Below are 56,569 nucleotides of genomic sequence, written 5' to 3' on the forward strand. Positions count from 1 at the left end.
CGAAACATTTTGCAGTACCGAGAACCAATGCTACCGAGAGGTGGCTGCCCTGCTTGCCGGCCCGCGCGAGGCGACCGCGCTGGTTGAAACCATCGACCGGCTGGCAAAAAACTTTCCCGAGCAAAGCGCCGGCGGCGGTCTCGATGCCGTTCGCGACACGCTGGTGGCGCGCCAGCACCAATTGCATGGTGGAGTTGGCCTCGGCGCCGCGATAGCTGCCGCGACTGCCGCTTGCGAGCATGGCATCAGCCGCATCGATACTCTGGTCTTGCCCGACCAGCCCGAACAGGCCGCCGATGTGCTTGCCGAAGGCGCCCGCATCACTCTGCGTCGCGCCAGAAAGGCGCTGGACAAGGCGGGCTCCCGCGGTGATGCCGACGATTTCCACGATCTGCGCAAGGTGGCAAAGACTCACGGCATGCATCTGTCGCTGCTTGGAAGGCTGTGGCCGACGCCGATCAAGGCACGGCGCAAGGCGGTCGACGAACTTGGCGAAAAGCTGGGCGAACTGCATGATGTGTTCGTCTTGCGCACGCTTCTCGAGGCCCACGACCGGCCGCTCGGCTCTCCCCAGGAAACGCGACTGCTGAGCAAGCTGTTGAAGCGCTCGGAGAAAAGCCTGAAAAAGACCTGTCTTGCGGCGGCAGCCGACCTGTTCGGCGACAGGCCCAGGCGCTCGACAAAAAAACTCGCGCGCAAGGCGCGCACCGATCTGGCCGCCGCGCCGCACGAAGACGCCAGCGCGCCCGGCGCCGCTGCCTGACGCGGTGCTTGCGTCCGTCCGACATCGCTGACGACGAGGAGAGGGTTAGACCTCTCCCGGCGCGGCATTCTTCAACTGCGCTCGCGCGTCCCTGATCGAGGCGGCGTATGTCACCAGCGGCCGTTTGACGCCGTGGTTGATCAGCATGCGGCGTGTCTGCGGCGAAGCGCCTGATATGATGAAGCGCACGCCGGCGCGCCTCGCCTTGTGGGCAGCGCTCTCGATGACGTTGGCCGCCGTTGAATCGAAGAATGGCACGGCCGAGCAGTCGAGGATGAAGTTCTTGCGCTGGTCGGCGATGCGGTCCAGCACCGTGGCGACGGTCGAGGCGGCGCCGAAGAAGAAGGCGCCGGAAATCCGGTAGACGACGGTGTCGGCATCGCTGGCTTCGCTGGAATCGTATGCGCTGGCGGCGCCGGTTCTGTCGGCGACATCGTCCTGCACCAGTCCCTGATCCGGCTCAACCGCAATGCTCTTGGCCATGCGGTCGATGAACAGGATCGAGCCCAGCGCGAAGCCGACGATGATGCCTTCGGTGAGATCACGGAAGATGACGATCAGGAAAGTCGCCATCAGCACCAGCGCGTCGCCGCGCGAGGCACGCAGCAGCGTGGCAAAGGCCTGCTTCTCAAACATGTTCCAGCACACCACCGCCAGCACGCCGGCAAGGGCTGCAAGCGGGATGTAACTGGCCAGCGGCGCCGCCACCAGCATCAGGGCAAGCAGGAGGGCCGAGTGGATCATGCCCGATACCGGTCCATGCGCGCCGGCCCGCACATTGGTCGCGGTGCGGGCTATGGTGCCGGTGGTGCAAATGCCGCCGAACAGGGCGGACGCGATGTTGGCGAAGCCTTGCGCCACGAGTTCGCAGTTGGAGCGGTGCCGCCTTCCTGTCATGCCGTCGGCGACCACCGCCGACAGCAGCGATTCGATCGCGCCGAGCAGCGCAAAGGCTAGGGCGTCCGGCAGGACGTCGATCATCCTGTCGAAGCTGATCGGCGGAAAGGCCGGCATTTGCAGGCTGCGCGGGATACCGCCGAAGCGCGTGCCGATCGTTTCGGCAGGCAGAGAAAACAGCGCCACGACAAGCGACGCCAGACCGATGGCGATCAGCATGGCGGGCCATTTCGGCCGCCACCGTTTCATCAGGGCAATGGCGACGATGGTCAGCAGAGCGACGAAGGTGGCGGCGAGATTGATCGTGCCGGCCGCCTCGCCGATCGCCATCAGCTTCGGCACCAGCGGTCCAGGTTCTTTGCCGGCGAGTTTTAGCCCGAACAGCTCGACGATCTGGCCGGAGAAGATGATGATGGCGATGCCGGCGGTGAAGCCGACGGTCACCGGATAAGGAATGAATTTGATGTAGGTGCCAAGCCTGAGGTAGCCGATGACGAGCAGCAAGACGCCGGCCATCATCGTCGCCAGCAGCAACCCGTCGACGCCGACCCGTGCCACGGTTGCCGCCATCAGCACGATAAAGGCGCCCGCCGGCCCGCCGATCTGGAAACGGCTGCCGCCCAGAGCCGAGACGAGAAAACCGCCAATGATGGAAGTGTAGAGCCCGCGCTCCGGAGACACGCCCGATGCGATCGCGATCGCCATCGACAGCGGCAGCGCCACGATGGCCACGGTCAGTCCGGCGATGGCATCGGCCTTGAAGTGCTCTGATGTGTAGCCTTCGCGCAGCACCGTCGCCAGCTTCGGCGTGAACAGTTCGGAAAATGTCGGCTGCGCCGGTTGATGAATTGCCCGCTGGGTTCGATGCATGGACTGCCTTCCGCTCCTGATGCATGCCGCCAAAAAGTGCACAGCGGCCACGCATAAAACCAAGCAGGCGGCGGGATCGTCGGCAGGACTGTCGGCGGTCGCCGTCGCGACTCTATTTCGGCTCAGCCTGGCGGGTTCTGCGGCACGACCGGCTTGAGGCGCACCCCCCTGCCGCCGCGCTCGCTGGCCTGGTTCTCGCCGATCAGCTCCACGCCGGCCCGGTCGAGGGCCTGGATGACCTTCATCAGCGTATCGACCACGCCCCTGACCACGCCGTCGCTCGCTTCCATGCGCTGAATGGTTGGAAGCGAAACCCCGGCGCGCTCGGCGAGCGTCTTCTGATCGATGCCGGCCAGAGCCCTTGCGGCGCGCATCTGCGCGGCAGTGATCATCGGCTAAAAACCCCCGCCTGAGTCTGCATTCCATGTATAATACCATCATTGTGATGGTTCAAGCATCATCATGCACATGTCAGACATGTGCACACCAGGCTGTTTGCATCCTGGCGAGCCTGCGCGCCCGCTGGGCCAGCACGCCCCAGCCGCCGCAACTTAGAGGAGAATTGGCGCAGCGTCGTTCGGAAGGGGCGGTTCAGGCGCCGGCGGTCTGCCCGCGCCATCGCTGGAACGCCCATGCGACCAGCCAACACAGCATCGCCCAGGCGAAGCCGGCGCACCAGCCGGCCAGCACGTCCGATGGCCAATGAACGCCGAGATAGACGCGGCTGATGCCGACGAGCAGTGCTGTCAGCACGGCAAGTGCCAGCACATAGATCTTGGTCGTTCGCCCAGGCAGGAAACGCGACGCCATGCTGCCCAGCGTCAAATATGTCACCGCCGACAGCATCGCATGGCCGCTTGGAAACGAAAGCGTCGCCACGTCGGCTAGATGCGAGACCAGGTCGGGGCGCGGCCGATCGATTCCGAGCTTCAGCGTGCTCGACAGGGCCTGCCCGCCCGCCACCGCGACGAAGACCAGAAACGCTGCTCCCGGCTTGTGGATCAGCAGCAGATAGACGATCACCGCCGCTGTGATCAGCCCGAGCACGATGGCGCTGCCGAGGCTGGTGATGTCGCGCATCGCCCCTTCCAGCCATGGCGGTCCGATCGGATTGTCGGGCTGTCCCGTTTCACGGAAGGCGAGCATGATTTCCGTGTCGAAGGCGTGCGGCGTGGTGTCCCGCGCCACCTCCATCAGCTCCTCGAACCCCCACAGCCCGCCGGCGATGACCAGTCCGGCCAAAAGCACCGGGAATTCGATCCAGTTGAGCAGCTTGTTTGCGGTATTCTTCATCGGGCCAATCGTCCTACAGCGCCGCGCGTCCTTTTGGACGCGCAAAGGACGCTGTAGCACTTTGATTTGGCGCATGATCCTTTCCGAAATCGATTCCGATTTTCGGGGTCATGCGCAACTACAGTTTTTGCAGATAGGGTCCGAGCGTGATCAGCGCCACCGCTGCGACGGCGAGCACGATGCCGGTCGCCTGCAACGAATTGACGCGCTCGCCGAAGAACACCAGTGCCACCACGTTCACCGAAACCAGTTGGATCACCGCCGACAGGCTGAACGACACCGACATGCCGAATTCACGGATCAGCCTCAGCATGATCAGATTGCCCGCTGAATAGAGCGCCAGAGTCAGAACGATCTTGCCGAGGCTCGGCGCCAGCCCCCATTGCTTGGCCGCCGTCGCCGCCAGCAGGAAGATCACCGTCGAAATGCCGAGCTGCCCCAGTCCCCAGAAACTCACTTTTTTGTTCCTCCCGACGCAGTGCTTCCGCGCCTGCCGCAGATCTTGTTTCGGAAGCGTCGGTCGCGGTCAAGCGGCCTGATCAAAGACATGAAATCGGGCTGGAAATTGGTCGGCAACGTCATCAAACTGTGATCTGCTGGCGATACGCGGTCAGTCAAGCAACACGCTCCAGCCATCCCAAAGAGCCAGAGGCACGCCCCCATGACTGAACATCGCCCCGACGCCCATTTCCGCACCAGCCTGCTCGAGGAAAACGATGGGCCAGGAACCAATCCCACTGACAACCAGACGATGGGCGAAATCATCGCCGCGCGATTCTCGCGCCGTGGTTTTCTGCAGGGATCGCTCGCGGCAACCGCCATCGCCGCCACCGTCAGCCCGCTCGCGCTGATCCTCGCCGACGATGCCCGCGCCGGCGGCGGCTCGGTCTTCAGTTTCGACGAGGTCGAGGCAGGCGTCGACGACAAGCACCATGTCGCTGCCGGCTACGACGCCGACGTGCTGTTGCGCTGGGGCGATCCGCTGTTTGCCGATTCGCCGGAATTTGATCCGACAAAACAGTCGGCGCAGGCCCAGGAAAGACAGTTTGGCTACAACAACGACTATGTCGGCTATCTCCCGATAGACGGCTCGGCCGAGCACGGCCTGCTGGTGGTCAACCACGAGTACACCAATCCGCATCTGATGTTCCCGGGCCTTGTCAGCATCGTCGATGGCGAGGCCAAGCAGGCCCCACTGAGCAAGGAACAGGTCGATATCGAGATAGCCGCGCACGGCGGCACCATCGTCGAAATTCGCAAGGTATCAGGCAAATGGCAGGTGGTGCGCGACGGCAAGCTCAATCGCCGCATCACCGCCAACACCGAGATGGCGCTGTCCGGCCCCGTCGCCGGCCACGACCGGGTCAAGACCAGTGCCGATCCGACCGGCACGAAGGTCTTCGGCAGCGTCAACAATTGTGCCGGCGGCGTCACGCCCTGGGGCACCTACATCATGGCCGAGGAAAACATACACGGCTATTTCTCGGGCGAGCTGCAGGAAGGTCACAAGGAAGCCGCCAACTACAAGCGCCTGGGGATTCCCGACGGCTCCTATGAATGGGCTGCGCATTACGACCGCTTCGATATCGGCAAGGAGCCGAACGAGCCGAATCGCTTCGGCTGGATCGTTGAGGTCGACGTCAACGATCCGACCTCGGTGCCGCGGAAGCGCACTGCCATGGGCCGTTTCAAGCATGAGGGCGCTGAATCGATCGTCGCCAAGGATGGCCGAGTGGTGTTCTACCAAGGTGACGACGAGCGTTTCGACTATGTCTACAAATTCGTCACGGCCGGCAAGTTCAACGCCGAGGACCGCGCCGCCAACATGGATCTTCTCGACGACGGCACGCTCTACGTCGCCAAATTCGCCGAGGACGGTACCCTGGAATGGCTGCCGCTGGTTCACGGCCAGGATCCGTTGACCGCCGAGAACGGCTTTGCCAGCCAGGCCGACGTGCTGATCGGGACAAGGCTTGCCGCCGATCTTCTCGGCGCCACCAAGATGGACCGCCCCGAGGATATTCAGCCCCACCCGACGACCGGCAAGGTCTACGTCATGCTGACCAACAATTCGAAGCGCAAGACGGAGCAGGTCGACGCTGCCAACCCGCGCGCCGAAAACGCCTTCGGCCACATCGTCGAGATTGTTGAGGACGGTGGCGATTTCACTGCCACCAAGGGCAAGTGGGAAATCATGTTGAAATGCGGCGATCCCTCGGTGGCCGAAGTCGGCGCTACTTTCTCGACTGCAACGACCGCCAATGGCTGGTTCGGCATGCCGGACAATTGCGCCATCGATGCGGCCGGCCGGCTCTGGGTCTCGACCGATGGCCAGGGCCCGAAGGCGACCGGCCGCACCGATGGCCTGTGGGCGGTCGACACCGAAGGCGAGGCGCGGGCGACCTCGAAGCTGTTCTTCCGCGTGCCGATCGGCGCCGAACTCTGCGGCCCGCTGTTCACGCCCGACGACCAGACCGCCTTCGTCGCGGTCCAGCATCCTGCCGATGGCGGCGAGGACTGGGAGGCTTTTGGCCGTCCCTCCTACTATGAGGACCTATCGACCCGCTGGCCTGACTTCAAGCCCGATATGCCGGTGCGGCCGTCGGTCGTCGCCGTCACCAAACAGGGCGGTGGCAAAATCGCGGTCTGAATCACTGCAAGGCGCTAGCAGCGCCAAGGAAGGATTTCGTCGATACGAAATCCTTCCTTTTCCTGATGCGCGGGAATGCGCCTGATGGGCTCATTCGGCGCGCTGAACCACGGCCACGTTCATCATGCTTCTCAACCTGAAGCCAATGGACTCGTATAATCCGATGGCCGTGGTGTTGCTGGCAAAGGCGTGGAGATAGGGAACTTCGCCGCGCGCCGCTATCCGGTTTGCCACGAACAGCGACAGCAGCCTGCCCAGGCCACCGCCTCGAAATTCCGGATGTGAGCACACCCCGCTAAGTTCGGTATAGCCGGGTTGCTTCATGCGTTCGCCGGCCATCGCCGCAAGTCGGCCCTCGATCTTCACACCCCAAAAATCGCCGAGGCTCAAGGCTTCGAGCGTGAATGGGCCGGGCTTGGTCACCAATGCCAAGGCGAGCATCTCAGCTGCATCGTCCCGCTTCAGACGTTGCACGCGCTCGTCGGAGACCATCTGCAATGGCCGCTCGGCAATCATCTGAACCCCGGGCGCGGTCGAAGTCGCCGAAAGTTCCGCGGGCAGAGCAATGGCGTCCACCTGAAGCAGGATCGCACTCTCGCCTGGGGAGACAAGTTTTCCGAGCGCCTGCAGGCTTTCCGCATCGTCCGCGGCACTGGCAGCGAAGGGAGCTATCGAGGGCCGATACCGCATGGCGAGGTCGTCACCTTGCGCGAAGGCGTGGTGTCGCGTCCGAAGCGCGCTCCACACGGGACGGTCAAGCAGGTGTTTCATTGCGCGGCACCTTCCGGCTTCTTTACACGACGGTCGAGAGGCGCCGCGGCGAGGCCGTCCTCGATGGCGGCCAGCTGATCAAGAAGCGGCCCAGAAAGATCCGCGCACAGATCCGCGACGGCATTCTCGATGCGCGGCCAGACGTCGTGCTTTGCAATATCGACCAGCCGCTGGCCGTGCAGGGTAAGGCAGACAATCCTGCGCCGCTGGTCATCATCCGATGGACTGACCTCGACCAGTCCCAATTCGGCCAGAAGCGACACGCTCCGCGTTACACCTGGCTGCGCGACCCCGAGGGATTGCGCCAGTTCCCCGACTGGCAGCGGGCCCAGCCTGTCGAGCGCAGCCAGCAGCGGGTATTGGCTCGACTGAACCGGCACATCGAGGCAGTCGAGCAGGCGCTGCGTATCCGCCTGCAATTGCTCGCCAATACGCTTCAGCCTGCTGCCCAGGCACAGGAAGCCAAGGGACCTTATGACGTCTTCCATAATCAACCTGCCAGGCAATTGATAACATGATATATAACGTTATATGGAAATCAAGCGCCGCCATCGCACGGCCGCTTTCAAGCGTCGTCACCAGATTTGGTCGTCTTGGGTCGGGAACATCGCTCGGATGCTGGCGCTGCGTCGCCTGGGCAGGCCGTTCAGTCAGTTCCGCAGCCGGTAGCCGGTCCTGAAAATCCACGCGACGATCGCTATGCAGATAAGCAGGAAAACCACGGTCATGCCGAGGCTGATGCCGATCGAGACGTCGGACTTGCCGTAGAAACTCCAGCGAAAGCCGCTGACCAGATAAAGGACAGGGTTGAACAGCGTCACCGTGCGCCAGGTGCCGGGCAGCATGTCGATCGAATAGAAGCTGCCGCCAAGGAAGGTAAGCGGCGTGATGATCAGCAGCGGCACCAGCTGCAGCTGCTCGAAGCTCTTCGCCCAGATGCCGATGATGAACCCGAACAGGCTGAAGGTCACCGACGTCAGCACCAGGAAGGAGAGCATCCAGAACGGATGCTCGATGGTCAGCGGCACGAACAGCGACGCGGTCCCCAGGATGATCAGGCCGAGTATGATCGACTTGGTCGCCGCACCCCCGACATAAGCGATGATGATCTCCAGATAGGACACCGGCGCCGACAGCAGCTCGTAGATCGAGCCGACGAATTTCGGGAAATAGATGGCGAAGGAGGCGTTGGAGATCGACTGCGTCAGCAGCGACAGCATGATCAGCCCCGGCACGATAAAGGCGCCGTAGCTGATGCCGTCGATCTCGGTGATGCGCGAGCCGATGGCCGAGCCGAAGACGACGAAATAGAGCGATGTCGAGATGACCGGCGAGACAATGCTCTGCAGCACGGTCCGAAAGGCGCGCGCCATTTCCATTTTGTAGATCGCCCAGACGGCTCGCAGGTTCATGCGCCCTTCCTCACCAGGTTGACGAAGATCTCCTCGAGCGAGCTGTTTTGCGTGTCGATATCGCGGAACTGGATGCCGGCCGTCTCAAGGTCGCGCAGCAGCGAAGCGACGCCCGGCCGCTCGCTCTGGTTGTCATAGGTGTAAGTCAGTCGATCACCGTCCGGCGAAAGCTCCAAAGCGTAGCGCGACAATTTCTCGGGTATGGTGGCGAGCGGGCTGCGCAATTCCAGCAACAGCCGTTTGCGGCCGAGTGTGCGCATCAGTTGCACCTTGTCCTCAACCAGCACGATCTCACCGCGATTGATGACGCCGACGCGGTCGGCCATCGCCTCGGCCTCCTCGATATAGTGCGTGGTCAGGATGATGGTGACGCCATCCTCGCGCAGCCGGCGCACCATCGCCCACATGTCCTGACGCAGCTCGACGTCGACGCCGGCTGTCGGCTCGTCGAGGAACAGCACCCTCGGTTCGTGCGACAGCGCCTTGGCGATCATCAGCCGCCGCTTCATGCCGCCGGACAGGGTGATCGCCTTGGCGTCCTTCTTGTCCCACAACGACAGGTCGCGCAGCACTTTCTCGACAAAGGCGTGATTGGCCGGCTTGCCGAACAGGCCGCGGCTGTAGTTGACCGTCGCCCACACGCTCTCGAACGCGTCGATGGTCAGTTCCTGCGGCACCAGCCCGATGAGGCTGCGTGCGGCGCGATAATCCCGGCTGATGTCGTGGCCGTCGACGCTGACCGTGCCCGACGAGCGGTTGACGATACCGCAGACGATCGAGATCAGCGTCGTCTTGCCGGCGCCGTTCGGCCCGAGCAGCGCAAAAATCTCGCCGCGCTCGATATCGAGGTTGATCTCCTTCAGCGCTTTGAAACCGGTGGCGTAGGTCTTGGTGACCCCGGAAATGGAAATGATCGATGGCATGGTTGAAAAACGGCTGCTTGAAAGGAGGTCTGTTGATTTTAGTCCGCTGAATGTCGGTGCGCGCGGCCGGAAGTCAATGGCACTCCTGACATTCTGGACATCGGCGCATCCACCGCTGCCGCAGTCCTGCGGCGTTCCGCCTCGCGTGACGCCACGCCGCTTTGACCGCCTGGCGCATCCGGCCTATCTTCCCTGACATAGCAGCAGCCGGAGCCCGCCATGGACCCGCTCATCCTTTCGCGCATCCAGTTCGGCGCCAACATCTCGTTCCATATCCTGTTTCCGGCTATCACCATCGCGCTTGGCTGGATGCTGCTGTTCTTCAAGCTTCGCTACAACGCCACCGGCGATACCGCCTGGATGCGCGCCTATTTCACCTGGGTGAAGGTGTTCGCGCTGTCCTTTGCCATGGGCGTGGTTTCGGGCGTCACCATGAGCTTCCAGTTCGGCACCAACTGGCCGGGCTACATGGAAATCGTCGGCAACATCGCCGGCCCGCTGCTCGCCTATGAGATACTCACCGCCTTCTTCCTCGAGGCGGCGTTCCTCGGCATCATGCTGTTCGGCTTCCGCCGCGTTTCCAACCGCATTCACACGCTGGCAACCGTGCTGGTGGCCGGCGGCACCACCCTGTCCGCCTTCTGGATCATCGCGCTCAATTCATGGATGCAGACGCCGGTCGGCTTCGAGATGCGCGACGGCGTAGCCCACGCTACCGACTGGTGGGCGATCGTCTTCAACCCGTCCATGCCCTACCGGCTCGTCCACATGCTGCTTGCCTCCGGCCTGACGGTTTCGTTCCTGATCGCCGGCCTGTCGGCGCTGCGCTATCTCTATGGCGACCGTTCGGAATCGATGTGGAAAGCCTTGCGCACCGGTGTCTTCACCGCGGCGGTCCTGATCCCCATCCAAATCTTCGCCGGCGACCAGCATGGCCTCAACACGCTCGAGCATCAGCCGCAGAAGGTCGCCGCCATGGAGGCAAACTGGAACACCGGCCCCAACGTGCCGCTGGTGCTTTTCGCGCTTCCCGACGAGGCGGCAAGGGAGAACAAATTCGAGCTCACCATCCCCGATGGCGCCAGCCTCATCCTCACGCACAGCGCCAGCGGTGTCGTGCCGGGGCTGAACGACTATGCCGGCAACCACCCGCCGGTGTTCCCGGTGTTCTGGGCTTTTCGCATCATGGTCGGCACCGGCGTCCTGATGCTCGTCGTCTCCTGGTCGGCCGCCTTTTTCCTCAAGCGCCGGCACAGCCTGCCGAGACCGCTGGCGCTGGTGATGGTGCCGATGGCGCTGTCCGGCTGGCTGGCGACACTGGCCGGCTGGTACACCACCGAGATCGGCCGCCAACCGTGGCTGGTCACCGGCGTGCTGAAAACTGTCGATGCCGTCGGCCCGGTCGCCGGCAGCCAGGTCGCGCTGTCGCTTGCGGTCTATCTCATCCTCTATGCGCTGCTTCTGATCGCCTATCTCGGCGTGCTGGTCTACCTGGCGCTGAAGGCGGCGAAGGACGGCGATGCCTCGCCGCTGCCGGGCGTTCTCGACGCGCCGCTGTCGCAGCCGGCGGCGAAATAGGAGAACGGCGATGACCCTCGACTGGCCGACATTGCTCCCCCTCATCTTCGCCGGCCTGATGGGCCTTGCCATCCTGATCTACGTCATCCTCGACGGCTTTGATCTCGGTATCGGCATCCTGTTCGCAGCCGCCGGGGACGCCGAGCAGGACACGATGATCGCCGCAATAGGCCCGTTCTGGGACGCCAACGAGACCTGGCTGGTACTGGCCGTCGGCCTGCTGCTGGTCGCCTTCCCGCTGGCGCACGGCACCATCCTCACCGCGCTCTACATTCCGGTCTTCCTGCTCCTTGTCGGCCTGATCCTGCGCGGCGTTGCCTTCGATTTCCGGGCCAAGGTGCCGGCCGGTCACAAGCATCGCTGGAACCGCATCTTCTTCCTGGGCTCGGTCATCGCTTCGCTGGCGCAGGGCTACATGCTGGGGATCTATGTGCTGGGCCTTGATGTCGGCCCCGGCGGCATGGCCTTCGGCGCGCTGGTGGCGCTCTGCCTTGCCGCCGCCTATGCGGCGATGGGCGCGGCCTGGGTCATCTACAAGACGGAAGGCGAATTGCAGAAGAAGGCGGTGCTATGGCTGCGCCGGGCGCTGGTGCTGACCGCGCTCGGCATGGTCGCCGTCTCGCTGGCCACGCCGCTCGCCAGTCCGCGCATCTTCGACAAATGGTTCGTCTGGCCGGCCATGCTCTATTTGTCGCCGCTGCCGGTCCTGTCGGCGGTGCTGTTCGCATGGCTGTGGCGGCAGACCTTCCATCTGCCTAAGGCCGGCGACCGCCATGCGCTGACGCCGTTCTTGACGCTGGCCGCCATCTTCACGCTGGGCTTTGCCGGCCTCGCCTGGTCGTTCTATCCCTTCGTCGTGCCCGACAGGCTGACCATCTGGCAGGCGGCGTCCGCGCCTGAAAGCCTTGCCATCATCCTGGCTGGCACGGTGGTGGTGCTGCCGATCATCATTTTCTATTCGTTTTATGCCTACCGCGTCTTCGGCGGCAAGGCGACGGATCTGTCCTACGACTGACTGGCAAACCGCCGAATTGCACAATATTTAGGCAGTCGATTGCTCGGGCGGCAGCGGCTCGTGAAGACTGCCTTGCCAATCCCACCTTGCCAATCCCGCCGGGAAAGTCCGATTCGCAGCGATTTCGATGGTTTGGCATGTCTGTTGCTTTGCCCTGGCGACCAATTGGTTTTGTCCAGTCAAAGGGAAAGATAATGAACCGTCGCAATGTCTGCATGCTGGCCTTCGCCGCCGCCGTTGGAATGGCCATGGCTTCGTCTCCGCAGGCGCGGGCCGACGCCTTGAGCGACATCGCGGCGCGCGGCACCGTCCGCATCGCCGTTCCACAGGATTTCCCGCCCTTCGGCAGTGTCGGCGCCGACATGACGCCGCAAGGCTACGACGTCGACATCGCCAATCTGATTGGCGAAAAGCTCGGCGCCAAGGTCGAGATCGTCCCGGTCACCAGCGCCAACCGCATTCCCTATCTCCAGACCAACAAAGTCGACCTGGTCATTTCCAGCCTCGGCAAGAATCCCGATCGCGAGAAGGTCATCGACTTTTCCGAAGCCTATGCTCCGTTCTACAACGGCGTGTTCGCTCCGGCAGACGTCGCCGTCGCAAAAGCGGAAGACCTCGCCGGCAAGACCGTTGGCGTCACCCGCGGCGCGATCGAAGATCTCGAACTGACCAAGGTTGTGCCGGCGAGCGTCGAGATCAAGCGCTACGAGGACAATAACGGCACTATTTCCGCTTTCCTTTCGGGCCAGGTCGAGGTGATCGCGACCGGGAATGTCGTCGCCGCCGCCATCCTCGAAAAGAACCCGCCCAAGCGGCCGGAGCTCAAGTTCCTGATCAAGAACTCGCCTTGCTACATCGGCATGAACAAGGAGCAGCCGGCGTTGATGGCCAAGATCAACGGCATCATCGCCGCCGCCAGGTCCGATGGCGCCCTCAACGCGATTTCGCAAAAATGGCTGAAGGTGGACCTGCCGACTGAGCTGTGATCGCCGCGTGTGGCTGAGGTCGGATAGCAAGTCATGACCTATCAGTTCGATTTCGGCTGGCTGATCGGTTCTCTGCCGGTGCTGCTCAAGGGCATCCGGATCACCGTGCAGCTCATTCTGATTGGCGCGGTGTTCGGCGTGGCATTGGGCATTGCCTGCGCCTGGGTGCGGGCGCTGGGGCCGAAATGGCTAAAACCCGTCGTCGCAACCTATGTCGAGCTGATCCGCAACACGCCCTTCCTTATCCAGCTGTTCTTCATCTTCTTCGGCCTGCCGTCGCTTGGCATCAGGATGTCGGAACTGACCGCCGCCAACCTCGCCATGATCGTCAACCTCGGCGCCTACAGCTGCGAGATCATCCGCGCCGGCATCCAGGCCACGCCACGCGGCCAGTTCGAGGCCGGCGCCAGCCTCGCCATGACCCCGTTCCAGACCTTCTGGCACGTGGTTCTGGTCCCGGCGCTGCAGCGCATCTGGCCTGCGCTGTCGTCGCAGATCGTCATCGTTATGCTGGGTTCGGCCGTCGTTTCGCAGATTGCCGCCGAGGACCTGACCTTCGCCGCCAACTTTATCCAGTCGCGCAATTTCAGGGCCTTCGAAACCTACTTCGTCTCCACCTTGATCTACCTGGCGCTCGCCATCCTGCTGCGCCAGCTGCTGGCCGGCCTGGGCGGGATGCTGTTCCCGAGGAAGGCGCCGCGATGAGACAGGCGCCATGATCGAGTTCAGCTTCTGGGACATCCTGCGCAACCTGCTTCTGGCCGCGCGCTGGACCGTTGTCCTCTCGCTGGTCTCCTTCATCGGTGGCGGCATCGTCGGCGCGGCCCTGCTTTTCCTGCGCATCGGCGGCCGGCGTGGGATGCAGTTTCTGTCACGCGGCTACATCCAGCTGTTTCAGGGCACGCCGCTGCTGATGCAGCTCTTTCTGGCTTTCTTCGGGCTTGGCCTGTTTGGCATCGACGTTCCCGCCTGGCTTGCCGCCTGTGTCGCGCTCATCCTGTGGACCGCAGCCTTCCTCGCCGAAATCTGGCGTGGCTGCGTCGAGAGCATTGCCAAGGGCCAATGGGAGGCGTCCGCCAGCCTCGGCATGGGTTATCTCCAGCAGATGCGTTACGTCATCCTGCCGCAGGCGCTGAAAGTGGCGGTGCCGCCGACCGTCGGCTTCTCGGTGCAGGTGGTGAAGGGTACCGCGCTCACCTCGATCATCGGCTTCGTCGAACTGTCGAAGGCCGGTTCGATCGTCACCAACGCGACATTCCAGCCGTTCACCGTTTATGGCCTGGTCGCGCTCATCTATTTTGCTTTGTGCTGGCCGCTGTCGAAATCCAGCCAGCTCCTGGAAAGGAAGCTTAATGTCGCTCATCGCAATCACTGAGGTGAAGAAGCGTTTCGGCGGCAACGAGGTGCTGAAGGGGATTTCCATCGACGTCGCGGCGGGCGAGGTCGTCGCCATCATCGGCAAGAGCGGTTCGGGCAAGTCGACGCTGCTGCGCTGCATCAACGGGCTGGAGACCATCGATGAAGGCTCGATCGTTGTCGCCGGCGCCCAGTTCCTGCCCGACGAGGTGCATCTCAAGGCGCTGCGCCTGAAGGTCGGCATGATTTTTCAGCAATTCAACCTGTTTCCGCATCTCACCGCCGGCGGCAATGTCATGCTGTCGCAGATGGTGGTGAAGAAGACGCCGAAGAAGGACGCCGAGGCGGTCGCGCGAAAAATGCTCGACCGCGTCGGTCTCGCCCACAAGTTCGACGCATTGCCGGACGAATTGTCCGGCGGCCAGCAGCAGCGTGTGGCGATCGCCCGGGCGCTCGCCATGCAGCCCATCGCGCTGCTATGCGACGAGATCACCTCGGCGCTCGATCCCGAGCTCGTCGCCGAGGTGCTGGCCGTCGTCAAGGAATTGGCGGCGGAAGGCATGACGCTGGTGATGGTCACCCACGAGATGCGCTTTGCACGCGACGTCTGCTCGCGCGTCGTCTTCATGCATCAGGGCCGCGTCCACGAGATCGGCGCCCCCGAGGACGTCTTCGCCAACCCCAGGACGCCGGAGCTCAGGCAGTTTCTGGGCGTGCAATAGCGGGCATTGTTGCCCGCGCGCTCGCTGGAGCATCGGACGCCTGAGACGCGGCCCGCCACGTCCGCCGCTCCGCTAAACACGGGGGCTGCGCGGCGGACACGCCAACGTCACCGCTGAATGTCACGCCATTTTGCAGAACTTGACGCACACAACTTTGGAGATTGGCGAAAGCCGTCATGACGGCCGATCTCCCCCCAAATGGGGGAGATGTCCGGCAGGACAGAGGGGGCGCGAAGGATCGCTACAGATCGTTTTATCCTGAGCCGCATCAGCTCTTGTTGGCGGCCAGCACCAGCACCGGCTTGTCGCTGTAAAGATCCGGGAATAGCGTCTTCAAACTCTCGACCTTGGGCAGGTCGTTGTAGACGATATAGGGGTAGGTCGGGTTCAGCGTCAAAAAGTCCTGGTGGTAGTCCTCGGCCGGATAGAATTTTTTCCCCGTCTCCAGCGTGGTCACGATCGGCTCCCGAAACACCTTGGCCTTGTCGAGTTGGGCGATATAGCTCTCGGCGATCTTCTTCTGCGCGTCGCTTTCGGCAAAGATCGTCGAACGGTATTGCGGGCCGCGGTCCGGACCCTGGTAGTTCAGCTGCGTCGGGTTGTGCGCGACTGAGAAATACACCTGCAGCAACTGTCCGTAACTGACTTTGGACGGCTCGTAGATGATCTCGACGGCTTCAGCATGCCCGGTCAGTCCGGTGCCGACCGTCTCGTAGACGGCGGTGTCCTTGTCGCCGCCGGCATAGCCGGAGACGGCGCTGGTCACGCCCTTGACGTGCTGGAACACGCCTTGCACGCCCCAGAAGCAGCCGCCGGCGAAGATCGCCCTGGCGGTGCCGGCGGCGGGTTTTTCGTCCATCGCCGGTGGCGGGATCACCACCGCCGCCTCGGCCGAGATCGCCGGCGTCTGCCACAAGGCGGCGCCAGCCGCCGCGAGCATCAGCGCCGCAAGCGCGCCCCAGGCGACGTTGGTCAATCGTTTCGCGGCGGTTCTTTCAATGCCGGCCATCTCTGATCTCTCCTGCATGAGGTTTTCGACTATACGACAGATAGGTTCGTCGCGGTTTCACATTGCCGTGCGGGCGTGTGCGTCGGCTGGCTCGACCCCGTTCCGGACGTGGCCTACTTGGCCGTGCCCATTGCGTCGCAGGTCTTGGTCGCCTCGTCCTTCTTCATCGCGTCGGTTTCCATGGCAGCCTTGTCCATGCAGCCCTTCAGCTTTTCGACCGCCATCGGATCCGCGGGCTTCATCGCGTCGGTCGCCGGCTTCATGGCGTCAGTCGCCATCGCATCGGCCGGCTTCATCGCATCTTCGGCGCGCGCAACGCCGCCGGCAAAAAGCGCCGTCGAGCAAAGCGCGAAGGCAAGTGCCGGCAAGGTCAGGCGGGTGAGATTGGTCATGATGGTCTCCCAGGGTTGGTGGCGCGCCGGAATGGCGATCACATCAGCTGTTCGCCGCTGCCTGGGCCTTCGTTACAGCCATCACCGCTTCGTGATCGGTCCTTCCCCTCCCACAAGGGGGAAGCCAAACGGCGTCACCCTAGGCCTTCGAATTTCGAACCGTTGCCCACACAAAAACGCCGCCCGGGGCGGCCGGACGGCGTTGAAATCTGATGCTGTGCGGACCCGCGCCCCTTCTCGGCGCGCCGCGGTCGCCGGCCTATTGCGTAAGCACTGTTTGCGAAGGCCGCTGGTTGAAATCGCATTTGCCGGTCACGGTGTAGAAGAAGTCGGCGTTGGACACCGGAGCCGGTACGGGATTGCCGCCATCTTCCCAGGCCTGCTGGCTGGGTTGGCCGCACGGCACGGCGGTGAAGATGTCCACCAGTTTGCCGTTCGCGACTTCAACGCCGTCGATGTACAACCGATTCGATGTGTTCGCGTCGTTCGACTTGAGCTTGGGTGTTTGGGCCGACGGCACATCCATCTGCAGGTACAGCACATCCATCAGGCTGACGTCGATCACCGCGCAGGCGCCGTTCGCGGGATACATGGTGTTGGTGCAGGTGGTCAGGTATTTCTTGTTGCCGCTCGTCTGGGTGATCGCTCCAGTGGGCAGGTTGTTGAAATTCTGCACCGTCTTGGTCGTGCATTTTTGCTCCTGGACCTTCGTTTCCGTCGCTCCGTTGACCGTGTACACGGTGGACGTGCCGTAGCCTTTCGGATCACCAAAGTTGTTGTAGACATAGGTGATCTTCATCAGCGGGTTGGCCGCCGTCTCGCCGAATTTCGTGCCGTAGAGTCTCATCGTCTTGCCCCAATGGCCCGACACTTTGTCGATCTTGAACGTGGTCTGCACCAGCGCCGGCCGCTTGCGCACCGCCGACGCGACGCCGATCTGCACCGTGTCGACGTGGGCGATCTGCATGAAGTTCGTCGGCATGGCAAAGCTGGCCGAAGCATTGATGCTGGCGGTGCCGTCGGCAGCGACGACGAAGCTGTCGAGCTTGGCGATGCCTTGCCCGCTATTGGCCGTAAACGACTCCTGCAGTTTCACCTGACGGTCCGCCAGTGACGTGCTGGTTGGCAGCGTCGTGATCGACAGGGTCGCGGCATCGAGCGCATTCTGCATCGATCCCCTGGTCGCAACGGCTGAGTTGTAGTCGATTGAAAAGCCCAGAGCGGCACACATCGGGATAAGCATGATGGCGAGTATCGGCGCGAGGGAGCCGCTCTCGGAATTGAGAAAATGACGTCCAGATTGTAGCATTGCTTGGCCCCCATACGGTGACAGCTCGTGGCCTATCACGCAGGGCGCGGACTATGCTCTAATCTGATGGATCAAAGCTTAACGGTGTTGCGCCCCCCGTCCGGCATTAACGGTGTTGCGCCCCCCGTCCGGCAGCGCAAACCTCAGCGATTGCCCCGGCCGCGCGCCCGGCCGCTTGCCCGGGCAAGCTGCCCCTGCTAAAGCGCGCGGCATGACCACGCCGATCAAGAACATCCGCAATTTCTCCATCGTCGCCCATATCGACCATGGCAAATCCACGCTTGCCGACCGGCTGATCCAGTCCACCGGCGGGCTGGAGCTGCGCGACATGAAGGAGCAGGTGCTGGACTCGATGGACATCGAGCGCGAGCGCGGCATCACCATCAAGGCGCAGACCGTGCGGTTGAAATACCGCGCCAGCAATGGCGAGGACTATATCCTAAATTTGATCGACACGCCCGGCCATGTCGACTTCGCCTACGAAGTGTCGCGGTCGCTGGCCGCCTGTGAGGGTTCGCTGCTGGTCGTCGATGCCTCGCAAGGCGTCGAGGCGCAGACGCTGGCCAATGTCTACCAGGCCATCGACAACAACCACGAGATCGTCGTGGTGCTGAACAAGGTCGACCTGCCGGCGGCCGAGCCGGAGCGCATCCGCGAGCAGGTCGAGGAGGTGATCGGTATCGACGCCTCCAACGCCGTGCTGATCTCGGCCAAGACCGGGCTCGGCATTCCCGACGTGCTGGAGGCGATCGTCAACGATTTGCCGCCGCCGCGCGAGGGCGACATTGCTGCCCCGCTGAAGGCGATGCTGGTCGACAGCTGGTACGACGCCTATCTCGGCGTCATCGTCCTGGTCCGCATCATCGACGGCGTGCTGAAGAAGGGCCAGACCATTCGCATGATGGGCACCGGTGCCAAGTACCTGGTCGAGCGCACCGGCGTCTTCACCCCGGCCCGCATCAATGTCGACGAGCTCGGCCCCGGCGAGTTCGGCTTCTTCACCGGCTCGATCAAGGAAGTCGCCGACACCCGCGTCGGTGACACCATCACCGAGGACAAGCGCCAGACGGCACAGGCCCTGCCCGGCTTCAAGCCGGCGCAGCCGGTGGTGTTCTGCGGCCTGTTCCCGGTCGATGCCGCCGATTTCGAGGATCTGCGCGCCGCAGTCGGCAAGCTGCGCCTCAACGACGCTTCTTTCTCCTTTGAAATGGAAACCAGCGCCGCGCTCGGTTTCGGCTATCGCTGCGGCTTCCTTGGCCTGCTGCATCTGGAAATCATCCAGGAGCGGCTGGAGCGCGAGTTCAACCTCGACCTCATCGCCACGGCGCCGTCGGTCGTCTACCGGCTGCTGTTGAACGACGGCACGACCAAGGAATTGCACAACCCCGCCGACATGCCCGACGTGGTCAAGATATCGGCTATCGAGGAGCCGTGGATCCGCGCCACCATCCTGACGCCGGACGAGTATCTCGGCGGCATCCTAAAACTCTGCCAGGACCGGCGCGGCATCCAGGCCGACCTGTCCTATGTCGGCAAGCGCGCCATGCTGACCTACGACCTGCCGCTCAACGAGGTCGTCTTCGACTTTTACGACCGGCTGAAGTCGATCTCCAAGGGCTATGCCTCCTTCGACTATCACCTTACCGATTACAAGGAAGGCGACCTGGTCAAGATGTCGATCCTGGTCAACGAGGAGCCGGTCGACGCGCTGTCGATGCTGGTCCACCGCACGGCGGCAGAAAAGCGCGGCCGGCTGATGTGCGAGAAGCTGAAGGAACTGATCCCGAACCATCTGTTCAAGATCCCGATCCAGGCGGCAATCGGCGGCAAGGTCATCGCCCGCGAGACGATCTCGGCGCTGCGCAAGGATGTCACCGCCAAATGCTACGGCGGCGACGTCTCGCGCAAGCGCAAGCTGCTCGACAAGCAGAAAGAGGGCAAGAAGCGGATGCGCCAGTTCGGCAAGGTCGACATCCCGCAGGAGGCGTTTATCCAGGCGCTGAAGATGGGCGATTGAGAAGCCGTCCGCGCGTAGCTGAGGGGGATCAGGCTTCGTGGCCCAGCGCTCGCGGCTTTATCCGCCGGCGCGTATCGGCTAAGGGCGGGGAGCAAAATCCCGGATTCGCCAATGACCGCCAAATCCTCCCCCCTCTTCCTCGGCATCGACACCGGCGGCACCTATACCGATGCCGTGCTGTGGTCGGAAGCCGGTGGCGCTAACGGAAAGGTTCTGGCCAAGGCCAAGGCGCTGACCACCCGCCACGATCTGGCGGTCGGCATTTCGAGCGCGGTCGATGCGGTGCTGCAAAAAGCCGCCACCGATCCGGCAGCGATAAAACTGGTGTCGATGTCGACGACGCTTGCCACCAACGCGCTGGTCGAGGGCCAGGGCGGCCGCGTCGCGCTGGTGATGATCGGCTTTGCCGAGGGCGACCTTGCCCGCGACGGGCTGAAGGCCGCACTCGGCACCGACCCTGTCGTGTTCTGCCCCGGCGGCCACGATGTCCACGGCAATGCGGCAAAACTCGATCTGTCCGGGCTGGAGGCAGCGCTGCCGGAACTCGGCGCCTCGGTGTCCGGCTTTGCCGTCTGCGCCTATTTCGCCACCCGCAACCCGGCGCATGAGCTAAGCGCGCGGAACCTGATCCGCGACATAACAGGCCTGCCGGTCACCGCCAGCCACGAGCTTTCGGCCAAGCTCGGCGGCCCGCGCCGGGCGCTGACGACGCTGCTCAACGCGAGGCTGATCTCGATGATCGACCGGCTGGTGGCGGCGACCGAGGGCTTTCTTGCCGCGCGCGGCATCGCCGCCCCGCTGATGGTGGTGCGCGGCGACGGCGCGCTGGTTTCGGCCGCCTTCGCCCGCCAGCGGCCGATCGAGACGATTCTTTCAGGCCCGGCCGCCAGCCTTGTCGGCGCTCGCCACATGACCGGCCTCGACAATGCAGTCGTCTCCGACATCGGCGGCACCACCACCGACGTTGCCGTGCTCGACCAGGGCCGTCCCAGGCTTGACCCGGAAGGCGCCACCGTCGGCGGTTTCCGCACCATGGTCGAGGCGGTGGCCATGCGCACCTTTGGGCTCGGCGGCGATTCCGAAGTGGCGCTGGAGGATGGCGCGCTCAACCCAAGAATCCTGCTCGGGCCGCGCCGCCTGGTGCCGCTGGCGCTGGCCGGCATGATGCATGGCGAAGCGGTGACCGTCGAACTGGAACGCCAAATCCGCGCGGCCAACCCCAGCCGCATGGATGGCCGGCTGGCGGTCAGGACTGGCGTGCCGGAGCGGCTGGCTGCCGGCCTGACCGGCGCCGAGGCCAAGCTTTATGAACTGATCGGCTCGACGCCCCTCGCCGTCGACAGGCTTTTGACATCAAACGCCCAGAACGCCACCTTGAACCGGTTGGTGTCGCGCGGGCTGGTGCATGTCGCCGGTTTTACGCCGTCGGACGCCGCCCATGTGCTGGGCAAGCAGGCCAACTGGGATGCCGCCACGGCTCGGCTCGGTGCCGAGCTGTTCGCCCGCAGGCGCGACGGCCGCGGGCAGGCGATCGCCGCCTCACCGGAGGCGATCTCGGAACGGGTGCTGACCACGCTGACCCGGCTGTCGGCGGAAGTCGTCCTCGAAACCGCCTTTGCCGAGGACGGGCTGGACGGCGCGGCGACCGTGGCGCACGCGCTGGTCCAGCGCGCAGTCGATTCCCATCCCGGCATCGCACGGCTGAGCGTCGCCCTCGACCGCCCGGTCATCGGCCTCGGCGCCTCGGCGCCGCTGCATTATGCCGGGCTGCCACCGCTGGTCGGCCATGACTGCGTGGTGCCCGAAGATGCCGATGTCGCCAATGCGCTCGGCGCCGTCGTCGGCCAGGTCAGGGTTTCGGCGGAGGCGCGCGTCAGCCAGCCCCAGGAAGGGCTGTTTCGCGTCGCCTCAGGCGAAAGCGTGCGTGACTTCAATGACGAGGCGGCGGCGATCGCGGCAGCGGAAACCGATGTCCGCACCATTGCCGCCGGGCGGGCCAGGGACGCCGGCACCGACAGCGCCGAAATCGAGATCGCCAGCGAATTCCGCGTCTCGACCGTCGAGGGCCAGCGCATGTTTATCGAGGCCCATGTGGTGGCGGTGGCGTCGGGCAGGCCAAGGATCGCGGTTTGAGGGAGAGCGCAATCTCCCCCACAAGGGGGAGATTGGCGGCTTTGGCCGGCGGCGAAAATGCCCTACCTTCACCTAAGCTGAATTGACCCTGCCACCCTGACATGTCAAAGGCCCGGCCAAAGCCCTTCGTCTGGAGAAGCCCGATGACCGATCGCGTCGAAATCGCCGGATTGCGGATTGCCCGCGAGCTTTATGATTTCGTCGTGAACGAGGCGCTGCGGGCCACCGGCATTGCAGCCGACGCCTTCTGGACCGGCTTCTCGGCCATTGTGCATGATTTGGCGCCGAGGAACCGGGCTCTGCTCGCAAAACGCGACGCGCTGCAGGGCCAGATCGACCACTGGTCTCGCGACAATGGCGCGCCCGCCGACATGGAAGCCTACAAGGATTTCCTGAGGGAAATCGGCTATCTCGCGCCGGAAGGGCCGGCCTTCTCCGTCGCGACGGACAATGTCGACCCCGAGATCTCGGTGGTTGCAGGGCCGCAATTGGTAGTGCCGGTGATGAACGCGCGTTACGCGCTGAATGCCGCCAATGCGCGCTGGGGCTCGCTCTATGATGCGCTCTACGGCACCGATGCCATTCCCGAGACCGACGGCGCCGAGAGGGGCGCCAGGTTCAATCCCGTGCGCGGCGCCAAGGTCATTGCCTGGGCGAAGGGTTTTCTCGACGAATCGGTCCCGCTGACGACCGGCAAATGGGCGGGGGTGAACGGGCTTGCCGTGGCCAACGGCATGCTGCGGCTGGGCGAGGGCGCCGGCGCCACGACGCTCGCCGATCCCAAACAGTTTGCCGGCTATCGCGGCGGCGCCGATAATCCCGAAGCCGTCCTGCTCACCCGCAATGGCCTGCATATCGAGATTGTGATCGACCGCAGCAACCAGATCGGCAAGACCGATCCGGCCGGCATTGCCGATGTCGTGCTGGAATCGGCGCTGACGACCATCCAGGACTGCGAGGATTCGGTCGCGGCGGTCGATGCGCAGGACAAGGTTTTGGTCTACCGCAACTGGCTCGGCCTGATGAAGGGCGACCTTGCCGAGGAGATCACCAAGGCCGGCAGCACGTTTACGCGTAAACTCAATCCCGACCGGTCGTACACCGCGCCTGATGGTGGCGCGCTGTCCCTGCCTGGCCGCTCGCTGATGCTGATCCGCAACGTCGGCCACCTCATGACCAATCCGGCGATTACAGATCGCGACAGCAACGAAGTGCCGGAAGGCATAATGGATGCGGCGATGACGGCGCTGATCGCGCTGCACGATGTCGGCCCGAACGGACGACGCGCCAATTCCCGCGCGGGCTCGATGTATGTCGTAAAGCCCAAGATGCACGGGCCGGAGGAAGTCGCCTTCGCCGTCGAGATATTCGACCGTGTCGAGGCGCTGCTCGGCATGGCGAAAAACACCATCAAGATGGGCATTATGGACGAGGAGCGGCGCACCACCGTCAACCTCAAGGAGGCGATCCGCGCCGCCAAGGATCGCGTCGTCTTCATCAACACCGGTTTCCTCGACCGCACCGGCGACGAGATCCACACCTCGATGGAAGCCGGCCCGATGATCCGCAAGGGCGACATGAAGCAGGCCGCCTGGATTGCCGCCTACGAAGCCTGGAACGTCGACACCGGGCTGGAATGCGGGCTGGCCGGCCGCGCCCAGATCGGCAAGGGCATGTGGGCGATGCCCGATCTGATGGCGGCGATGCTGGCGGAAAAGATCGCCCATCCCAGGGCCGGCGCCAACACCGCCTGGGTGCCCTCGCCGACAGCGGCGACGCTGCACGCCACCCACTACCACAAGGTCGACGTCGACGCTGTGCAGGCGGCGCTGAAGAGCCGCCCCAAGGCAAAGCTCGACGACATCTTGTCGGTGCCGGTAGCGGTGCGGCCGAACTGGTCGCCGGAGGAGGTCCAGAACGAGCTCGACAACAACGCGCAAGGCATACTGGGCTATGTCGTGCGTTGGATCGACCAGGGCGTCGGCTGCTCGAAAGTGCCTGACATCAATGACGTTGGTCTGATGGAGGACCGCGCGACGCTGCGCATCTCCTCGCAGCACATCGCCAACTGGCTGCATCACGGCGTGTGCACCTCAGACCAGGTTATGGAGACGATGAAGCGCATGGCCGGCGTCGTCGACCGCCAGAACGCAGGCGATCCGCTCTACCGGCCGATGGCGCCCGACTTCGACAAGTCGATCGCCTTCCTCGCCGCCTGCGACCTGGTCTTCAAGGGCCGCGTCCAGCCCAACGGCTACACCGAACCGGTGCTGCACGCGCGGCGGCTGGAGCTGAAGGCGAAGGAAAGACCCTCGCTAGCGCGCATAGAGTTCTAGTATAACCCGACAGATATTAGCAATTGCTAAAACATCGTTGTCCCGGTGCACGCGATCTGCTACGATTTAACCACCGACAAACGGCTCTGGGAGGCCGTGCGTCCGACATCATGCACAAGAACTCAAAACCGGAGAACGGCCATGACACGGCTTCTGACGGTCGCTGCCCTTGTGGCAGCGGGCAGTTTGGTTGCGATGCAAGGCGCAACCGCCGATGACGCTGCGATGATCAAGAGCGCTGAATCCGCCGCACCCCCCGCTGTAGCAAGCGGCGCTGCGATCCACGCTATGGATGAGAAGGGTGCAATGCGCACACTGCGCGAGGGCACAAACGGCTTCTGGTGCATGCCGGACAACCCGGCCACACCTGGCCCGGATCCAATGTGTGGCGATGCCAACGCGATGGAATGGGCGATGGCGTGGATTGGAAAAAAGGAACCGCCCAAGGGCAAGGTCGGCTTCATGTATATGCTGGCCGGCGGCACCGATGGCAGCAACACCGATCCTTATGCGACGAAGCCCGAGGAAGGCAACAATTGGGTGGAGACCGGACCGCACGTGATGATCGTCAACGCAACGGACATGATGCAGGGCTATCCGGCTGACCCCAAACCTGACACGTCCAGGCCATATGTGATGTGGGCGGGCACTCCCTACGCACATCTCATGATTCCGGTTAAGTAGCTGCCGCGGAAATCATTGGCCACTACGATCGGGCCGCGTAGCTCAGACCGTCGAGTTCCTGCGGGCCGGGCCGGTCACCCTCCCTCCCTCACGGGGGAGGGGAACGTCACGCCGCCTGCGCCATTCGCTCCGAACTCATGCGGTACGAAATCGCCTCGGCCAGATGGATGCGGCCGACCGTCTCGCTGGCCTCGAGATCGGCCAGCGTCCGCGCCACCTTCAGCACCCGGTGATAGGCCCGCGCTGAAAAGCCAAGCTTTTCGCTGGCATCCCTGAGCAGCGACAGGCCTGATGCATCCGGCATCGCGATCTCCTCGATAACAGAGGGTGAGCAGTGCGCGTTGGTGGTGACGGAGGTCGCGCCGAGCCGCTCGAAACGTTCGCGCTGGGTTGTCCGGGCGCGGGCCACGCGCAGCGCCACATCGGCACTCTTCTCCGCCCGGTCCGGCCGGATCAGATCGCTGGCCGAGACCGCCGGCACCTCGATCCGGAGATCGATGCGGTCGAGCAGCGGGCCGGAAATGCGCGCCTGGTAGTCGGTGCGGCAACGATCGCCGCGCAGGCAGCGATAGCCCGGCTCGCCAGCCATGCCGCAGCGGCACGGGTTCATCGCCGCGACCAGTTGGATGCGCGCCGGATAGGTGACGCGATGATTGGCGCGGGCGATCATGCAGTCGCCGGTCTCCAGCGGCTGGCGCAGCGCATCTAGCGCCTGCGGCGAGAATTCGGGAAACTCGTCGAGGAACAGCACGCCGTGATGGGCCAGCGAGGCCTCGCCCGGCCGCACGCGCAGGCCGCCGCCGACCAGCGCCGCCATCGAGGCCGAATGGTGCGGCGCGCGGAACGGCCGCCGGTCGGTCAGCTTGCCTTCGGCAAGCTCGCCTGCCACCGAGGCGATCATCGAGACTTCGAGCAATTCCCGCGGCGCCAGCGGGGGCAGGATCGACGGCAGCCGCTGCGCCAGCATCGATTTTCCCGATCCTGGCGGACCGATCATCAGCATGTTATGGCCGCCGGCCGCCGCCACTTCGAGTGCCCGCTTGGCGGTCTCCTGGCCTTTGATGTCGGCAAGATCCGGCAGGTCGCGCGCCGAGGCATGGATGCCGGCCTCCGGCCGCGACAGCACCTGCGTGCCGCGAAAATGATTGGCGATGGCGATCAGGCTGCGCGGCGCCAGGATGTCGAAATCCTTGCCGGCCCACGCCGCTTCCGGGCCGCAGGCGAAAGGGCAGATCAGGCCCTTGCCTTCGGCATTGGCGCCGATCGCCGCCGGCAGCGCGCCGGCCACCGCGGCGATGGTGCCGTCGAGCGACAGTTCGCCAAGCACGACATAGCCGGCCAGCATGTCGCCTGGAATGGCGCCAAGCGCCGCCATCAGGCCAAGCGCGATCGGCAAATCGTAATGGCTGCCTTCCTTGGGCAGGTCGGCAGGCGCCAGATTGACGGTGACCTTCTTCGACGGCATCGACAGGCCCGATGCGTGCAGCGCCGCCTGCACCCGCTCCCGGCTTTCGGCCACCGCCTTGTCGCCGAGCCCGACGATGTGCATGTTGACCTTGCCGGGCGCGATCATCACCTGCACATCGACCGGCACGGCCTCGATGCCCTGGAAAGCGACCGTGCGGACCCGCGCAACCATTTTTCTGCCCCCGGACATGGGCTCGCCCGAAGCCCATGCGATCATGCCGCGAACGGCGTCATCCGAGACAACCACAGATTTTGGGCAAAGGCAAGAACATTACGGGAACAATCGAACGTTGTGCCTTGATGGCATCGCATCGGCTACGGACCGGAACCCCGCAGTTCCGCCAAGCATGGACGCTACTTGCGTTTGTCCTCGACCGCATCCCAGAACAGGCTGGCGATATCGGCGCCACCAAAACGCTGCACCTCGCGCACGCCGGTCGGCGACGTCACGTTGATCTCGGTCATGTAGTCGCCGATCACGTCGATGCCGACGAGGATAAAGCCGCGCTCCTTCAGCGACGGGCCGATGCGGGCGCAGATCTCGCGTTCGCGCTCCGTTAGTTCCGTTTTTTCGGCGCGGCCGCCGACATGCATGTTGGAGCGGGAATCAGTCTCGGCCGGCACCCGGTTGATGGCGCCGACCGGCTCGCCGTCGATCAGGATGATGCGCTTGTCGCCGGCTCGCACCTCCTTCAGATAACGCTGAACGATGTAGGGCTCGCGGAACATCTGGCCGAACATTTCGAGCAGCGAGGCGAGATTGCGATCGGCCTCGTGCAGGTGGAAGATGCCGGCGCCGCCATTGCCGTAGAGCGGCTTGACGATGATGTCGCCGAACTCCTTGCGGAAGGCGGCAACCTCCTGGCTGTCCTTGGTGATCAGCGTTTCCGGCATCAGGTCGGGAAACTCGGTGACGAAGATCTTTTCCGGGCTGTTGCGCACCCAGGCCGGGTCGTTGACCACCAGCGTCCTGGGATGGATGCACTCCAGCATATGCGTCGTGGTGATGTAGTTCATGTCGAACGGCGGGTCCTGCCTGAGCAGGACGACGTCCATCTCCGACAGGTCGGTGCGCACTTTCTCGCCGAGCGAATAGTGATTGCCCTTCTCGTCGCGGACCTGCATTTCCTCGACGCCGGCAAACACCTTGCCGTCGCGCAGCGACAGCCGGTCCGGCGTATAATGGAACAACTGGTGGCCGCGCCGCTGCGCTTCCAGCGACAGCGCAAACGACGTGTCGCCGGCAATCGAGACGGTGGAAATGTGGTCCATCTGGACAGCGATTTTCAAAGGCATGGCGGATCTCCGGCGGATCGGATGGGCTGCTTGCCCTTACAACCTCCCCGGTCATCTGCCAATCGCGACATTTTGAAGATTGCCTGCTGGGCGTAGCTGAGGCGCAGGCGGAGCGCCTTGCCCAGTTCGGCTGCGCCGGCCGCAACGATTCCTGTTCGGCTGACGAGCGACTTGTCAGACATAAGCCCGCGAATTTGCGTTTTCCCCTTGCTCCCCCGACCGGTCTGGCTAGGATGCGCGCCGACCGAGCCTACGGCGAAGCGCGTCCTTCTGGATGCGCAAACGACGCTGTAGCACTTTGATTTTGCGCATGATCCTTCCGAAAATCGAAATCGATTTTCGGGGTCATGCGCAGGGAGAAAAAAATGATGCCATCGGCGCGCTTTGCCGACCTTGAGGGCGCTTCGGTGCTGATTACCGGCGGCGGCTCCGGCATCGGCGCGGCGCTGACCGAGGGTTTTGCCCGCCAGGGGGCAAAGGTCGCCTTCATCGACATCGCCGACGACCCGAGCCTGGCGCTGGCCGACCGCATCGAAAAGGATCTCGGCCGCCGCCCCCTCTATCTCAAGACCGACATACGCGACGTCGAGGCGATGCGGGCTTCGGCCGCCAGGGCGGCAGAGGCGCATGGCGACGTCACCGTGCTGGTCAACAATGCGGCACTTGACGATCGCCACGCGGTGGAAGACGTCACCGTGGAGTTCTGGGACAACAACCAGGCGGTCAACCTGCGCCCGCATTTCTTCTCCGCACAGGCGGTGGCGCCGGGCATGAAGCGCGCCGGCGGCGGCTCGATCATCAACTTCACGTCGACGTCGTTCCTGATCAATCACCCCGACATGCCGGCCTATACCGCTGCCAAGGCCGGGATCGTCGGCCTGACCAAGGGGCTTGCCGGCAAGCTCGGCGCCGACGGCATTCGCGTCAATGCGATCGCACCCGGCTGGGTGATCACCGAGCGGCAGAAGCAGCTCTGGGTCACCGAACAGGCGCTCGCCGCCCACGTGGCCAAGCAATGCATCAAGCAGGTGATGCAGCCGGAAGACGTCGTCGGCACGGTGCTGTTCCTGGCGTCGGACGCTTCGCGCATGCTGACCGCGCAGATGCTGATCGTCGACGGGGGCTTCCTGTGAACTCAGCGAGCAACGTGCCTTCTGTGGCCGCCGTCGATTGGGGCACCACCCGTCTCAGGGTCTGGCTGGTCGATGAGGCCGGAAATGTCCTCGCCGAGCGTCGCGGCGACGACGGGCTGATCACCGCGCAGGCGGCCGGGTTTTCGACCATCCTCGAAGGACATCTGGCGGCGATGGGCGCGCCGGAAGCGATGCCCGTGATCATCTGCGGCATGGCCGGCTCGCGCCAGGGCTGGCTGGAGGCGCCCTATGTCAGCGTGCCGGCGCCGATCGGCGCCATCCTTGCCGGCGCTGCGCGCGTCCCCGGCCAGCGCCGCGACATCCGCATCGTGCCGGGCCTTGCCCAGCGCCAGGCCGACGCGCCTGACGTCATGCGCGGCGAGGAAACGCAGCTTGCCGGCGCCGGTTTGCCGGCAACAAGCCGCCATCTCGTCTGCATGCCCGGCACCCACTCCAAATGGGTGCTGGTCGAGGACGGCGCCGTTGCCGGTTTTGGCACCTGGCCGACCGGCGAGCTGTTTTCGGTGCTGGCGGCGCATTCGATCCTGCGCCATTCGCTGGGCGAGCAGCCCAAGCCGGTTGCACCAGGCAATCCGTTTTTCCAGCGCTGGTGCGAGATCGCGCTGGCCGAGGGCGGCGATGTCACATCGAGGCTGTTCTCGATCCGCGCTGCGGGCCTATTGCAGGACCTGAAACCCGACGATGCCGCTGCCTGCCTGTCCGGCCTGCTGATCGGCGGCGAGATCGCCTCGGCCAGCCGCCGCTATCGAAAAGGCGCGGCGTCGATCGTGCTGGTCGCATCCGGCGCGCTCGGCACCCTCTACACTGAGGCGCTCGGTCTTGCCGGGCTTGCGGTGAGAGCCGTCGATGCCGACGAGGCGGTGCGTGCCGGCCTCATCGAGGCGGCGCGCAAAAATGGCATGATTGCTGGAAGCGGAGTTGCCGCATGATCGAGACCGCATCGTTTCCGAAGCTCGAGCGCGGGCTTGTCGCCATCCTGCGCGGCCTCAAGCCGGACGAGGCGGTGGCCGTCGGCCGGGCGATCTTCGAGGCCGGCATCGAAGCGATCGAAGTGCCGCTCAATTCGCCGGATCCGTTTGTCTCCATCGCGAGAATTGTTGAGGCGCTGCCGGCGACGGCATTGGTCGGCGGGGGGACTGTGTTGACCGCAGCCGATGTCGACGGACTCAACAAGGCCGGCGGGCGGCTGCTGGTCAGCCCCAACATCGATGCGGAGGTCATGGGTCGCGCCATGAATTACGGCATGGTGACGATGCCGGGCGTATTCACGCCGACCGAAGCCTTCCAAGCCATCGGGCTCGGCGCCTCGGCGCTGAAATTCTTCCCGGCCAGCGTGCTCGGCGCGGCCGGGATCGCGGCGATGCGCGCCGTTTTGCCGGCTGAGACGCTGGTCGGCGCGGTCGGCGGCGTGTCGGAGAAGGACTTTGCCGGCTACAAGGCGGCCGGTGTCAGCGTCTTCGGCCTCGGCTCCAGCCTGTTCAAGCCTGGTATGAGCGTCGACGAGGTGGCAACGCGGGCGCAGGCCGCAGTCGCGGCCTGGGACGCAGCGTTTGGAGCAGCGCCATGAGCGAAGCCATCGTTTCGGTTTTTTCCGACCATGTCTGTCAACTCGGTGAAGGCCCGAGCTATGACCCCGCCACCGAAACGCTCTACTGGTTCGACATCGTCAACGGCCAGCTTCTGGAAAAGCCCCTGTCCGGCGGTGCCGTCAAAATCCACGAGCTTGGCCAAATGGCCAGCGCGATCGCCGTCGTCGACGACAAAAGACAGTTGATCGCCACCGAAACCGGCCTGCATGTCCGCGACGTGGCGACCGGCAAAATGACGCTGCATACGGCCATCGAGGCCGACAATCCGGCGACCCGCTCGAACGATTCGCGCGTCCATCCCTGCGGCGCCTTTTGGGTCGGCACTATGGGCAAGGGCGAGGCAAAGGCCGCTGGCTCGATCTACTGGTTCTTCAGGGGTGAATTGCGCCGGCTCTATTCAGACATCACGGTGTCGAACTCGATCTGTTTTTCCGAAGATGGAACCGTTGCCCATTACACCGATACCAGCACCGGCCTGTTGATGCGCGCTGGCTGCGATCCGGCGACCGGCCTGCCGGCTGGCGAGCCAAAAATCTTCGTCGATCACCGCAAGGCCAAGGGCTATATCGACGGTTCGGTGCTCGATCGCGACGGTGTCCTGTGGAACGCCTGCTGGGGCGGCAGCGTCGTTGAAGCCTACGGGCCTGACGGCAAGCTCATCCGTTCGGTCGCGATGCCGGTGACGCAGCCGTCCTGCCCGGCCTTTGTCGGCAGGAATGCCGACCGGCTGGCGGTCACCTCCGCCTGGTCGGGCAAGGATAAGAAACAGCGCCTGCTGGACCCGCAAGCCGGCATGACGTTTCTGCTCGACATTCCGGTCAACGGCCGCTTCGAGCCGCGCGTGCTGATTGCCTAGGCTGACGTCGATTTCGCGAAAGCCTGATACATCCGCCATGCGATGGTAGCAGTCGCGCGTGCCAGGCCCCGTTCATCGCCAGGAATCGTTGATGCCATGTCAAGCCGCAGGCCGAAGCTGATCCTAGTCTACGAGCCGGAAAACGCCTGCTTCGAGCGGCTGGTTGCCGATGGCCACGTGCCGGCGCACGCAGCCGAAATCGCCTCCTATCTGGCGCAATCGACCGACATCGCCCCCGAGTTCGACGCGCTGGCCGCAGCCTGCCAGACGCGCGGCCTGTCCTTCGCGCCGGTGACGCTCGACGATGCCGCAAACGTGCTAGCCGGTGAGGATCCGAAGACGACGCTGGTGTGGACGCTGACCGACGGTATCGCCTATTTCCGCGGCGGTGCGGCGCCGGCGCTGGCAAGGCTGAACGGCCTGAAGCTGCTCGGCGCCGATGATGCGCTGTTTGCACTCTGCCAGGACAAATTCCGCTCCGGCGCCGTGCTCGGCGCACTCGGCCTGCCGGTGCCGCAATCCGGTTTGGCCCGCGACGGCCGCTGGCTGGCCGAGCCACCGGCTTCGCCAGCCGGCTGGTTCGTCAAGCCGAACCGGCTCGGCGCCAAGATCGGCATCTGGCCGGATTCGCGCAGCGGAGATCTCGGCCACGCGCTTGAGCTTAGCCGGCGCGTCTTCGCTGCCTATCGCGACGATGTCGTCGTGCAGCCCTATGTCGCCGGGCGCAATGCGCGCGCGAGTTTTCTCGGCCTGAAACCGGACACCGGCGTCGAGGCGCTCGGCATCGTCTTTGTCGATTCGGGAAGTGATTTCCAGACAATGGAAGACAGCCTGGCGCTCTACGGCGACACCGGCGAGGCCGCCAGGGCGGCGGGAACATATGCCGAGCCGGTGCTGCTGCCGGTTGCCGCCAGCCAGCCGCGAGCCGATGCAAGGATCCGAGGGATCGCGCAAAGCCTGATCGCCGGGCTTGGCTTGCGGGATGTGTTTTCCGTCGATTTCCGGGTCGAAGCCGACGATAGCATCCATCTCATCGAGTTCGAGGTCTGCCCGGGCCTGCCCTGCTTCGATTTCCGCGCCTATTGCCGCACGCAATGGGAAATGGGCCTCGCCGATGCGATGGCCGCGACCGCCGCGAGCCGTTTTTTGGCCTCGCCCACGAAATGAGCAGCGCCCGCGTACGCAGCCGCGCCGACGGGCCAGGACCGTGCCTCGACAAACGGCTTGCGTTCCGACATTTCACTTAATGGAGTGTTAAGTGAAGGAGGCGCTCGGTGAAAGTCGACCCTGCGACATCCCCGGAGGTAGCCGCGCTGGCGACGACGGAAGCCGGCAAGGCCAAGCATGTCGGCGGCCGGATCAAGGCCATTCGCATGGCCCGACGCATTTCGCTTCGCCAGCTGGCCGACATGGTCGGCACGACGGCGAGCTTCATCAGCCAGCTCGAGCGCAATCTGAGCGGCGCCAGCGCCAGCACTCTGATGCGGATCTCGGCAGCGTTGGATCTCGGCATCAACGAATTGTTCGAGCAGACCGAAGGTGGGTTCCACAAGGTGCTTACCAGAGCCGACCGGCCCCTGCTGCCGATCAGCCACGGTTGCCGAAAGACGCTGCTGTCGCGGCGGCCGATCCATGAATTCGAGGTTTATTCGGGGGAGTTCGACGTCGGCGGCTCGACCGGCGACCACGCTTACACGCATGGCGGCAAGCACGAGATGTTCGTCGTCCTGAAGGGCACAGTCGAGCTGACGCTGGCAGACGAGCGCTTCGTCATGAACGAGGGCGACAGCATCGAGTACGCCACCTCGACGCCGCATCGTACAGAGAATATCGGCAAGACGCCGGCGCAGGTGCTCTGGATCATCGCCCCTCCGACCAGTGGCGCGGCGGAACTCAATCGATACACGCCCGGACAAGGCTCGCAGCCGGGCGGACCGAAGTAATGCGGGTGCACATAAATGGGAGATAAAACATGAAGACCAAGATCGGACAGGTGGCCGCTCTCGGGCTGCTGATGATCACCACAGCAGCGCTTGCGCAGAGCAAGCCGGTGGCGGGCGAGGTGGCAGAGGGCTCGCTGAAGGGCAAGACGCTTACCTTCGTCTCGTATGGAGGCATTTATCAGGATGGTCAGATCGCCGCGCTGAAAGAGTTCGTCGACAAATCAGGCGTGACGCTGCTCAGCGACGGGCCAACCGAGATCTCGAAATTGCAGGCGCAGGTCGAGTCCGGCAATGTCACCTGGGACGTTGTCGATACCGGCGATTTCCCACCCTATGTCTATTGCGGCAAGCTGTTCCAGAAGTTGGACTTCTCAAAGATCGATACGTCCAACATTCCGGAGGGCCAGACCAGCGAATGCAGCGTGCCGGCCATGAACTATGGCGTGGTGCTGATGTACAACACCGAAAAGTACAAGGATAGCCCGCCCAAGAGCTGGAAGGATTTCTTCGACATCGAGAAATTCCCGGGCTCGCGCGCCCTGGAGGGCAGCGGCGATCTGTCCGGCGGCATGATCGAGCAGGCACTGCTCGCCGCCGGCGGGTCGGTCGAAAACATGACGGTGGCCGATATCGACAAGGCTATCGAGAAGGTGAAATCGCTTGGCCCGGACACGATCTTCTGGAAGACCGGCGCCGATTCCCAGCAGCTCGCCGAATCCGGCGAAGCCGACATGATCGCGATGTGGACCGGACGTGCCATGACCGCGGTGAAGAACGGCGCGAAGTACACGCCGGCGTGGCAGGACTGGCTGGTGGTGATGGATCAGATGACCATTCCGATGGGCGTCAAGGACCCCGACGCGGCGCATGCGCTGAGCAACGCTTATCTCGGCAAGAGCGCGCAGGAGACGCTTGCAAAAACCACCTCGTATACCCCGATCCACAAGGACGCGAAGCCCGAAGTGGACGAGATCACCGCGGCGTTCATGACCAACACGCCGGACAAGCTGAAGCTTGGCTATCAGCAGAACATCAAGTTCTGGGTGGAGAACTTCGAGGTGGCGAACGAAAAGTGGAATGGGTTGATGGCCGGCAATTAGGCCCGCCGCCGTGGCAACGAGAGCAATCGACAGCCGGGACACTGTTCCGGCTGTCGCGGCAGACGACCGGCGGCGCTGGTTTCGTGGACAGGCTTTCTGGCTCGTCGCGCCGGCGCTGCTGCTGCTCGTCATCTGCCTGGGCCTGCCGCTCGCCATCGTCACCTTGCGCAGCTTTTCCGAGCCGCAATGGGGATGGCAGAACTATGCCTGGTTCTTCGGCACACCGGTCAATCTGACCGTGCTTCAGCGGACCTTCGCGATCTCCGCCTGGGTGACGCTGGTATGTCTCATTGCCGGCTATCCCTATGCCTATGTGATGACTGCAGTCGGACCCAGGATGCGGCTCATCCTCATCCTATGCGTGCTGGTGCCGTTCTGGGTGAGCGGCGTCGTGCGCACTCTGGCATGGGTCATCCTGCTGCAGGATTCCGGCGTGATCAACTCCGTCATCAGGGCAGTCGGCCTCAGCCCGGTCAAGCTGATCCGCACGCAGACAGGCGTGGTGATCGGCATGGCGCAGGTGCTGTTGCCGTTCATGATCCTGCCGCTCTATTCGGTGATGAAGACGATCGACCTGCGGCTCATGCAGGCGGCACGGAGCCTCGGCGCGAGCCCGGCGCGCGCCTTTGCCCAAGTCTATCTGCCGCTCTCGCTTCCGGGCGTCTACGCGGGCGCCATCATTGTCTTCATTCTTGCACTCGGGTTCTACATCACCCCGGCGCTGCTCGGTGGTCCGCGGTCGACCATGCTCTCGACCCTGATCCAGAACCAGGTGCTCAGCCTGCTCAACTGGGGCCGCGGCGGTGCGATGGGTGTGGTGCTGTTGATCGCCACCTTCGTCCTGCTCGCGCTCGCAGCACCGCTGTCGCGTCAACCGCACAAGATGGGCTCGAGACGCTGATGAAACAGCCCGGTCGAATCCTGCTCGGTCTGTACTGCCTGCTGGTCGCGGTCTGGCTGGTCGCACCGACAATCGTCGTCGTGCCGATGTCGTTCAACGACAAGAAGTCGCTGGCCTTTCCGCCATCCGGCTTTTCCTGGCAGTGGTACCAGAACTTTTTCACCAACCCTGAATGGTCGGCGAGCCTGGTCGGCTCGCTCAAGGTCGCCGTCGTCACGGCGCTGTTCGCCACCGTCATCGGCACGCTGGCGGCATTCGGCCTCGATCGCATGAAAAGTCGCGTCAGCGGCGTGCTGCGCGCGCTGCTGATCACGCCAATGGTCGTGCCGGGGGTGGTGCTCGCCGTCGGAATCTACGCGGTCTATCTCGATACGCGGTTGGTCGGCACCATGACCGGCTTCGTGCTGGCCCACACGATGCTCGCCGTTCCTTTCGTCATCATCGCCGTCTCCGCCAGCCTGGAAGTCTTCGACAAACGGCTGGAGACTGCTGCGGCCAGCCTCGGCGCGACCCGGCTGACGGCGTTCAGGACGGTGACCTTGCCGCTGATCGCGCCGGGCATCCTGTCGGGGCTGCTGTTTGCGTTCGTGACCTCATTCGACGAGATCATCGTCGCGCTGTTCATCACCAGCCCGTATCTGAAGACACTGCCGGTCCAGATATTCTCGAGCATTACCCGGGACGCCGACCCCACCGTTGCGGCAGTGGGCACGCTGCTCTTCATCGTGACGTCGCTAGTGATCGGGGCGGGGCTGCTGATCGGTTCGAGACAGGGAAAACGTTGACATGGCCTCACCATCGACCCGCGGCGCAGCCATAGATCTCAAATCCGTCAGCAAGCACTATGGCGCTCGACGATACTGCGTGGTGCAGCCTCCACCTCCGGCAACGAGACCGCCATCGACGTAGCCGGACGGAAAGTGGCCGCCGCCAAACGCCTTGCCGACGGCGCCAAGCCGGTGATGCTGCTGCGGCCGGAGAAGCTGAGCCTCGCCAGGCGGGGAAAGGGCGGACAAGATCGAAACACCCTGCCCGGGCGCATCGGCGAGGCCATCTATCTCGGATCTGGCTCCAAATACGAGGTCGTGCTGGCCGACACCTCGAAGGCGATCGTGCGCTCGACGCTGGAGGCCGAAACCTTCGCCATCGGCGACGAGGTCGACCTCGTATTCGCGGGCAACGACGTGAAGCTGCTGGCCGACGACGAGAATGCCGATTTCACGCTGACCTAAATCCTGTCTGGGAAAAATCGCGACAATGGACGTGAAGAAGAACGGCGACGTTTCATTCTGGTATGCCGATATCGGCGGCGTGCCCGGCTATCGGCCGCCGCTGCAGGGCGATATCGTGGCCGACGTCTGTATCGTCGGGGCCGGCTACACCGGCCTTTGGACCGCCTATTATCTGAAGCAGGCAGCCCCGCATCTCAATATTGTCGTCATCGAGAAGGAGTTCGCCGGCTTCGGTGCTTCGGGGCGCAATGGCGGCTGGCTGTCCGGCGGCTTCTCATGGTCGCGCGAAAAATATGAGGAGGCAACCTCGCGCGCTGGAGTCATCGCCATGCAGGCGGCAATGACGGGCACAGTGAACGAGGTCATATCGGTTGCGGAAGCTGAAGGCATCGACGCCGACATTCGTCGCACCGACGAACTGCTGGTCGCAACCAACGAGGCGCAGGAGCAGCGCGCCAAGGCGATGTATGCCCATGCCAGATCCTGGGCGCTGACCGACGAGCGCGTCGGGTATATCGATGCAGCCGAGATGCGTCGGCGCATAGCGGTACACAACGCCCGCGGCGCCTTCGTCATCAAGAAGGTTGCGCGGATTCAGCCCGCAAAGCTGGTGCAGGGGCTCGCCAGGGCAGTGGAGCGGCTCGGCATCCCGATCTACGAACAGACGACCGTGCTGTCGATCGAGAGCGGCAAGGTCGCAACCAACCGGGGCGTGGTGCGGGCCGAAAAGATCGTGCGGGCGACCGAGGGTTTTACCGCGGGAATCGCCGGCCACGAAAGACTGTGGTTGGCGCTCAACAGCGCCATCGTGGTCACCGAGCCGCTTTCCGACAAGCTGTGGAGCGAAATCGGCTGGGATGGCTACGAGGTGCTCGGCGACGCCGCGCACACTTACTGCTACGCCCAGCGCACCCGGGAAGGACGCATTGCCATGGGCGGGCGCGGGGTGCCCTATCGGTTCGGCTCGAAGACCGACGTTCGAGGCGTCACCCAGCAGGCGACGATCGACAAGCTGCATAAAATCCTGACGACGCTTCTGCCGCGGACCAAGGGGCTCAAGCTCGACCATGCGTGGTGTGGAACGCTGGGCGTGCCGCGCGACTGGTGCACGACGGTGGGCTTTGACAGGCAGACCGGAATAGGCTGGGCCGGCGGTTATGTCGGCCTCGGCGTTTCCACCTCGAACCTCTCGGGGCGCACTCTGCGCGATCTGCTGCTGGGCAACGACACCGAGTTGACGCGGCTTCCCTGGGTCAATCGAACCGTGCGCAAGTGGGAGCCAGAGCCGCTGCGCTGGCTTGGCGTCCATTCGATGTATCAGCTCTATCGAATTGCCGACGAGCGGGAAGCAAAGGGGCTGCCGCGCACGTCGCGGCTGGCCGCCCTGGCCGATCACATCACCGGGCACTGAACCGCATCACTTCAGGAATTTAGCAATGATCGACTTCAAGACCTTCGCCCACCTGGCGCATATCGACCTCGGTGAGCCCCAGCCGAAGCCCACCTCGCTGGAAGGCGATCAGATGGAAGCAGCCAACACGCTTTGGACTTCCGAGGATGGCAAGATCGAAGTCGGCGTCTGGGAATGTTCGCAAGGCCGGTTCACCGCGCGCCGTGACTCGAATTCCGAGATTTGCCACATCGTGTCCGGCCGCGTGACGCTGCACGGTCCTGGTGGCGCAGCCAAAGATGTCGGACCCGGCGAATTGCTCGTCCTGCCGCTTGGCTGGGAGGGCGAATGGACCATCCATGAGAAAACGCGCAAGCTTTACATCCTGCATTCGATCTGAACGCCGCGGGCACGTTCGCGACGGTACGGCAGTGGCCGCTGAACTAAACTAGACCCCTTCGACCAGCACGATCTCGCCGTCGGCCACCTTCTGCCGGATCGCGACGGCGCGCTGGTATTCGGGCGAGCGATAGCAATCGTGCGCCGCAGCCAATGACGGAAACTCGATGATCACGTTGCGGTCGCGGCCCGGCCCTTCTGCTTTTTCATGCGCACCGCCTCGTGCCAGGAAAACCGCGCCGAAACGATCAAAAGCCGGTTTGGCGGCTGTGACATAGTCCTTGTAACCTTCCGCATCGCGCACATCGACGCGGGCGATCCAGTATCCCTTCGGCATGCTTGTTCTCCGAATTGTTAGGCCGAGCGCATTTCGTCAAGAATTGCTTCCGCGACCGCTCGCCTGTCGGCGGCGCTGACGATCGGCCGGCCGACGACGAGATGGCTGGAGCCGTTGCGGATCGCCTGCGCCGGCGTGACGACGCGTTTCTGGTCGCCATGGTCGCTGCCCTTGGGCCGTATTCCCGGCGTGACGACGGCCATGTTGGGGCCGACGATCCGGCGCACCGCTTCCGCTTCCTCGGCCGAGCAGACGATGCCGCCCATGCCGGCATGCAGCGCCTGCTCGGAGCGCCTCAGCACCAGCGTATGCGGGTCATGCTCATAGCCGGCGTCGATCACGTCCTGCTCGTCCATCGAGGTCAGCACGGTGACGCCAAGCAGGCAGAGATCGCTGCCCCTGGCGGCCTCGACCGCTGCCTTCATCGTCTTCGGATAGGCGTGCAGCGTCAGCATGGTCATGCCCATCATGGCAATGGCCCCGACGCCCTTGGCCACCGTGTTGTCGATGTCGAGCAGCTTCATGTCGAGGAAGATCCTGGTGCCGCCGCTGGCGAGCTCGCGGGCCAAGTCGAGGCCGCCGGCGAAGGCGAGCTGATAGCCGATCTTGTAGAAGGAGACGACCCCGTCGAGCTCGCGCACCACCGTCTCGGCGTCCTTCAGCGTCGGCACGTCGAGGCCGACGATCAGTCTGTCTTGCATGGTGCTGGCGCGCTCCTGGATCACGCCTCGATCCGCGTCGACAGCAGGCGCGAGGTTTCGATCAGCGTGCGGCATAGGTGCTCCATCGATCTGTGCAGTCGCTCGTCCCTGAAATTCCCGTCCTCGTCGAAGGCGTTGCCGCCCTCCGGGACAGAGCACTCCGGCGTCACCACCTCCATCTGGCAGCGCACCAGCACGGCGCGCAGATGGTTGATGCAGCGTACCCCGGCGAAATGTCCTTTGGAAGACGAACAAAGGCCGGCGGGCTTGCCGGTGAACGGCCTGAACGACCGCCCGTCATCCGTGCGCACCCGGCTCACCCAATCGATGGTATTCTTGAGCAGCGGCGGGATCGAGCCGTTATATTCGGGCGTCGCGATCAGCAGCCCGTCATGGGCCGCGACTTGCCGGGCAAGCTTGATGGCGTTCTCGGGAATGCCTTTCTCCTTTTCCAGGTCCTCGTCGAGGATCGGCAGCGGATAGTCGGCAAGCGAGATGCGGGTCACCTCGGCACCATGAAGGGCGAGTTCCTTCTGCGCCACATCGGCGGTCCTGCCGCTGTAGGCGCCAGAGCGAATCGAACCGGCGAAGACGAGAATTTTCGCGATCACTGCCATCGGGCCCCCTTGTTCCCGGACAGGTACAGCCAGGGATCTGTCAAATCAACGCACCGGCGAAAAATCGAAAAGGGATCTTGGGGGCACATGAGTGAAGGGTGTGTTGAGATTCAGGTCAGGCCGAGCCGAAAATGGTTGGTTCCGAGAACCGGAGCGGAGCGTACTTGAAGTACGTGAGCACCGGAAGCGCAGGAAGCTGCCATTTGCAGGCCGGTCTCACCTGAATATCGGCACACCCTAATGCGCCCCGCGCCGGTAGATCCAAAGCTGCGTAGGCGGGATGTTGCGGATGACGAAATGGAAATGCTCGACCGTGTAGTCGCCGCGGCCGGGCGGGATCGGCGACAGCGGGCCGTAGGTCAGTTGCACGACCGGGCGGCCCGTCGGGATGCGGTCGAGAAGGCTTTCGACGTAGGCGACGCGCTGTTCGACCGGGAAATTGAGCAATGGCACGCCGGAGATGACCGAATCGAAGGTCAGGCCGCTCTTGTCGCCGAGCGTCGCATCGAGATTGAAGGCATCGCCCTCGATGACGTTGACGCCGGGATAGAGCTGGCGCAGATGGCGCACGAAATCGGGGGAGTATTCGACTGCGTAGAGATTTTCAGGCTTTACGCCGTGGGCGAGGATGGCTCGGGTGATGACACCGGTGCCGGGCCCGACTTCGAGCACCGGCAGGCCCGACATCGAGTTGACGACGGAGGCCATCTTGCGGGCCGTGATGGAACTGGTCGGCACGATCGAACCGACCGCCTTCGGCTTGTCGATCCAGCCCTTGAAGAACTTCAGTTCGTCGTCGAACTTCTCTGCCAGCGTCTTTCGCAGTCCGGGACCATGTGCCATGCAAGTTCTCCTGAACGGTCCCCCGAGTGGCTACTTAGCAGCTACGGGCTTCAAGGCAAGGCGGTCGCCGGTATAAGGTGTTGATGACGCTAGGGGAGCTTCCGCTCGGCTGTATCCTACACCCGATCGGCGAGAGGCGCCATCAGCGCTCGCCGAAGGTCTCGAAAAAGTCCTTCATGCGGGCGAAAAAGCCGCTCGACTGCGGCGAATTGTCCTTCGAGGAAAGCTGCTCGAACTCCTCCAGCAGCTCGCGCTGGCGGCGGGACAGGTTCTGCGGCGTCTCGACCGCGGTCTGGATGTAGAGATCGCCGACATTGTGCTGGCGCAGCACCGGCATGCCCTTGCCCTTGAGGCGGAACTGGCGGCCGTTCTGGGTGCCTTCCGGCACCTTGACCTTCGTCTGGGTGCCGTCCAGCGTCGTCACCTCGAAGGAACCGCCAAGGGCAGCCGTCGTCATTGAGATCGGCACCTTGCAGTAGAGATCGGCGCCGTCGCGCTGGAAGAATTCGTGCGGCTTGACCGCCAGGAAAATATAAAGATCGCCCGACGGGCCGCCGCGCAGGCCGGCCTCGCCCTCATTGGCAAGGCGGATGCGGGTGCCGTCTTCAATGCCGGCCGGGATGTTGACCGACAGCGAGCGCTCCTCGGTGACGCGGCCCTGGCCGGCGCATTTCGCGCATGGCTCCTTGATGGTCTGGCCACGTCCTTGGCATTGCGGGCAGGTGCGCTCGATCGAGAAGAAGCCTTGCGTGGCGCGCACCTTGCCGTGGCCGTTGCACATCGAGCAGGTGACGGGCTGGGTGCCGGGCTTGGCGCCGCTGCCGGAGCATTCCATGCAGGAGATCGAGGCCGGCACGTGGATCTGCGCCGTCTTGCCGGCAAACGCCTCCTCCAGCGTGATTTCCATATTGTAGCGCAGGTCGGCGCCGCGCTCGCGTCCGCCTGACGAACGGCGCTGGCGCCCGCCCATCATGTCGCCGAAAATATCCTCGAAGATGTCGGCGAAACCGCCGGCGCCGAAGCCGTGTGCGCCGCCGTTCATGCCGCCCTGTTCGAAGGCGGCGTGGCCGAAACGGTCGTAGGCCGCCCGCTTCTGCGGATCCTTCAACGTCTCGTAGGCTTCGTTGATTTCCTTGAACTTGTGCTCGCAGGCATGATCGCCGGGATTGCGATCGGGGTGGAACTGCATGGCCAGCTTGCGAAAAGCGCTCTTGAGCTCCTTCTCGTCGGCCCCCTTTTGCACGCCCAGCGTTTCGTAGAAATCAGCTTTCATCTTTTCCCGCAGTCCGGATATTCAACGTCTTGAAGCACTTTGCGTCGTTCGCCGGCACGCTGTTCCGATTTAGGTGCGATGGAGCCGGGATGCCAGTGTTGACACGGGCTTGCCCGCATTTTTTCGATCAGGCGCGCACTTTTTCGGCCAGAGTTGCAAAAAAGCCCGGCTTTACGCCGGGCTTTACTACAGCGCAGCGCGTCCTGTTGGACACGCAAAGGACGCTATAGTACTTTGATTTTTGCGCATGATCCTTTCCGGAAATCGATTCCGATTTCGGGGTCATGCGCCTAAACCTGCCGGCAGGCCGCTTAGGCCGACTTCTTCTTGTCGTCGTCCTCGTTGATTTCCTCGAAGTCGGCATCGACCACGTCGCTGTCCTTGGCCGCGTCCGCCTTGGCGTCAGCTTCCGCGGCTTCCTTCTGCGAAGCCTCGTACATGGCCTGGCCGAGCTTCATCGAGGTTTCGGCGAGCGCCTGCGTCTTGGCTTCAATCTCGGCCGCGTCGTCGCCTTCGGCAGCGGTCTTCAGCGCCGCGATCGCATCGGCGATCGCCGTGCGGTCGGTCTCGGAAACCTTCTCGCCATATTCCTTCAGCGACTTTTCCGAGGAATGCACCAGCGCCTCGGCCTGGTTGCGGGCCTCGACCAACGCGCGCCGCTTCTTGTCGGCCTCGGCATTGGCTTCGGCGTCCTTCACCATCTTCTCGATGTCGGCGTCCGAAAGGCCGCCAGACGCCTGGATGCGGATCTGGTGCTCCTTGCCGGTGCCCTTGTCCTTAGCCGAGACGTTGACGATACCGTTGGCGTCGATGTCGAAAGTGACCTCGATCTGCGGCACGCCACGCGGCGCCGGCGGAATGCCGACCAGGTCGAACTGGCCGAGCGCCTTGTTGTCGGCGGCCATTTCACGCTCGCCCTGGAAGACGCGGATGGTCACGGCCGATTGTGAATCCTCGGCAGTCGAGAACACCTGGCTCTTCTTGGTCGGGATCGTCGTGTTGCGCTCGATCAGCCGCGTGAACACACCACCCAGCGTCTCGATGCCGAGCGACAGCGGCGTCACGTCAAGCAACAGCACGTCCTTGACGTCGCCCTGCAGCACGCCGGCCTGGATGGCGGCGCCCAATGCGACGACCTCATCCGGATTGACGCCCTTGTGCGGCTCCTTGCCGAAGAACTGCTTCACGATCTCCTGGATCTTGGGCATGCGGGTCATGCCGCCGACCAGGACGACCTCGTCGATTTCGCCGGCCTTCAGGCCGGCATCCTTGAGCGCCGCCTTGCAGGGCTCGATCGTGCGCTGGACGAGATCCTCGACTAGGCTCTCGAACTTCGCCCGCGTCAGCTTCAGCGTCAGATGCTTGGGGCCTGTGGCATCGGCGGTGATGAAGGGCAGGTTGATCTCGGTCTGCGTCGTCGACGACAGCTCGATCTTGGCCTTTTCGGCCGCTTCCTTGAGGCGCTGAAGCGCGAGCTTGTCGCTGCGCAGGTCGATGCCCTGTTCCTTCTTGAACTCGGCCGCCAGATATTCGACCAGACGCATGTCGAAATCCTCGCCGCCGAGGAAGGTGTCGCCATTGGTCGACTTCACCTCGAACACGCCGTCGCCGATTTCGAGCACCGAAATGTCGAACGTGCCGCCGCCAAGGTCATAGACGGCAATGGTCTTGCCTTCCTTCTTGTCGAGGCCGTAGGCAAGTGCGGCCGCGGTCGGCTCGTTGATGATGCGCAGCACTTCCAGGCCGGCGATCTTGCCGGCATCCTTGGTGGCCTGGCGCTGGGCGTCGTTGAAATAGGCCGGAACGGTGATCACCGCCTTCTCGACCTTCTCGCCGAGATAGGCTTCCGCCGTTTCCTTCATCTTCTGCAGGATCATTGCCGAGATCTGGCTGGGCGACTGCTTCTTGCCGCCGGCCTCGACCCAGGCGTCGCCATTGTCGCCCTTGACGATCTGGTAGGGGACAAGCTTCTTGTCCTTTTCCGTAACCGGATCGTCATAGCGGCGGCCGATCAGGCGCTTGACCGCGAAGATGGTGTTTTCAGGATTGGTGACCGCCTGGCGCTTGGCCGGCTGGCCGACGAGGCGCTCGCCGTCGCTGTTGATGGCGACGATGGAAGGGGTCGTGCGCGCGCCTTCCGCATTCTCGATGACCTTCGATTCCTTGCCGTCCATGATGGCGACGCAGGAGTTGGTGGTCCCCAGATCGATACCGATTACTTTTGCCATTTTTCTAATCTCTCCGCTAAGCAGGCTCTCAGGACCCGTACAGGCGTTCCGACGAAAGCCCCTGTTCACAAGAAATTCCGCTTCGGCAACCGGCATTCCGGCGCCGAACGGCTTGGCGCGTATATAAGAACAGGCTGCGCGGCGCGCAAGCATTCTGCGCAAGGCATCCAACACATCCTTTTCTCGGCCCGGCCAGGGTTCTCCGGCCCATGAACTTTTCCGCGTCGGTTCGCGACTGACACCCAGATGCGCCGCGTGGTGCGGCCCTGGAAAGGAAAGGCCATGACTGGAAATCCAGGCTCGGCGCGACCACCGCTTTCGGGGGGGGCGCTATGCCAGGCGTTTCGCTTGTTGCGTTGACCATGCGTAAGAGCCGGCATATCGTGATCACGAGGAAAGCTGACAATTCGATCAGGGAAAAACGTGCCGGAACGTCGCGCCTTGCCCTGATTTGCGCGGAAACGTCGGATGTTTCTCCCGTCGCCCGCGGGGGGAATTCCATGTCTTGCGACTACGGCGCGTTCGTGCGCTCTCGTGCTGGCCGTTTGCGCCGTGCGATGCAAACAGCGAGCGGCTTTCCGGCGTTGGCGCTCGCCACCATCCTGTGGCTTGGCGGTGCCGTCCAGGCGCAGGAAACGCAGATCATCTATCCAGGCTCGATGGCGGTGACCGGATTTTCCGGTACCGTCATTCGTGATCTTGAGGAGGGCCTGCCGCCCAGCGTCGACCCGGTCGACGAAACCTTTATCGACACGACGCGCGCAACCTTGCGCGTCTTTGACGTTTCAAGGCTGGGCGGGCGGGCCTCCGGCCAACTCGTCTTTACGCCGCCGCCCTTCGAAGTGACGGCCGGGCAGATCGGCCAGGTGTTCGGCATCACCTATGACGACGGCGTACGAGACGGTTCTCCCTCGGGCATTGCGAACCTCTATGCCGGCGCCACCTCGCTGCATGGCGTCAGCATCGTCACGTCAGACGAAGATGCGGACGGTAGTCCCGAGCGGCAGCGTCGCGGTGCTGCCGGCGCCACCTTCATGGACGGCCAGTTCGGCACCGAGAACGGTGGCGGACCGGGCACGATCTGGAAGATCGACGGCATCACCGGCCAGGTCAGCAAATTCGCCGACCTCGACACCAACAGCGGCCCTGGCATCGGCGACGTCACCTTCGACAATATTCGCCGCCAGTTCTTCGCCAGCGACCTCGACACCGGTCTCATCCATCGCATTGACGCCAATGGCACGCTGGTCGACACGTTCGACCACGGCGTTGCCGGGCGCCCGGCGCACGGGCTGGCCCCGCTTGCCGACGATGGCTTGGCGATGGACATCGAGGGCGCTGCCTTCGACAGCGAGGACCCCGACAGCTGGGGTTATACGCAGGATGATCGTCGCGTCTGGTCGGTCGCCTATCACGGCGGCCGCCTCTATTATTCCGTCGCTGAAAAGGCCGAGCTCTGGTCGGTGGGCGTTGCCCGCGACGGCAGCTTTGCTGGCGACCCGCGCTGGGAACTGACGGTCAAGGCCGGCAACGACCACGCCGTCACCGACATCGCTTTCGACATCAGCGGCTTCATGTACCTGGCCAAACGCGGCCCGGTGGAAAACCGCTACGACTACAGCCGGTTCGCCGGTACCGGCACGGGCGAGGTCTTCCGCTATTGGCGCGAAAACCCGGACGATCCGGCGACGGAATCAATCTGGGTGGAAATGCCGCAGGACTATGCGGTCGGCTTCCCGCGAGACAATCGGCAGTCGGCTGGCGGCCTTGACCTGCAATATGGCTATGACGCTGACGGCAATCTCGACGCGAGCGTCTGCACCGAGACGCTGGTCAAGTCGGCCGACAAGTTGCGCGACAACCCCGCACTTGCCGAACAGCTTGCCGGCGGCGGGCCGCTCGCCGTACACGGTGTGCAGATCACGCCGACGGCGCTGGTCAAGCCGGCCAACGTACCGCCTTTCGGCGCGTGGTTCATCGACTTTGACGGCTATTTCGAAGACCCCGAGGTAGAGGCCCCCGAGCTAGAAGGGCATGTCGGCGACGTCGAAGTCTGGCATCCCTGCGAAGGCCGTGCCGGCTACTATGAGCAGATACCGGGAGGTGGCTACCTGCCACCTTTCTATCCACCCGACTTCCCGCCCCCGCCTCCTTGCCTCGACAACGACCGCGACTGCGCCTCGATCCCGATCTGCCGGCGTGGCGACCGGGACCGCGACTGCCGGCCGCCGGTGGAAAAGAAGGTCGATCTGATCCTGAAGAAGCGTGCCCGCACCCCGGTCTGCACGGCAGATGGTGTCTGCACCTTCGTGATCGATATCATCAACAACGGCAACGTCCGCTACGACGGGCCGCTGACGGTTACCGACACCTATCCGGGTGGCGTGCCGGCATCGTCGAGCTTCGGCCCGATCCCGCCATGGACATGCGGACCGAACGGCCCCGGCCAGTTCCGTTGCGACAATGCCGGCATCGTGCTCTCGCCGGGCGCTTCCACGCCAATCTTCGTCAAGGCGGTGATGCCGGCCGGCTACCGGCCAAACACGGTCGAGAACTGCGCCGAGGTGAAAGCCATCCCCGGCGAGAACGACCTCACCAACAACAGGGCATGCGCCAGGCAACGCATCCGTCATTCCGACAGCGGCAAGCCGGCCATGCGCCTCACCAAACTGTGCAGCGGAGCGCTGGCCGGTGCTGCGGCCGTCACCTGCCGCATCACCGTCATCAGCACCGGCACCAGTGCCCCCACCGGTCCGGTTTGGGTCAACGATGCCGCCACGCTGGTGGCTGGCGGCGCGCGCGTCCAGATCCAGACCGTCACTCCCGACGGCGCGGAATGGACGTGCGGACCGGTTCCGGCCAATGCGTTGTCGTGCCAGGTTCCCGGCGCCGTCATGACGCCTGGAACCAGCCGCCACTTCGACGTGGCGCTTGCGGCGAATGGCGTGTTCGAGAACTGCGCACGCGGTTCCTACGGTCCGGCGCCAGGAGACGACGTCGTCCATCCGATCGGCAGGGCCTGCGCCAAGGCCGGTGGCGCCTCGACCATCCGTGTCGAGAAGACCGGCGATGCCGAGTGCCGGATCGGCCAGCCCTGCTCGTTCGAGATCACCATCGCGAATGATGGGAAAAACGCCTTCTCCGGTCCGGTTCGCATTGGTGATGCGATCGGTGTCGAAGGCCGCGGCCGGCTGGAAGGCGTGGCGATCACCTCGATCGACCCGCCCTTCGGCTGTGCGCCGGAACCGGCGACCTTGCCGGCATCCTGCATCGCCAACCTGACGCTCGGCGCCGGGGAAAGCCACGTTCACCAGGTGACTGTGATCATTCCCGACGACGGCCGCCTGACCAATCTGCAGGGCACCGTCAGCGGCCAGAACTGTGTCGGCGTGCTGTCGCCCGACACGCCGGTGCGAGGTGCCGGCAAAATGCTCTCCCCAGACCCGGCCAATGTGCAGGGCGATCGCGGCAAGGCCTATGCCTGCCATCCCTTCACCATCAAGAAACAGGTGAAGAAGGCGTGCTCGCAGGGCCTCGTCATGAACGACGCCGGCCGGTGCTTCTGCCCGCAAGGCACCATTTTCCGCAACGGCCAGTGCTCGTCGGGTGGCGGCACGGTCATCATACCGAAGCCGAAGGAGCGCTGTGTGCTGCTCAAGGGCCAGATCCGCACCTCCGACGGGCGTTGCGTCTGCCCGCGCGGAACCGAGATGGAGAACCGCAGGTGCGTGTCGACCGACGAGCCGCCGGCACGCCTGTGCAAGCTGTTGCCTGGCCAGATCCGCACCAAGAGCGGCGACTGCGTCTGTCCGAGACGGACGGAACTGAGGGGCAGGGCCTGCATGCCGATCGTCACGAAGCCGACCGTTGAACAGTGCACCATCCGCGGCCAGGTTCACAACAAACGTGGCGCCTGTGTCTGCCCGCGCGGGACCGAGATGATCAGAGGCGCATGCCGCCGGGCGCAGCTGGAGTGCGCGCCTGGCTCACGGCTGATCAACGGCCGGTGCTAGCCGATCATCAGGCGGCGCTGCCCGGTCGGGACAGTCGGACAGTATCCGGACTGCACTCCGATCCGCAGGGCGCCGACGCTGCAGATCAATCCGAACCTGCTGCTGAACCCGAACATCCTGCAGCAGCCGAGACGCAGGCCGCGGGCTCTCCAGTAGGGGACCCGGCGCGCAACAGTCCGTCACCTTAGACCGCAACACCAAGACCTCGCCTGAGCAATCCGGCGGGGTTTTGGTGTTGGTCGGACGCGTTTCAGCCGCCGCGTGAACCTAATCGCTGCAGTCGGCGACAAACTCCGTGAAGCAACATTTCAGGGAGAGAGAAAATGTCTTCAGCCAAGCATGTTTTTCGCAACACGGCGGCGACCGTCGCCCTGATCGCAGCCGCGCTCGCCACCACACCGGCCTTCGCCAAGCAGGCGAAGATCAAGTCAATGTCATTCAACACCGAAAGCGCCAACACGACGATCCATGTCGGCTCGAGCGACAAGCGAAAGTGGGACACGCTGAAAAGTGGCAACGTCCAGTTCTGGGGCCACATGAAGCTCAACACACGGTGGCCAGGTTATGTGCAGGAAGTCGGCGTGGCGCTCGGCGTTTGTGGACCGGGCCAGTGCGGCGCGTTTCCGCCGATCTGGAGCGCGTCACCTGTCGGCCGCGACTACGACCATCAGGAAAATTTCTCCTTCGATCCCTCCATAATACCGCTGTCGTCGGACACCGGCATCGCCGTCGTGCCTTACGGCGACCAGATCATTGCCAGGTGCAACCAGCACCTCCAGCCCGATGGGCCGACAAAGTCTTACTCGTTCACGCACAGCTTCCATGCGAGCTTCTCGGCACTGACCGACACGGCGCTCGACATGGACAATGCGGTCAGCGAGGCCCAGGGCGGCAGCTGGCCCCATCCGCTGCACGGCTCGCACTATGCCGAGCATGGATCGTTCGACGTCCAAATTGTCTGCGACCCCGTCATCAAGCCGCCGGCTCAGGACGTCGCCAATGATTTCGGCGAATTCGACGTGGGCAACATCAAGCTGTTCCTGACCACCTACCAGTCGAACCAGACCGGCTCGACGCCCGGTACGGTCTGCCCGTCGTTGAAGGTCACGAGCCGGGCGCAGGCCAACCAGGCCGGGCCGGTGTCGATGCGCATCTGGCGCCAGAAGAACGACGGGCCGATCACCTCCGAGGTGCAGCAGGCGTGGGCGTCATACGACGCGACCAAGAATGGCTATTTCGCCACCTATGAGAAGTGGGAGGATGTCGGCGCCACCGCCTATTTCCAGTACAAGACCGAGATCATCGGCAACGGACCGTTCGAGCCATTCGACGGCTGGAAGGACATCACCGTCCATTGCACCGGCGCGGGTGGGGGCGGCTTCACCGACGCACCTCAGGACAACCCCGACAACCCGCCGGCGCATTCGGACTGGCAGGGCGAGGTCACTGTCTCGGACAGCGCTGGCTTCAAAAAACTCTGCCCGCGCAAGGGCCAGGTGTCGTTCGACGTCGAGCGCGAGGCGCCGGGTGCGTTTCACTACCGCATCAGCTGCTCGAACGGCGCATTCTTCACCGACACGACGGCCGCCTTCAAAGATGGCGGTGTGTTCAAGGCGAGCGCCGCACACGAGTTCAGCATTGTCAGAACCCGCTCGATCCAGTGCACCCTGCAGGAGATCAAGCAGAACGGTTCGATCGCCACCGTCGACAACAGCACGGAGGATTTTACCTGCATCAAGCGCAATTTTGATCCGAATGCCGATGGTCTGGCGGTCGATACGCCACCCAATCCCGGCAAACCGCAGCTTCCGCCGGTCGTCATCGATGCCGGCCGCACATGCCTGCCGAGCCAGAGGCCGATCCGCGGCAAATGCGTCGACAAGCCGCTCATGGCTGCCTGCCGCAGCACCGAAAAGCGTGTCAACGGCAAGTGCATCGGGGTCAGCATCCACTGCCTGCCCGGGTACCATCAGGTCGGCCTGAAATGCGTGCGCAATGCAGTGATCGCCGACAGGTGCAAGCGCAACGAACAGCGCATCGACGGGAGATGCGTGCGCAAGCCCTCGATCGTTATCGACTGCAAGCGCGGCTATCATCTGGTCGGCAAGGCATGCGTCAAGAACCCGCTGATCATCACCGCCTGCCGGGCAACCGAAAAACTGGTGCGTGGACACTGCGTGCCCAAGCAACCTGTGAAAAAGCCCAATCTGCAAAAAGTGAGGCAAGGCAGCGGCAAGGTCTTACTGCCACGACCGGCCAGGCCGCTGCATCCGGTGAACTGAAATCGCGACGCTTGAACAGGGAGAGAGGCCGACGCTGCCTCTCTCCTTTGCGCAGGCACCGGATTCCTGTCGACAAGCAGCGCTGAGACGATTACGGCGAAGGCGGACTCAAGAACGGGAAGCGAACATGGCTCACAAGACCCTGATCGCGCCATCTGTGCTGGCGTCGGATTTTTCGAAGCTGGGCGACGAGGTCGAGGCGGTGGTGGCGGCCGGCGCCGACTGGATCCATCTCGACGTCATGGACGGGCATTTCGTGCCCAACATCACCTTCGGCCCGCCGGTGATCAAGGCGATCCGCAACCGCACCAAAACCTTCTTCGACTGCCATCTGATGATCGCGCCGGCCGATCCCTATCTGCAGGCGTTTGCCGAAGCCGGCTGCGACGGCATGACGGTGCATGCCGAGGCCGGGCCGCATCTCGACCGTTCGCTGCAGACGATCAGGGACCTCGGCAAGCAGGCCGGCGTGTCGCTCAACCCGGCGACGCCGGAAACGGCGATCGAATACGTGCTCGACCGGCTCGATCTGATCCTGATCATGACCGTCAATCCGGGTTTTGGCGGCCAGGCCTTCATCCCGGAGGTCGTCGACAAGGTGAAGCGGGTGAAGGCGCTGATCGGCAATCGGCCGATCCGAATCGAGATCGACGGCGGCATCTCGCCGCAAACAGCACCTTTGGTCACCGCCGCCGGCGCCAGCGTGCTGGTCGCCGGTGCGGCTATCTTCAAGGGCGGCAGCGTCGAAGCCTATCGGGCGAACATCGAGGCGATCAGGACAGCGGCCGACCAGGTGGCCGGCTGACGCTGCCGCTGCCGGCGCGCCGTCACCGGCACGCGCTGTTCTCCCAGCCGGTCAGGAATTCGTTGGCCGACGCCGGTGCGCTTGTGCTCGTGACATGCGATCCCCAGCCAAAATGGCCTTGTCCATTTTTGGCGATCTTATTGGCATATCCAAAACTACCATCCATATTCTCTGTCTCACCCTCATGTCTCTCCGGACCCTCCCGCAGGCTCCTCTTCGACGGTCGGATCGATGAACCGCAGTCCTTTCTTCGCTGACCTTCTGAACACCATCGCCGACCGCGGCCGGATGATGCTGAACCTCGTGCGCGGTGACGAGCCGGTTTCGGCCGACAGCCTGGCACGTCTGTGCGTCCGTCTGCTTTCCAGCCAGGGCGAGGCATCGGGCGTCGCCTATGCAAGAGAAATACTCGATCGCTGGCGCACCCTCGGTGCCGACGGCAGGTTGGCTTTCCTGCATGTGCTGCGCGATCGTTTCGGCACCGATCACGCCAGGCTTGCCGCCGCGGTGGATGCCTATCGCGCCACGCCGGACGATCGCTCGGCACTTACCCTGCACGACGCCGCCGAGCCGGCCAGGCAGGAGCTCTTGCGCCGTTTGAACCTGGCGCCCGGCGGCATCGAGACGCTGGTGCGCATGCGCCAGGATCTGCTTGCCCGGCTGCCTACATCGCCCGATCTCGCCATCGTCGATGCCGACTTCACGCACCTGCTGTCGTCTTGGTTCAACCGCGGCTTCCTGGTGCTGCGGCGGATCGACTGGTCGACGCCGGCCAACATCCTGGAAAAAATCATCCGCTACGAGGCGGTGCACGCCATCCACACCTGGGACGATCTGCGCCGCCGGATCGAACCTGACGACCGGCTCTGCTATGCGTTCTTTCATCCGCAGCTCGGCGACGAACCGCTGATCTTCGTCGAGGTCGCACTGACCCGGGCGATGCCGACGACGATCGCCGAGCTGCTCGCCGACGAGCGGCCGCCGGTGCCGCCACGGCAGGCTACGACGGCGGTGTTCTATTCCATCTCCAACTGCCAGGAGGGCTTGCGCGGCATCTCCTTCGGCAATTTTCTGATCAAGCAGGTGGTCGAGGATCTGCGCCGCGACCTTCCCGGCCTGACCGATTTCGTCACGTTGTCGCCGGTGCCGGGCTTTGCCCGCTGGCTGGCCGAGCAGGCCGAAACCATCCCCTCCGCCGCCGAAGTGCTGGACCTCGTCGCCGACGAGGGTTGGCATGCGGACGCTGCCGCTCGCGACCGCGTCGGCCCGGCGCTGCTTCCTCTTGCGGCACAGTATTTCCTCGAATCCCGCACCGCCTCCGGCAAGGTGATCGACCCGGTCGCCCGGTTCCATCTCGGCAATGGCGCGCGGCTGGAGCGCATCGACCTTTTCGGCGATCTGTCGCCCCGCGCCTTGCGTCAGGCGCATGGCCTGATGGTCAATTATCGCTACAAGCTCGGCGACATCGAGAAGAACCACGAGCTGTTCGCCGCCAGGAACGACGTGGCGGCCGCGCCGGCCGTGCGCCGCCTGCTGCCGAAACCGGCCGCACCGCGGCTTCCGACGCCAGCCCAGGTGATTGGGGACAAGAGGGACATTTGAGCAACCACCCGCTTCAGGCTGCGGGCCGAACGGCTGATGCCTTAGGCACCCTTTGCGACACCGACCTCGAAAACCATCTTGCCTTCTATCCAGACGCCCTTGACGTCCAATTCGTCCGACAGCGCAACGATATCGGCGGCGGTGCCGTTGGCGAAGCGCCCGAGCCGGTGTGATTGGCCGATCGCCTGCGCCGGATAGAGCGAAGCCATGCGCAGCGCCTCCGACAGGTCCAATCGGACGACGCGGTGGACGAAGCGGACGGCGGCGATCATGTCGAGATCGGCGCCGGCCAGCGTCCCGTCGGCAAGCCGCAGGCTGCCGTCCCTGCGGTAGACGGTGCGGCCGTTCAGCGTGAACGACGTCATGTCGGTGCCGATTGTCGCCATGGCGTCGGTGACCAGGAAAATTTTTGCCGGGCCCTGCTTGGCGCGCAGCGCGATGGCCATGGTGGCGGGATCGACATGGATGCCGTCGGCGATGATCCCGGCAAACAATGTGCCTGTATCGATGGCAGCACCCGCCAACCCCGGCTCGCGGTTGCCGATCTGGCTCATGGCGTTGAACAGATGGGTTACGACTGTTGCGCCGGCATCGGCGAACGCGCGCGCCTTGGCATAGAAGGTGTCGGAATGGCCGAGGCTGACGACGAGGCCGGCCTCGACCAGCGCCGAAACACGTTCCGGGTCGACGGATTCCGGCGCTACAGTCGTCAGCAGCACCGGCAGGGTTTTCCGCGCCGCAACCAGCACCGCTTGGTCGGCATCCAGCATCGGCCGGATCAGCGCCGGGTCATGCGCGCCCTTGCGGGCGATCGACAGATGCGGGCCTTCGAGATGCAGGCCCAAAAAGCCCGGCACCTCTTGCCGTGCGGCCTCGACCCCGGCGGCAACCGCCGCTGCGGTGATGGCGGGCGTGTCGGTGATCAGCGTCGGCAGCAGCGCGGTCGTGCCGAACGGCGCATGTGCCCGGCAGATGGTCTCGATCGAGGCGACATCGGGGTGGTCGTTGAGCATGACGCCGCCGCCGCCATTGACCTGCAGGTCGACGAAGCCCGGTGCAAGCATGCCGCCGCCGGTTTCGATACGCTCGATGCCGGACGGAACGGCTCCGGCGGCGACGATGGCCTCGACGAGACCGTCTCGCACGACAAGGGCAGCGTCGTCGTGCCAGTCGTCGCCGTCAAAAATCCGGGCGCCAGTCAGGGCAAAACGGTAGCTCATATGGTTTCCGTCACCTTGCGCAGATTGGGCGGCGTGTCCGGATCAAGACCGCGATGGCGGGCAAAGGCCTCGACGAAGCCATAGATGGACACGATCAGCGCCAGCGGGTCGGTCAATGGATGGCCGGTGGCGACATGCGGCAGGTGCTGAGCGCTTGTCGCCTTGTCCGAAGTCACGAAGACGGCCGCGCCCTTGCCCGCCAGGCTGTCGGCGGCCTCTGCGACCGACGGCTCGGAAGCATCGCGGGCGGCGAGCGCCAGCACCGGAAAATCAGGGCCGACCAGCGCCAGCGGGCCATGCATGACTTCGGCAGCGCTATAGGCCTCGGCGTGCATGGCGCAGGTTTCCTTGAATTTCAGCGCCGCCTCATTGGCGATCGCCGCGGACGGACCACGACCAAGGATGAACAGGGATTTCTGCGTCTCAAGGGCGCTGGCCAGCGCCATCCAGTCGCAGGCGATCGCCTTGCGGAAATGTTCTGGCAAACCGGCGAGCGCCGCCAGCAACTTGTCGTCGCCGGTGCTATGCGCCATCAAGGCGAGGCCGGCGACGGCTGAATTGACGAAGGTCTTCGTCGCCGCGACGCTGCGCTCCGGGCCGGCCAGGATGTCGATCGCATAATCGCAGGCCCGCGCCAGCGGCGAATCGGCGGTGTTGGTGATGGCGACGGTCAGCGAACCGCCGGCTCTCGCGGCTTGCGCCATGGCGACGATATCCGGGCTCTTGCCCGACTGCGATATCGCCAGGCAGGCCGAGCCGCCCAGCTTGAGCCTGGCGCCATAGATCGAAGCGATCGACGGGCCGACCGACGCGACGGCAAGGCCGGCGGTCAGTTCCACCGCATACTTCATGAACGTGGCGGCATGGTCGGAGGAGCCGCGCGCCACGGTGACGACGAAGTTTGGGTCACGCTCGCGAATGCCGCGCCCGGCCTCGATCAGTACCGCCGCCGAACCGTCGAGCAGGCGCGCGGTGGCCTCCGGGATCTCCTCGATCTCGCGCCGCATATGGGTAATCCCCATTTGGGTGTTTACTGTGCTCATGGCCGGCCCTCTTCGCCCGGCCCGCTCAGCCGGAGCTCGGCGACGAAATCATAGGCGTCGCCCCTGTAGATCGAGCGGGTGAATTCGATCACCTTGCCGCTCGCCAGATAGGAAATACGCTCGATGTGCAGGCCGGCAATGCCTGGCGGCACTTCGAGCAGGCGCGCGTCGTCGTCGCCGAGATTGGCGGCGGAGATGCGCTGCACCGCCCGCACCGGCCGATGGCCGGTCGTTTCCAGCGCCGCGTAGAGCGACGACCCGATCGCCGCCGGGTCGGGCAGCACGCTGGCAGACAGTGCCGCGCGCTCGATCGCCAGCGGCGTTTCGTTGGCGATGCGCAGCCGCGCCACCCGCGCCACCAGTTCGTTCGACGACAGGCCGAGCACCATCATCTCGTCCGGCGAGGGCGCATAGAGGCCGCGGTCGAGCCAGGCCGAACGCACCGCCATGCCGCGCCGGGCCATATCCTCGGTGAAGGACGTCAGCCGCGACAGCGACTGCTCGACGCGCTCCATCCGCGGCGCGACGAAGGTGCCGGAGCCGTGACGCTGGACAAGGATGCCGCCCTTGACCAGATCCTGCACCGCCTTGCGCACGGTGACCCGCGAAATGTCGGCCTTGCTGGCGATGTCGCGCTCGGACGGCAGCGCGTCGCCCGGCCCGATCAGGCCGCGATTGACCGCATTCTCGATGCTTTTCCTGAGCTGCAGATAGAGCGGCGCGCCGCTCTGCGCCGACTGTTTCAGCGTGGCGAAGATTTGGTCGGCGGCCTCGCTCATCGCGCCGCCTCCGTCGCAGTCGAGAAAACGCGCGTCGCCATCTGCACGGCGCCGCCCAGCGCGTCGTCGAGCGGCGGCTTCAGCAGCGCCCGGTAGCGCGCCGACAGGCGTGGTGAATAGAGCGGCGCCAGCCCGCCAAGCAGGCAGAGCGGATCGTCGTCGCCGAGATCGAGCACGCCAAGTGCTGCCTCTACGTGGGCGATTGCCTTGTCAAGGATCCAGTTGGCGACGGCGTCGCCCTTTTCGGCATGCTCGAAGACCTTGGGCGCGAAGCCACCGAAATCGCCGGGTTTTGCGTTGGTGGTGAACTCGACCAAATCCTCGGGATTGTCGCGGAAGATGGCGAGCATGGCCTGCGTTAGCGGCGACCCCTGGCGGATGCC

The 56,569-nt window shown here is 64.1% G+C and carries 51 protein-coding genes and 1 pseudogene (2 of these 52 running past the window's edge); 29 read left to right on the forward strand and 23 right to left on the reverse strand.

Features of this window, described 5'->3' with window-relative positions:
- A protein-coding gene (locus AC0L15_RS13810) for a CHAD domain-containing protein (protein ID WP_473496488.1) crosses the window boundary here: on the forward strand, positions 1-763 show its 3' portion. It extends 185 nt beyond the left edge of the window; only the last 763 of its 948 coding nucleotides appear in the window; the start codon falls outside the window, past its left edge; it ends in the stop codon at positions 761-763.
- Between the two features lie 45 nt (positions 764-808).
- On the opposite strand, the gene AC0L15_RS13815 is transcribed toward AC0L15_RS13810, so the two are convergent.
- From AC0L15_RS13815 to AC0L15_RS13830, 4 genes are all read right to left on the reverse strand, one after another.
- Positions 809-2,530: a SulP family inorganic anion transporter gene (locus AC0L15_RS13815; RefSeq protein WP_473496489.1), complete on the reverse strand. Its 1,722-nt coding sequence runs from the start codon at positions 2,528-2,530 to the stop codon at positions 809-811.
- A gap of 122 nt (positions 2,531-2,652) precedes the next feature.
- Positions 2,653-2,922 carry a helix-turn-helix domain-containing protein gene (locus tag AC0L15_RS13820; RefSeq protein WP_023801411.1) on the reverse strand — a complete coding sequence of 90 codons (270 nt, stop codon included), beginning with the start codon at positions 2,920-2,922 and terminating at the stop codon, positions 2,653-2,655.
- Between the two features lie 199 nt (positions 2,923-3,121).
- Entirely contained in the window at positions 3,122-3,823 is a 702-nt protein-coding gene (locus AC0L15_RS13825; protein WP_473496490.1) for a phosphatase PAP2 family protein, read from the reverse strand.
- 118 nt (positions 3,824-3,941) lie between these two features.
- The gene (locus AC0L15_RS13830) at positions 3,942-4,280 is read right to left on the reverse strand and encodes a hypothetical protein (RefSeq protein ID WP_027154722.1); all 339 of its coding nucleotides are present in this window, start codon (positions 4,278-4,280) and stop codon (positions 3,942-3,944) included.
- Between the two features lie 204 nt (positions 4,281-4,484).
- Between AC0L15_RS13830 and AC0L15_RS13835 the strand changes: the two genes are divergently transcribed.
- A complete protein-coding gene (locus tag AC0L15_RS13835; RefSeq protein ID WP_473496491.1) occupies positions 4,485-6,473 on the forward strand; it encodes a PhoX family protein in 1,989 nt (662 codons plus the stop codon).
- A 90-nt stretch (positions 6,474-6,563) separates the two neighbouring features.
- Here AC0L15_RS13835 and AC0L15_RS13840 read toward each other — a convergent pair whose 3' ends face one another.
- The 4 genes from AC0L15_RS13840 to AC0L15_RS13855 form a co-directional block, all read right to left on the reverse strand.
- The gene (locus AC0L15_RS13840) at positions 6,564-7,244 is read right to left on the reverse strand and encodes a GNAT family N-acetyltransferase (RefSeq protein ID WP_473496492.1); all 681 of its coding nucleotides are present in this window, start codon (positions 7,242-7,244) and stop codon (positions 6,564-6,566) included.
- The gene (locus AC0L15_RS13845; RefSeq protein WP_128169309.1) at positions 7,241-7,732 is read right to left on the reverse strand and encodes a MarR family winged helix-turn-helix transcriptional regulator; all 492 of its coding nucleotides are present in this window, start codon (positions 7,730-7,732) and stop codon (positions 7,241-7,243) included. The genes AC0L15_RS13840 and AC0L15_RS13845 overlap by 4 nt, the downstream gene beginning before the upstream one ends.
- A 162-nt stretch (positions 7,733-7,894) precedes the next feature.
- The gene (locus tag AC0L15_RS13850; RefSeq protein WP_027154718.1) at positions 7,895-8,656 is read right to left on the reverse strand and encodes an ABC transporter permease; all 762 of its coding nucleotides are present in this window, start codon (positions 8,654-8,656) and stop codon (positions 7,895-7,897) included.
- Entirely contained in the window at positions 8,653-9,579 is a 927-nt protein-coding gene (locus tag AC0L15_RS13855; RefSeq protein WP_023801419.1) for an ABC transporter ATP-binding protein, read from the reverse strand. The genes AC0L15_RS13850 and AC0L15_RS13855 overlap by 4 nt, the downstream gene beginning before the upstream one ends.
- On the opposite strand from AC0L15_RS13855, the gene AC0L15_RS13860 reads away from it, so the two are divergent.
- The 7 genes from AC0L15_RS13860 to AC0L15_RS13890 all read left to right on the forward strand — a co-directional run bounded on the left by AC0L15_RS13860 (position 9,566) and on the right by AC0L15_RS13890 (position 15,236).
- On the forward strand, positions 9,566-9,775 hold the full coding sequence (locus AC0L15_RS13860) for a hypothetical protein (RefSeq protein ID WP_128169312.1): 210 nt from the start codon (positions 9,566-9,568) through the stop codon (positions 9,773-9,775). The two genes, AC0L15_RS13855 and AC0L15_RS13860, sit on opposite strands and share 14 nt — an antisense overlap.
- A 23-nt stretch (positions 9,776-9,798) precedes the next feature.
- A complete protein-coding gene (locus AC0L15_RS13865) occupies positions 9,799-11,157 on the forward strand; it encodes a cytochrome ubiquinol oxidase subunit I (RefSeq protein WP_287195131.1) in 1,359 nt (452 codons plus the stop codon).
- Positions 11,158-11,167: 10 nt separating this feature from the next.
- Positions 11,168-12,172 carry a cytochrome d ubiquinol oxidase subunit II gene (locus AC0L15_RS13870; RefSeq protein ID WP_287246932.1) on the forward strand — a complete coding sequence of 335 codons (1,005 nt, stop codon included), beginning with the start codon at positions 11,168-11,170 and terminating at the stop codon, positions 12,170-12,172.
- 215 nt (positions 12,173-12,387) lie between these two features.
- On the forward strand, positions 12,388-13,158 hold the full coding sequence (locus tag AC0L15_RS13875; RefSeq protein WP_051505691.1) for a transporter substrate-binding domain-containing protein: 771 nt from the start codon (positions 12,388-12,390) through the stop codon (positions 13,156-13,158).
- 33 nt (positions 13,159-13,191) lie between these two features.
- On the forward strand, positions 13,192-13,863 hold the full coding sequence (locus AC0L15_RS13880; RefSeq protein WP_287066695.1) for an amino acid ABC transporter permease: 672 nt from the start codon (positions 13,192-13,194) through the stop codon (positions 13,861-13,863).
- A gap of 10 nt (positions 13,864-13,873) precedes the next feature.
- Positions 13,874-14,533: an amino acid ABC transporter permease gene (locus AC0L15_RS13885; protein ID WP_023801425.1), complete on the forward strand. Its 660-nt coding sequence runs from the start codon at positions 13,874-13,876 to the stop codon at positions 14,531-14,533.
- The gene (locus tag AC0L15_RS13890) at positions 14,511-15,236 is read left to right on the forward strand and encodes an amino acid ABC transporter ATP-binding protein (RefSeq protein ID WP_287066697.1); all 726 of its coding nucleotides are present in this window, start codon (positions 14,511-14,513) and stop codon (positions 15,234-15,236) included. The genes AC0L15_RS13885 and AC0L15_RS13890 overlap by 23 nt, the downstream gene beginning before the upstream one ends.
- Positions 15,237-15,504: 268 nt before the next feature.
- On the opposite strand, the gene msrA is transcribed toward AC0L15_RS13890, so the two are convergent.
- The 3 genes from msrA to AC0L15_RS13905 form a co-directional block, all read right to left on the reverse strand.
- Entirely contained in the window at positions 15,505-16,245 is a 741-nt protein-coding gene (msrA, locus tag AC0L15_RS13895; protein WP_287246931.1) for a peptide-methionine (S)-S-oxide reductase MsrA, read from the reverse strand.
- A 113-nt stretch (positions 16,246-16,358) separates the two neighbouring features.
- Complete coding sequence (locus tag AC0L15_RS13900; RefSeq protein WP_287066699.1) at positions 16,359-16,637, reverse strand: hypothetical protein; 279 nt, start codon at positions 16,635-16,637, stop codon at positions 16,359-16,361.
- Between the two features lie 259 nt (positions 16,638-16,896).
- On the reverse strand, positions 16,897-17,946 hold the full coding sequence (locus AC0L15_RS13905) for a TadE/TadG family type IV pilus assembly protein (protein ID WP_287246975.1): 1,050 nt from the start codon (positions 17,944-17,946) through the stop codon (positions 16,897-16,899).
- A gap of 211 nt (positions 17,947-18,157) precedes the next feature.
- Here AC0L15_RS13905 and lepA point away from each other — a divergent pair, with 211 nt between their 5' ends.
- The 4 genes from lepA (at position 18,158) to AC0L15_RS13925 (ending at position 25,116) form a co-directional block, all read left to right on the forward strand.
- A complete protein-coding gene (gene lepA / locus AC0L15_RS13910; RefSeq protein ID WP_287066700.1) occupies positions 18,158-19,963 on the forward strand; it encodes a translation elongation factor 4 in 1,806 nt (601 codons plus the stop codon).
- Positions 19,964-20,074: 111 nt separating this feature from the next.
- Entirely contained in the window at positions 20,075-22,096 is a 2,022-nt protein-coding gene (locus AC0L15_RS13915; protein WP_287246930.1) for a hydantoinase/oxoprolinase family protein, read from the forward strand.
- A 143-nt stretch (positions 22,097-22,239) separates the two neighbouring features.
- On the forward strand, positions 22,240-24,432 hold the full coding sequence (locus tag AC0L15_RS13920) for a malate synthase G (RefSeq protein ID WP_287246929.1): 2,193 nt from the start codon (positions 22,240-22,242) through the stop codon (positions 24,430-24,432).
- 141 nt (positions 24,433-24,573) lie between these two features.
- Positions 24,574-25,116, forward strand: a complete 543-nt coding sequence (locus AC0L15_RS13925; RefSeq protein ID WP_287246928.1) for a hypothetical protein — start codon at positions 24,574-24,576, stop codon at positions 25,114-25,116.
- A 106-nt stretch (positions 25,117-25,222) separates the two neighbouring features.
- On the opposite strand, the gene AC0L15_RS13930 is transcribed toward AC0L15_RS13925, so the two are convergent.
- The gene (locus AC0L15_RS13930) at positions 25,223-26,755 is read right to left on the reverse strand and encodes a YifB family Mg chelatase-like AAA ATPase (protein WP_287246927.1); all 1,533 of its coding nucleotides are present in this window, start codon (positions 26,753-26,755) and stop codon (positions 25,223-25,225) included.
- A 182-nt stretch (positions 26,756-26,937) separates the two neighbouring features.
- Positions 26,938-27,879 (reverse strand): glutathione synthase, encoded by a 942-nt coding sequence (gene gshB, locus AC0L15_RS13935; RefSeq protein WP_128245686.1) that lies wholly within the window; start codon positions 27,877-27,879, stop codon positions 26,938-26,940.
- A gap of 365 nt (positions 27,880-28,244) precedes the next feature.
- Here gshB and AC0L15_RS13940 point away from each other — a divergent pair, with 365 nt between their 5' ends.
- From AC0L15_RS13940 to AC0L15_RS13995, 12 genes are all read left to right on the forward strand, one after another.
- The gene (locus tag AC0L15_RS13940) at positions 28,245-29,012 is read left to right on the forward strand and encodes an SDR family NAD(P)-dependent oxidoreductase (protein WP_287246926.1); all 768 of its coding nucleotides are present in this window, start codon (positions 28,245-28,247) and stop codon (positions 29,010-29,012) included.
- Complete coding sequence (locus AC0L15_RS13945; RefSeq protein WP_287068083.1) at positions 29,009-29,962, forward strand: 2-dehydro-3-deoxygalactonokinase; 954 nt, start codon at positions 29,009-29,011, stop codon at positions 29,960-29,962. The genes AC0L15_RS13940 and AC0L15_RS13945 overlap by 4 nt, the downstream gene beginning before the upstream one ends.
- Positions 29,959-30,600 (forward strand): 2-dehydro-3-deoxy-6-phosphogalactonate aldolase, encoded by a 642-nt coding sequence (locus AC0L15_RS13950; RefSeq protein WP_287246925.1) that lies wholly within the window; start codon positions 29,959-29,961, stop codon positions 30,598-30,600. The genes AC0L15_RS13945 and AC0L15_RS13950 overlap by 4 nt, the downstream gene beginning before the upstream one ends.
- Positions 30,597-31,478 (forward strand): SMP-30/gluconolactonase/LRE family protein, encoded by an 882-nt coding sequence (locus AC0L15_RS13955; RefSeq protein ID WP_473496493.1) that lies wholly within the window; start codon positions 30,597-30,599, stop codon positions 31,476-31,478. Before AC0L15_RS13950 ends, AC0L15_RS13955 begins: the two co-directional genes overlap by 4 nt.
- A 96-nt stretch (positions 31,479-31,574) precedes the next feature.
- Entirely contained in the window at positions 31,575-32,645 is a 1,071-nt protein-coding gene (locus tag AC0L15_RS13960) for a D-alanine--D-alanine ligase family protein (protein WP_287246923.1), read from the forward strand.
- Between the two features lie 107 nt (positions 32,646-32,752).
- Positions 32,753-33,421: a helix-turn-helix domain-containing protein gene (locus tag AC0L15_RS13965; protein ID WP_287246922.1), complete on the forward strand. Its 669-nt coding sequence runs from the start codon at positions 32,753-32,755 to the stop codon at positions 33,419-33,421.
- A 29-nt stretch (positions 33,422-33,450) separates the two neighbouring features.
- On the forward strand, positions 33,451-34,521 hold the full coding sequence (locus AC0L15_RS13970) for an extracellular solute-binding protein (RefSeq protein WP_287246921.1): 1,071 nt from the start codon (positions 33,451-33,453) through the stop codon (positions 34,519-34,521).
- A gap of 10 nt (positions 34,522-34,531) precedes the next feature.
- Positions 34,532-35,422 (forward strand): ABC transporter permease, encoded by an 891-nt coding sequence (locus AC0L15_RS13975; RefSeq protein WP_128169330.1) that lies wholly within the window; start codon positions 34,532-34,534, stop codon positions 35,420-35,422.
- Positions 35,422-36,207: an ABC transporter permease gene (locus tag AC0L15_RS13980; protein ID WP_027154694.1), complete on the forward strand. Its 786-nt coding sequence runs from the start codon at positions 35,422-35,424 to the stop codon at positions 36,205-36,207. The genes AC0L15_RS13975 and AC0L15_RS13980 overlap by 1 nt, the downstream gene beginning before the upstream one ends.
- Before the next feature lie 135 nt (positions 36,208-36,342).
- Positions 36,343-36,654 (forward strand): TOBE domain-containing protein, encoded by a 312-nt coding sequence (locus AC0L15_RS13985; RefSeq protein ID WP_287246920.1) that lies wholly within the window; start codon positions 36,343-36,345, stop codon positions 36,652-36,654.
- A 25-nt stretch (positions 36,655-36,679) separates the two neighbouring features.
- Positions 36,680-38,065 carry an NAD(P)/FAD-dependent oxidoreductase gene (locus tag AC0L15_RS13990; protein WP_287246919.1) on the forward strand — a complete coding sequence of 462 codons (1,386 nt, stop codon included), beginning with the start codon at positions 36,680-36,682 and terminating at the stop codon, positions 38,063-38,065.
- A 25-nt stretch (positions 38,066-38,090) separates the two neighbouring features.
- Positions 38,091-38,444 carry a cupin domain-containing protein gene (locus tag AC0L15_RS13995; protein ID WP_287246918.1) on the forward strand — a complete coding sequence of 118 codons (354 nt, stop codon included), beginning with the start codon at positions 38,091-38,093 and terminating at the stop codon, positions 38,442-38,444.
- A gap of 48 nt (positions 38,445-38,492) precedes the next feature.
- Here AC0L15_RS13995 and AC0L15_RS14000 read toward each other — a convergent pair whose 3' ends face one another.
- The 6 genes from AC0L15_RS14000 to dnaK form a co-directional block, all read right to left on the reverse strand.
- Positions 38,493-38,780, reverse strand: a complete 288-nt coding sequence (locus AC0L15_RS14000) for a DUF1330 domain-containing protein (RefSeq protein WP_023801451.1) — start codon at positions 38,778-38,780, stop codon at positions 38,493-38,495.
- A gap of 17 nt (positions 38,781-38,797) precedes the next feature.
- Positions 38,798-39,481 (reverse strand): orotidine-5'-phosphate decarboxylase, encoded by a 684-nt coding sequence (pyrF, locus tag AC0L15_RS14005; protein WP_287246917.1) that lies wholly within the window; start codon positions 39,479-39,481, stop codon positions 38,798-38,800.
- Positions 39,482-39,501: 20 nt separating this feature from the next.
- Positions 39,502-40,098, reverse strand: a complete 597-nt coding sequence (locus tag AC0L15_RS14010) for an NADPH-dependent FMN reductase (RefSeq protein ID WP_287246916.1) — start codon at positions 40,096-40,098, stop codon at positions 39,502-39,504.
- Between the two features lie 237 nt (positions 40,099-40,335).
- Positions 40,336-40,941 (reverse strand): phospholipid N-methyltransferase PmtA, encoded by a 606-nt coding sequence (gene pmtA, locus AC0L15_RS14015; RefSeq protein ID WP_128174786.1) that lies wholly within the window; start codon positions 40,939-40,941, stop codon positions 40,336-40,338.
- Positions 40,942-41,083: 142 nt separating this feature from the next.
- Entirely contained in the window at positions 41,084-42,214 is a 1,131-nt protein-coding gene (gene dnaJ, locus AC0L15_RS14020) for a molecular chaperone DnaJ (protein ID WP_128174784.1), read from the reverse strand.
- A 311-nt stretch (positions 42,215-42,525) separates the two neighbouring features.
- Entirely contained in the window at positions 42,526-44,442 is a 1,917-nt protein-coding gene (gene dnaK, locus AC0L15_RS14025) for a molecular chaperone DnaK (protein ID WP_287246915.1), read from the reverse strand.
- A gap of 500 nt (positions 44,443-44,942) precedes the next feature.
- On the opposite strand from dnaK, the pseudogene AC0L15_RS14030 reads away from it, so the two are divergent.
- The 4 genes and pseudogenes from AC0L15_RS14030 to AC0L15_RS14045 form a co-directional block, all read left to right on the forward strand.
- Positions 44,943-48,452 (forward strand): annotated as a pseudogene (locus AC0L15_RS14030) (hypothetical protein); the annotation flags it as partial.
- 326 nt (positions 48,453-48,778) lie between these two features.
- Positions 48,779-50,737, forward strand: a complete 1,959-nt coding sequence (locus AC0L15_RS14035; protein WP_287246913.1) for an EB domain-containing protein — start codon at positions 48,779-48,781, stop codon at positions 50,735-50,737.
- A 127-nt stretch (positions 50,738-50,864) separates the two neighbouring features.
- Positions 50,865-51,542 (forward strand): ribulose-phosphate 3-epimerase, encoded by a 678-nt coding sequence (rpe, locus tag AC0L15_RS14040; RefSeq protein WP_287246912.1) that lies wholly within the window; start codon positions 50,865-50,867, stop codon positions 51,540-51,542.
- Between the two features lie 231 nt (positions 51,543-51,773).
- On the forward strand, positions 51,774-53,144 hold the full coding sequence (locus AC0L15_RS14045; protein ID WP_287246911.1) for a malonyl-CoA decarboxylase: 1,371 nt from the start codon (positions 51,774-51,776) through the stop codon (positions 53,142-53,144).
- A 41-nt stretch (positions 53,145-53,185) separates the two neighbouring features.
- On the opposite strand, the gene nagA is transcribed toward AC0L15_RS14045, so the two are convergent.
- The 4 genes in view from nagA to AC0L15_RS14065 are tightly spaced (at most 32 nt apart) and all read right to left on the reverse strand, a layout consistent with a single transcriptional unit that may run on beyond the window.
- Positions 53,186-54,364 (reverse strand): N-acetylglucosamine-6-phosphate deacetylase, encoded by a 1,179-nt coding sequence (gene nagA, locus AC0L15_RS14050; RefSeq protein ID WP_287246910.1) that lies wholly within the window; start codon positions 54,362-54,364, stop codon positions 53,186-53,188.
- Positions 54,361-55,371: an SIS domain-containing protein gene (locus tag AC0L15_RS14055; protein WP_287246974.1), complete on the reverse strand. Its 1,011-nt coding sequence runs from the start codon at positions 55,369-55,371 to the stop codon at positions 54,361-54,363. The genes nagA and AC0L15_RS14055 overlap by 4 nt, the downstream gene beginning before the upstream one ends.
- A gap of 32 nt (positions 55,372-55,403) precedes the next feature.
- The gene (locus tag AC0L15_RS14060; protein WP_287246909.1) at positions 55,404-56,186 is read right to left on the reverse strand and encodes a GntR family transcriptional regulator; all 783 of its coding nucleotides are present in this window, start codon (positions 56,184-56,186) and stop codon (positions 55,404-55,406) included.
- Positions 56,183-56,569: the end of a glucosamine kinase nucleotide-binding domain-containing protein gene (locus AC0L15_RS14065; protein ID WP_473496494.1), read on the reverse strand. The gene runs 495 nt beyond the window's last position; the window shows 387 of its 882 coding nt (coding positions 496-882); the start codon falls outside the window, past its right edge; it ends in the stop codon at positions 56,183-56,185. The genes AC0L15_RS14060 and AC0L15_RS14065 overlap by 4 nt, the downstream gene beginning before the upstream one ends.

The sequence above is a fragment of the Mesorhizobium sp. WSM4846 genome, assembly GCF_055811415.1.

What these genes read in the sequence shown, in the direction of transcription:
- AC0L15_RS13815 (WP_473496489.1), bottom strand. Translation starts at nt 2,530, where the DNA reads ATGCATCGAACCCAGCGGGCAATTCATCAACCGGCGCAGCCGACATTT.
- AC0L15_RS13820 (WP_023801411.1), bottom strand. Translation starts at nt 2,922, where the DNA reads ATGATCACTGCCGCGCAGATGCGCGCCGCAAGGGCTCTGGCCGGCATC.
- AC0L15_RS13825 (WP_473496490.1), bottom strand. Translation starts at nt 3,823, where the DNA reads ATGAAGAATACCGCAAACAAGCTGCTCAACTGGATCGAATTCCCGGTG.
- AC0L15_RS13835 (WP_473496491.1), top strand. Translation starts at nt 4,485, where the DNA reads ATGACTGAACATCGCCCCGACGCCCATTTCCGCACCAGCCTGCTCGAG.
- AC0L15_RS13840 (WP_473496492.1), bottom strand. Translation starts at nt 7,244, where the DNA reads ATGAAACACCTGCTTGACCGTCCCGTGTGGAGCGCGCTTCGGACGCGA.
- AC0L15_RS13845 (WP_128169309.1), bottom strand. Translation starts at nt 7,732, where the DNA reads ATGGAAGACGTCATAAGGTCCCTTGGCTTCCTGTGCCTGGGCAGCAGG.
- AC0L15_RS13850 (WP_027154718.1), bottom strand. Translation starts at nt 8,656, where the DNA reads ATGAACCTGCGAGCCGTCTGGGCGATCTACAAAATGGAAATGGCGCGC.
- AC0L15_RS13860 (WP_128169312.1), top strand. Translation starts at nt 9,566, where the DNA reads ATGATCGATGGCATGGTTGAAAAACGGCTGCTTGAAAGGAGGTCTGTT.
- AC0L15_RS13855 (WP_023801419.1), bottom strand. Translation starts at nt 9,579, where the DNA reads ATGCCATCGATCATTTCCATTTCCGGGGTCACCAAGACCTACGCCACC.
- AC0L15_RS13865 (WP_287195131.1), top strand. Translation starts at nt 9,799, where the DNA reads ATGGACCCGCTCATCCTTTCGCGCATCCAGTTCGGCGCCAACATCTCG.
- AC0L15_RS13870 (WP_287246932.1), top strand. Translation starts at nt 11,168, where the DNA reads ATGACCCTCGACTGGCCGACATTGCTCCCCCTCATCTTCGCCGGCCTG.
- AC0L15_RS13875 (WP_051505691.1), top strand. Translation starts at nt 12,388, where the DNA reads ATGCTGGCCTTCGCCGCCGCCGTTGGAATGGCCATGGCTTCGTCTCCG.
- AC0L15_RS13880 (WP_287066695.1), top strand. Translation starts at nt 13,192, where the DNA reads ATGACCTATCAGTTCGATTTCGGCTGGCTGATCGGTTCTCTGCCGGTG.
- AC0L15_RS13885 (WP_023801425.1), top strand. Translation starts at nt 13,874, where the DNA reads ATGATCGAGTTCAGCTTCTGGGACATCCTGCGCAACCTGCTTCTGGCC.
- AC0L15_RS13890 (WP_287066697.1), top strand. Translation starts at nt 14,511, where the DNA reads ATGTCGCTCATCGCAATCACTGAGGTGAAGAAGCGTTTCGGCGGCAAC.
- msrA (WP_287246931.1), bottom strand. Translation starts at nt 16,245, where the DNA reads ATGGCCGGCATTGAAAGAACCGCCGCGAAACGATTGACCAACGTCGCC.
- AC0L15_RS13900 (WP_287066699.1), bottom strand. Translation starts at nt 16,637, where the DNA reads ATGACCAATCTCACCCGCCTGACCTTGCCGGCACTTGCCTTCGCGCTT.
- AC0L15_RS13905 (WP_287246975.1), bottom strand. Translation starts at nt 17,946, where the DNA reads ATGCTACAATCTGGACGTCATTTTCTCAATTCCGAGAGCGGCTCCCTC.
- lepA (WP_287066700.1), top strand. Translation starts at nt 18,158, where the DNA reads ATGACCACGCCGATCAAGAACATCCGCAATTTCTCCATCGTCGCCCAT.
- AC0L15_RS13915 (WP_287246930.1), top strand. Translation starts at nt 20,075, where the DNA reads ATGACCGCCAAATCCTCCCCCCTCTTCCTCGGCATCGACACCGGCGGC.
- AC0L15_RS13920 (WP_287246929.1), top strand. Translation starts at nt 22,240, where the DNA reads ATGACCGATCGCGTCGAAATCGCCGGATTGCGGATTGCCCGCGAGCTT.
- AC0L15_RS13925 (WP_287246928.1), top strand. Translation starts at nt 24,574, where the DNA reads ATGACACGGCTTCTGACGGTCGCTGCCCTTGTGGCAGCGGGCAGTTTG.
- AC0L15_RS13930 (WP_287246927.1), bottom strand. Translation starts at nt 26,755, where the DNA reads ATGGTTGCGCGGGTCCGCACGGTCGCTTTCCAGGGCATCGAGGCCGTG.
- gshB (WP_128245686.1), bottom strand. Translation starts at nt 27,879, where the DNA reads ATGCCTTTGAAAATCGCTGTCCAGATGGACCACATTTCCACCGTCTCG.
- AC0L15_RS13940 (WP_287246926.1), top strand. Translation starts at nt 28,245, where the DNA reads ATGATGCCATCGGCGCGCTTTGCCGACCTTGAGGGCGCTTCGGTGCTG.
- AC0L15_RS13950 (WP_287246925.1), top strand. Translation starts at nt 29,959, where the DNA reads ATGATCGAGACCGCATCGTTTCCGAAGCTCGAGCGCGGGCTTGTCGCC.
- AC0L15_RS13955 (WP_473496493.1), top strand. Translation starts at nt 30,597, where the DNA reads ATGAGCGAAGCCATCGTTTCGGTTTTTTCCGACCATGTCTGTCAACTC.
- AC0L15_RS13960 (WP_287246923.1), top strand. Translation starts at nt 31,575, where the DNA reads ATGTCAAGCCGCAGGCCGAAGCTGATCCTAGTCTACGAGCCGGAAAAC.
- AC0L15_RS13970 (WP_287246921.1), top strand. Translation starts at nt 33,451, where the DNA reads ATGAAGACCAAGATCGGACAGGTGGCCGCTCTCGGGCTGCTGATGATC.
- AC0L15_RS13980 (WP_027154694.1), top strand. Translation starts at nt 35,422, where the DNA reads ATGAAACAGCCCGGTCGAATCCTGCTCGGTCTGTACTGCCTGCTGGTC.
- AC0L15_RS13990 (WP_287246919.1), top strand. Translation starts at nt 36,680, where the DNA reads ATGGACGTGAAGAAGAACGGCGACGTTTCATTCTGGTATGCCGATATC.
- AC0L15_RS13995 (WP_287246918.1), top strand. Translation starts at nt 38,091, where the DNA reads ATGATCGACTTCAAGACCTTCGCCCACCTGGCGCATATCGACCTCGGT.
- AC0L15_RS14000 (WP_023801451.1), bottom strand. Translation starts at nt 38,780, where the DNA reads ATGCCGAAGGGATACTGGATCGCCCGCGTCGATGTGCGCGATGCGGAA.
- pyrF (WP_287246917.1), bottom strand. Translation starts at nt 39,481, where the DNA reads ATGCAAGACAGACTGATCGTCGGCCTCGACGTGCCGACGCTGAAGGAC.
- AC0L15_RS14010 (WP_287246916.1), bottom strand. Translation starts at nt 40,098, where the DNA reads ATGGCAGTGATCGCGAAAATTCTCGTCTTCGCCGGTTCGATTCGCTCT.
- pmtA (WP_128174786.1), bottom strand. Translation starts at nt 40,941, where the DNA reads ATGGCACATGGTCCCGGACTGCGAAAGACGCTGGCAGAGAAGTTCGAC.
- dnaJ (WP_128174784.1), bottom strand. Translation starts at nt 42,214, where the DNA reads ATGAAAGCTGATTTCTACGAAACGCTGGGCGTGCAAAAGGGGGCCGAC.
- dnaK (WP_287246915.1), bottom strand. Translation starts at nt 44,442, where the DNA reads ATGGCAAAAGTAATCGGTATCGATCTGGGGACCACCAACTCCTGCGTC.
- AC0L15_RS14035 (WP_287246913.1), top strand. Translation starts at nt 48,779, where the DNA reads ATGTCTTCAGCCAAGCATGTTTTTCGCAACACGGCGGCGACCGTCGCC.
- rpe (WP_287246912.1), top strand. Translation starts at nt 50,865, where the DNA reads ATGGCTCACAAGACCCTGATCGCGCCATCTGTGCTGGCGTCGGATTTT.
- AC0L15_RS14045 (WP_287246911.1), top strand. Translation starts at nt 51,774, where the DNA reads ATGAACCGCAGTCCTTTCTTCGCTGACCTTCTGAACACCATCGCCGAC.
- nagA (WP_287246910.1), bottom strand. Translation starts at nt 54,364, where the DNA reads ATGAGCTACCGTTTTGCCCTGACTGGCGCCCGGATTTTTGACGGCGAC.
- AC0L15_RS14055 (WP_287246974.1), bottom strand. Translation starts at nt 55,371, where the DNA reads ATGCGGCGCGAGATCGAGGAGATCCCGGAGGCCACCGCGCGCCTGCTC.
- AC0L15_RS14060 (WP_287246909.1), bottom strand. Translation starts at nt 56,186, where the DNA reads ATGAGCGAGGCCGCCGACCAAATCTTCGCCACGCTGAAACAGTCGGCG.